This is a genomic window from Amycolatopsis sp. (genome assembly GCF_036008905.1).
GTDB lineage: Bacteria > Actinomycetota > Actinomycetes > Mycobacteriales > Pseudonocardiaceae > Amycolatopsis.
The window spans coordinates 1-51,258 of sequence record NZ_DASYMU010000013.1 but is presented as its reverse complement, the minus strand read 5'-3'; the positions used below and the strand labels follow the sequence as shown (position 1 = coordinate 51,258).

The window sequence follows — 51,258 nt, the reverse complement described above, 5'->3', positions numbered from 1 at the left end:
CGCCGCTTTGGGGTAATACCGGAACGAGAGACCCACCCACAAAAAAGGCTGAGAGCCTCCACCCGGAGACTCCCAGCCGACAAGAAATCCCTAAAGCTTCACCATGGGAACGCTTCCGATCAACATCAACCGGACTTTCCCGGACCCACCGAAATCAATAGTCGCCGTAGCCCGGGGCCCCTCACCATCGGTGGAAACCACTGTCCCGAGCCCGTACTTGTCATGGCTGACCCGGTCCCCGATATCCAGCTTCAGCGCCACAGTGTCCTTCCAGCCCTTGAAAGTAGGACTGCCCATCCGCCCGGCCGCCAACGTCGCGGGCGCCTCATCGGACCCAGGCCGACGTCCCCAGGTAGTCGCCGCCCGAGGCGACCCAAACGAATCCCCAAAGCCACGAGAAGGCTCTTCCCGGCGCCAATCGATCAAATCCGAGGGAATTTCGTCGAAGAATCGGGAGGCCGGGTTGTTCATCGGCTGACCCCAGGCGGATCGCACAATTGCCCGGGACAAATACAATCGCTCACGTGCACGAGTAATAGCCACATAAGCCAGCCGACGTTCTTCGGCCAACTCGGCCGGCTCGCCCAAGGCACGCTGATGCGGGAAGATCCCGTCCTCCCAGCCGGTGCAGAACACCACCGGGTATTCCAGGCCCTTCGCGGTGTGCACGGTCATCAGCGTCACCACGCCCGAGTCCTGCTCACCGTCACCGCCGTCGGCGTCCGGGATCGAGTCCGCGTCGGCCACCAGCGAAACCCGCTCCAGGAACGCGGGCAGCGAACCCGGCTGCGGGACCCCGGCATCGGGCGCCTCGACCGAATCGGCCACCGCGGCGGTGAACTCGGCGAACTCGCGCGCCACCGTCACCAGTTCGGTCAGGTTCTCGACCCGGCCGGCGTCCTGGGGATCTTCGGACTCTTCGAGCTCGGCCCGGTACCCGGTCCGCTCGAGGACCGCTTCCAGCAGGTCCGCGACCTCGACGGGCTCGGTCTCCGACTCGATGAGCGCGCGAAGTCCGTCCATCATCTCGACGAAGCCGGTGATCGCCTTGGCCGAGCGCGGGTTCATGAACGGCACTGTCCCGCTCACGGTGTCCCGCAGCGCCGCCGCGAACGAAATGCGCTCCTGCTCGGCGTGGGCGGCGACGACGGCTTCCGCGCGTTCGCCGATGCCGCGCTTGGGTACGTTCAGGATCCGGCGGAGGCTGACCGTGTCCTCCGGGTTCGCGATGACCCGCAGGTAGGCGAGCATGTCGCGGACTTCGCGCCGCTCGTAGAACCGCACGCCGCCGACGACCTTGTACGGCAGCCCGAGCCGGATGAAGATCTCCTCGAACACCCGCGACTGGTTGTTCGTCCGGTAGAACACGGCGACGTCGGAGTAGTTGGCGTCGCTGCGGTCCGCCAGCGCGTCGATCTCCCCGGCGACAAACGCGGCTTCGTCGTGCTCGTTGTCCGCCACGTAGCCGACGATCTTCTCGCCGTTGCCCGAATCGGTCCAGAGCCGCTTGTCGCGCCTGTTCGGGTTCCGCGAGATGACCGCGTTCGCGGCGGTCAGGATGTTCTGCGTGGACCGGTAGTTCTGTTCGAGCAGAACGGTCCTGGCGTTGGTGAAGTCGTTCTCGAAGTCCTCGATGTTCCGGATCGTGGCGCCGCGGAAGGCGTAGATCGACTGGTCCGCGTCACCCACGACACACAACTCGGCGGGCTCGACACCGGACTCGGAGACCGAAGTCCCCACCAGTTCCCGGATCAGCGTGTACTGCGCGTGGTTGGTGTCCTGGTACTCGTCGACCATCACGTGCCGGAACCGCCGCCGGTAGTACTCCGCGATGTCCGGGAACACCTGCAGCAGCTCGACGGTCCGCATGATGAGGTCGTCGAAGTCCATCGCGCTGGCCTGCTGCAGCCGCCGCTGGTACTCCGCGTAGACCTCGGCGACACGGCGCTCGAGATCGTTGCCCGCGCGCGAAGCCGCCGACTCGGGGTCCAGCAGTTCGTTCTTCAGGTTCGAGATGTGCACCGCGAGCGTCCGTGCCGGGTACCGCTTCACGTCGAGGTCGAGATCGCGCGACACCAGCGTGATCAGGCGCTTCGAGTCGTCCGAGTCGTAGATGGAGAAACTCGACGACATCTTCAGCGTCTTGGCCTCGCGGCGCAGGATCCGCACGCACATCGAGTGGAACGTCGACACCCACATCGCGTTCGATCGGCGCCCGACCATCTCGCTGACCCGCTCACGCATCTCGGCCGCGGCCTTGTTCGTGAACGTGATGGCCAGGATCTGGCCGGGGTGCACCCCGCGCTCGGCCAGCAGATACGCGATCCGCCGGGTCAGCACACGGGTCTTCCCGGAACCGGCGCCGGCGACCACCAGCAGTGGCGCGCCGATATGCGTCACGGCGTCGCGCTGGGCGGGGTTCAGGTCATCGAGTAAGTCCGCATGACGACTTGAAGCGCCGTGATGGGAGTTCTCGGGCTGCAGATCGAAGAGGGTGTTCATCAGGGGTCCACGCTACCCGGGGAGCCGGTGGGGCGGCCCCCCGCTACCGCAGTGGGCGTAGGCCGTGGTGTCGCTTCCCGTCCGACGCGCGGAAGCGGCCGCCGGCGGAGCATCGGTCGGTATGGAAACCAACATCCCCAGCCGGCTCCGTGCCGCGGACGCCGATCGTGAGCGCGTCGCCGAACTCGTCCAGTCCGCCGGCGCCGAAGGCAGGCTCTCCCTCGAAGAAATCGAAGATCGGCTCGCCGCGGTCTACGCCACGAAATACACCGATGAGCTGAAAGCGCTCACCGCCGACCTTCCCGTCCCGAAGGCGCCGGGCGTCCGGTTCCGGCCCTTCGCCCATCCCGCGCTCCGAGTCCACGCCGCGCTCGCCGCCCTGCTGGCGGTGCTGTTCGTGGTGCGGTGGGCGGTTTCGGACGTGCCGTACTTCTGGCCGATCGCCCCGATGTTCTGGCTGGCCATGAGCCTCGTGGTGCACGCCAGGATCCGTGGCGCCAGGCTTCGGCGCGGGGCACTTGTGGCATAATGACCTTGTGCACAACGCGTACCGATTTTTTTACGGGAACCGGACTCCGGCTCCCGTGATCGCGTAGTGCCACACGCGTTTTCACCCGAAGCCCCGGAGTCCACGGACCCGGGGCTTTTGTCTGCTCAGGGGCCGATCATGATCTCCGGCCGAAGAAAGGTCCTGCCGATGAACGCGCAAACCCAAGACACCGGAGACACGGAGCCCGTCGACACCACCGAGCCCGCCGACGCCGCGCCCGCCGAGGACATCAGCGCGCTGCGCGAGGAAATCGACTGGCTCGACAAGGAGATCCTGCGGCTCGTCAAGCGCCGGGTCGAGGTGTCGAAGACGATCGGCGCGGTCCGGATGGCCGCCGGAGGCACGCGCATCGTCTACAACCGCGAGATGGACGTCCTCGCCCGCTACCGCGACCTGGGCCCGGAGGGCCGCCAACTGGCGATGGCACTGCTGAACCTGGGCCGGGGCCGCCTCGGGCGTTAGGGCACAGTAAGGATTCACATCTCTTTTGTGAATCTCAGGGTGTTCCCCGAGCCGAACCGGACATCCGACGGGCACACTGGTGGCATGGAATGGATAGTCAATCTGGTCGCCGTCCTTGTCGCGATCGCCAGTGTCCTGGTCGCGCTCGGGCATGCCGGCTACCTGGCCATGCTGAACAACGCGGCCGGTAAGCGCGCCGGCGGTACGCCCGTCGCACAGTACGTACGCAGTCGCTGGGCGATAGCCGGTGGCACCACCGCCGTTTCGTTGCTGGCCTGGCTGTTCACCGCGGGAAGCACCGGGCTCGACATCGTGGCGATCATCCTCGCCGCCGGAAGCGGCGCGGTGGCCACGAAGGCGCTTCAGTCGACTCAGGCGAAGTACCGCAGCGGCGGCTGATCGGGATCACAGCCGGGCAGCGCGGTCTTCCCGACTGCGCTGTCATCCGGGCCGGGCCGGGAACGACCGACGGATCGAGCGACAAAAAACCGGCAAAACGGACTTTTAGTCGAGTTGGAGTGTAGCGGAGCGTGACCAACGCCCGTTTGGGCGCGCCCGTCAGAGTGAAACAACTGCAACTTGCAGACCTAACGAGACGAATTCTCCCCGCTGCTCTTAGGCTGTTTGCCGTGAGGACCCTCGCGTCAGCGTCGGGCATTGCCCGAGTGACGCGCACCGCCGGCGGCCGTGCGCGTCATCAGCCGCGTGCGCGTGCAGATGCTCGGGAGTTCGCTCGCTCATCGGTTCGGCCATTTGGCTTAAGCCTGTTCGAACCTTCGTCAGACAGCGTCGGTGAAATGGTCGAACAGTTATGAACGGCGAGACGGATTCCCTCCGCGAAGCTCAGGCCCCAGAAGGACGGCATCGGCGTGGTGGCGCGGGCAGCTGGACGCCCACGGTGCCCCCGCAGGCCGTCTCCGCCGGTGCCCGGCGCCGCCATGTGCTGGCCGAGCGTCCCGTCGACCCGCCGATCTCCGGATCGCTGCCGTTGCCACCCCTTACCCGCGACGCCGGGCGGCGTCCCGTCGCAAGCCCGGCGTCGGCCTTTCGCCCGTCGAGCGGTGACCTCTCCGCCCAGGGTCAACTCCCTGTCCCACCGCCCGCGGTACGCCGCACGAAGGTCACGCTGACCCCACCGCCCGAGCCGGTCCGCCCGAGCGAGGAAGAGGACGAAGACGTCCGCGTGTACCTCGCCCCGGCGCTGGACGGCCTGGGCACGTTCGACCTCGGCAGCGTGCCCGCGTCGGTGACCCCGCCCAAGACCTGGCGCAAGGCCGCGTGGTTCGCCTCGCTGTCTTCCGGCGGCGTCGTCGTCGCGCTGCTGTTCGCCGGTTCCTTCATGGTCGGGGGCCCCAGTCAGGACCAGGCAACGCAGGGCTGGCCCGGTTACCGCGGTGGTCAGCCGCTGATGAACGGCGAGCAGGAGACCGATTCGTCCTCGCCGCAGAACGGTGGCGCGGCGGCCAAGCCCACCGGCGAATCGCGCGCCGGACAGACCTCGGGCACCGGCGACCGCCCGGCGGACGACGCGTCCCGCGGCACTTCCGGGGACTCCGCTCTCGGCGGTCCCGGCTCCTCGTCGACGCCCTCGACGACCCGCTCCGGCACTCCGGGCACGAGCAGCCCGGCGTCGAGCCGCACGCCGCAGAAACCACCCGTCACGCCCGCGCCGATGCAGTCCCAGCCGCCGCGGTTCCTGCCGCAGATGAACGCGCAGGAGATGGGCAAAACCTCGCAGGACTTCCTCAACACGGTCCCGGACAACCCGGCCGCGGCGTCCGATCTCACCACCGGGCAGCTGCGCGAGCAGGGTCCGCAGGCGCTCGCGCAGCGCTACTCCGACGTGGCCTACTTCGAGGTCAAAAACGTCTACATCGACCAGGACGAGGGCTACACGATCAACACCGTCGAGGTGACCCACGACGACGGCACGAAGACCGTCGAACGGCGCACGCTGACCTTCGGTGAGGACAACAAGATCGAGAGCGACGGAAGGTAGCCCGTCTGCACGTGCAAGCGGCGTGACCCTCTGCTCGTGCGGTGCGCCAAGCGGTTATCGCTGGTCCGGGTGGGTGACGTAAGGTGCCGTTCGTCGTGTCGCGACTGCATTCCGGCGACGGGGGCTGGCAGCCCCGGGCGACGCAGGGTTTCCTGGCATGAGTGGTCCGAGTGGCCGACGACAGATGCCAGCGGAACCCACGGCAGCGACCGACGGTCGACGCGCCGCAACCCGGAACAGAGCGAGGAAACCCCGTGCACGATCGGCAGCGAACCCGGCGTGAGCCGGCGGACGCCGTCCGCGTCGAGGACGTCATACCGGCCGAGATCCTCAACGACACGAGGGTGGACCGGGTTTACCTCGAGCAGGTCTTCCGTGAGCCGCAGAAGTACCTGCCGCCCCGGGCGAAGCAGCAGCCGGAACCCGAGCCCGAGCAGCCGCCGCAGGAGCCGGAGAGCCGGTTCGCCCGGCGCGCGAAGCTGGTCGGCCTGGTGGCCGCCGCCGCGCTCGTCACCGGATCGATCATCACCGCGTCGACGCTGAGCGGTCAGCACCGCGATCAGCCGCCCGCCGACACCTCGGACGGCCGCGAGATCACCGGTGCCGCCGCCCTCGGCGGGTTCGCCGTTCCCGGCGCGCCTCCCACCGAGCAGGACGAGACCAAGACCTCCGAGCGCAGCCCGCGGAAAACGCCGTCGCCGACGCCGGTCGCACGCACCGAGTCGCAGGGCGGCCAGGTCGGCGGTTCTGCGCCCACGCCGTCGACGACACCGACCACCCAGCAGGGTTCGACGACGACCACCACCGCTGAGAAGCTCGAGGCGGTGAAGAACTTCTACGAGATGATCGACCTCAACCCCCAGGGCGCGCTCGCGATGCTGGAGCCGTTGCTGGCCGGTGAGCAGCCCGGCGATCTGGTGCGCGCGTGGAGCTCGATGAACGCGGTCGAGGTACAGGACGCCCAAGTCCAGTCCGACGGTTCGATCCTCGCGGTCGTCACGATGCTCCAGCCGGACGGCGGGTATCTGCGGGTCACCCAGTTACTACGACTGGCCGATGACGCCTCCGGATTGATCTCCGACGCGAAGCTGCTGTCCTCCCAGCGCATGTGATTACCCAGCGTGTTCGGTTGACGTCACACTAAAAGCGTGCCGGATGTGTGTGCGCAGAGTAAGCGCCTACCCTCGTCACGGACCGGTCTCGGAAAGCCGGCACAAAGACCACTACATGTGCATACGCTCCAGGCGTGCGGGGTACCTGTATCCGTGAACGGGTGAGCTCGCATACCCCTTGCGGGATCACCCGCGCTTGAGACGACGGAGCCCCAAAGGAGGTCGCGTGAGCGACGAGGGTCGCCTGGTTGCCGGTCGATACCGCATCATTCAGCGGATCGGTACCGGCGCCATGGGTGCCGTCTGGAAGGCACAGGACGAGGTCCTGGCCCGGACAGTGGCGATCAAGCAGCTGCTGCTCCAGCCGAGTCTCGAGTCCAACGACGCCGAGGACGCCCGCCAGCGCACCATGCGCGAAGGCCGGATCGCCGCCCGGCTGCACCACCCCAACGCCATCACCGTCTTCGACGTCGTCACCGACGAGAACGACCAGCCGTGCCTGATCATGGAGTACCTGAACTCCACGAGCCTGGCCGAAGTGCTCCAGGCGCGCGGCACGCTGCCGCCCCCGGAAGTGGCCAGGATCGGCGCGCAGGTCGCCGCCGCGCTGAAGGAAGCGCACGCGGTCGGCATCGTGCACCGTGACATCAAGCCGGGCAACATCCTGCTCGGCGGCAACGGCGTCGTGAAGATCACCGACTTCGGCATCTCGCGGGCCAAGGACGACGTCACCGTCACCAAGACCGGCATGATCGCTGGCACGCCCGCGTACCTGGCCCCCGAAGTCGCCATCGGTGGCAATCCCGGCCCGGAGTCGGACATCTTCTCGCTCGGCTCGACGCTGTACGCGGCCTGCGAAGGCCAGCCGCCGTTCGGCCTCAGCGAGAACACCCTGAGCCTGCTGCACGCGGTGGCCGCCGGCCAGATCAACCCGCCGCGCCAGTCCGGCCCGCTGGCGAGCGTGCTCGCGGTGCTGCTGCACCCAGACATCCACCACCGGCCGACGGCCGAAGAGTCCGAAGAGCTGCTGTCCGCTGTCGCCAGGGGTGAAGTTCCGCTGGGCGGCATGGGTCTCGCCGACCAGACGCAGATGGCCCAGATGGCCGGTGTGCTCGGCGTGGGCGCGCTCGGCGCCGCGGCGACGCAGCCGTTCGACGAAGACATCGCCGCCGGCCACTCGGGCTCGTTGCTCGACGACCGGCCTACCCCGGCGGGGCCCTTTTACGATGACGACTCGGACGACGGCTACCCACCGGCCACCGGTTACCCCGAAGACGATTACGACCGCTACGACGCGCCTCAGCGCGGTCAAAACGGTCTCAATGCGACGCGCGCCGTCCCCGTCGCGGCCGCGGCGGGCCATGACGATTACGACGACTACGACGACGATTACGAGGAAGAACCTCGAGGTGGCTACGCGTCACCTGCCGACGACGATGACGGCGAAAAGCCCGGCGCGTGGAAGAAACCGGCCATCATCGGCGGGATCGTCGTGCTGGCCCTGATCGCGATGGGTTTCTGGCTGTTCAGCGATCCCAAGACCGGCGACAGCCCCACCGTGCCGCCGAAGCCAATCGCGTCGAGTTCGGCACTTCCCACGACGTCGGAGACGCTCCCGGAGACAACCGAGGAGAGCCCGACGACCACGGCGCCGACGACGACCACCAGGAAGACGACGACCTCGGAGAAGACGACCGAGGTGCAGCAGCCGCCGCCTTCGACGCCGACCACGAAGTCCACATCGTCGAAGAGTTCGACCACACCGCCGTCGGATACGTCGACGACTCCCCCAACCACCATCACGACAACCACCTGACCGGCTGAGGATTTTTGTGAGCGCTGAAGGCGAAGTGGTCGGCGACCGCTATCGGCTCGACCAGCCGATCGGTCGCGGCCGTGCCGGGATCGTCTGGCAGGCCATGGACACCCGGCTGCACCGGACAGTGGCGTTGAAACGCATGTACCTGCCGGTCGGGCTGCCGCCGCAGCAGGCCGAGCAGGCGAAGGCGATGGCCGTCAAGGAAGGCCGGGGCGCCACGCATGTCACGCACGGCTGCGCGATCACCGTGCACGACGTGTTCGAGGACGGGCCGGACGTCTGGCTGGTGATGGAGTACATCCCGTCGCGCAGCATGGCGCAGTTCCTCTCCGAACACGGCAGGCTCACTCCGGAACAGGCCGCGGCGCTGGGCATCCAGCTGGGTTCGACGCTCGCCACCATGCACGCGGCGGGGATCGTGCACCGGACGCTCGAACCGGCGAACATCCTGCTCGCGGACGACGGCGGGGTGAAGATCACCGACATCGGCATCACCGGTGGCGGCCCGAGCCCGGCGTACCGAGCGCCGGAAATCGCCCGTGGCCTGCCCGCCACCCCGGCGTCGGACGTGTTCTCGCTCGGCGCGACGCTCTACACCGCCGTCGAAGGGGTGCCGCCGTTCGGCCAGGACGGTCTCGGTGAGCCGCCGAACCCGCACAGCGCCGGTCCGCTCACGGGCGCGCTGATCAAGCTGCTGCGATCGGATCCGGTGACCCGGCCGACGATGAACGACACGGTCCGCTCGCTCGGGGCGATCACGGAAGGCAGGCAGACGCAGTTCGTGCCGCCGACCGCGCCCGCGATGCCGCCACCGCCGCTGAACCCGCCGCCGACGGCGTGGCAGGCGCCGAACCAGCCGCAGGCCACCCGATACGCGCAGGCGCCGCAGCAACAGGCACCCATGCCCGCGTCGGCCGTGAAACCGGCGTCGACCACGCCGGCCTGGCTCATCCCGGCGGCCGCGGTGCTCGTCGCGATCGTGTTCGGGGTGCTGGTCGCGGAGATCTTCTTCGTCTAGCGGGTCGCGGCCGACGCCTCCCGCATGACCTCCAGCAACCGCAGCAACGCGGGCTGGTCCCTGGCGTGCGCGGCGACCGCGGCGTGGATGGATCGCACCGGCTCGGGACGCCGCAGCTTGCGGACGACGACGCCCGGATGCGGCGTGCCGAGACCGAGTTCGGGAATCAGCGAAACACCGAGCCCGGCGGCCACAAACCCTTGTGCCGTCTGGTAATCCTCGGATTCGACGGCGAAGTTCGGCGCGAACCCGGCGGCACCGCAGGCGTTCAGCATGATGTCGCGGCACGGCCCTGGCGGACCTTCGGTGCTGATCCAGCTTTCCTCGGCGAGCTCGGCGAGATCGAGGATCCGCTTACGCGCCAAGCGATGCGTGCGCGGGAGCACCACCCGGTACGGGTCGTTGAGCAGGTGCACCAGCTGGATACCGTTGGCGGGCTGGTCACGCTGCGGGAAGACGACGATCGCGACGTCGGCGTCGCCCGATTCGACGTCCCGCAGCGGGGGCGCGGGCTCGATCAGCTTCAGGTCGAGCCGGATGCCGGGGAACTCACGACGGATCGCGGCGACCGCGGGCGGGACGAGCGCGGCGCCGGCCGTCGCGAAATAGCGGATCGCCAGCCTGCCGGTGCGGCCCTCTTTGAGCTCGGTGAGCGCGGATTCCGCTTTGGACAGCTGCGCGCTCATGACTTCGGCGTGCTCGGAGAGCAGGATCCCGGCCGGCGTCGCCCGGACGCCGCGGCCGATGCGCTCCAGCAGCTCCGTCCCGGCTTCCTTCTCCAAAGTGGACAGCTGCTGGCTGATGGCCGACGGGGTGTAGCCCAGGTTGCGGGCCGCGGCGGTGATCGAACCACTCGAGATCACCGCGCGGAGCACCTGCATACGGCGGACGTCCAACATGCGCTCACCATACAGCTCAGCTTAAGGATAGGTGCAGTTTATTTCGCTTGTCCTTACGCCTTGGTCTCGACAAGCTGGTGGTGAACTGAGGAGGAGACGGGTGTGCGGAGTGGCACGCAGTGCCTCCGTTGAGGGTGGTGGAGGGAGACGGGTGGGCGAGACGAAAACCCTGCTGCGGATCGGTGCGCTCGCGCTGATGTGGGGGTCCAGCTTCTTCTGGATCAAGATCGCGCTGGGCGCGTTCTCGCCGGTGCAGCTGGTGCTGGGCCGGGTGGTGCTGGGCGCGCTCGTCTTGGTGGCCCTCTGCTATTTCCAGCGCGACAAACTGCCGCGGGAACGCGAGATCTGGCTGTTCCTCGCCGTGGCCGCGTTCTTCCACAACGCCCTGCCGTTCCTGCTGTTCGCGATCGGCGAGCTGTCCGTCGACTCGGGGATCACCGGCGTGCTGAACGCGACCACGCCACTGTGGGTCGTGCTGATCGCGCCGCTGTTCGGCGGTGACCGGAAACTCGGCAAGCTCCGCGCACTGGGACTGGGCATCGGCCTCGCCGGGATCCTGCTGATCTTCGCGCCCTGGCAGGCGTCCGGGCTGCTCAGCTGGGGTGCGGCGGCCTGCCTGATCGCGGCGGCCAGCTACGGGTTCGCCTTCGTCTACGAGGGCAAACACCTCTCCGGCGCGGGCGTTTCGCCGTATGCGCTGTCCGGCGCGCAGATGATCCTGGCCAGCGGTTTCATGCTGCTGGCGCTCCCGGTGGGCGGGCTGAGCCCGATCCACCTCAACACCGGCGCCGTGCTCGCGCTGCTGGTGCTCGGTGTCGGTTCCACCGGGATCGCGTTCGCGCTGAACTACCAGTTGCTGGCCAGCGAAGGCGCGGTCGCCGCGTCGATCGTCGGCTACCTGCTGCCGGTGGTCTCGGTGCTGCTCGGCTCGATCTTCCTCGGCGAGAAGCTCGACTTCCGGGTGATCGCCGGCATGGTCGTCGTGCTCGCCGGCGTCGCGCTGACCCGGCTCCGCAAACGCGCCGCCCCCGCCCCCACCCCCGAACTCGCCCCCGCCGCTCCCTGAAGGAACGCATCAAGGGAGCTTTACTGCCGTCTCGCGGTAGTAAAGCTCCCTTGCTCCCCCCTTCGGGGAGTGGTTTTCCGGAATTCGGGGTAGCCGGGTAATTCATGTCTGATTTACTTCTTCGGTGCGAGTCAAAGACACCGGCGGCTATTCCTGGGTGATCACCCGGCGGCTTTCCCCGTGGCGGCGGAAGGTGCAGCCTGTCAACTACGCGTTCGGGCGGTACCACCGGTTCCGTGTGGTGCCGCTCGGCGGCGTCGAGGAATCAGCCAGGGCCGTGGCGAAACGAGAGCGGGTCCAGCGCCGGGAAGATCGACGTCGCAGGCTGCTCGACATGGAGGACCGCGGCGGTTTCTGGCTGCTGCTGTTCCCGGTGCTGCTGGCGGTCAACACCTTTGCCACCGCCATTTCCCGGACGTCCTGGGAGATCAGGACCAAGGGCAAGTTCCTCATCGGCATCCTGCTGCTGCCGTTCGCCCTCGTGGAGCTGCTGGCCCAGCTGATCGCGGGCGGAGCGCTCCTGCTCGCCCGCGTCACCGGTATGGCCCGATCGCGGGTCGACGTCCTCGCCGAGGACAAGGAAATCGCCGACCTGCATTCACTGACCGTCCTGACCCTGCCCGGGTTTTCGGCGGCCGGAGAGCTGGTTTCGGCGTTGGCTCAGCAGCGCGCGAAGGCGGACCGGCCGTTCGACCCGCGGCAGGATCCCGAGCTCGGCGCGATGTTCGGCCACTTCAAGGTGCGCGTCGAGGAGCACATCGGCATGTCGATGCAGCAGGGCGCGGGCCGCGAAGTCCTCCACGCGGCGAACCGGCTCACCTCGTACCCGTACCGCTAAACCAGCCGGCGGTCCGACGCCCAGCGCGAAAGCTCGTACCGGTTCGACAGCTGCGTCTTCCGCAGGACGCTCGACACGTGGGTCTCGACCGTCTTCACCGAAATGAACAGCTCCGACGCGATCTCCTTGTACGCGTAGCCCCGCGCGAGCAGGCGCAACACGTCCCTTTCACGAGGGGTCAGCAGGTCGAGTTCGGGGTCGTTGATCGGCGCGGAACCCGGCCGATCGGCGAACGCGTCCAGCACGAAACCGGCCAGCCGCGGCGAGAACACCGCGTCGCCCTCGGCGACACGGACCACCGCGCGTACGAGTTCCTTGGACGAGATCGTCTTGGTGACGTACCCGCGCGCCCCGGCCCGGATCACCGCGATGACGTCCTCCGCCGCGTCGGAAACCGACAGCGCGAGGAACACTACGTCCGGGAAATCCGTGCGCGTGCGGCGCAGGACCTCGGCGCCACCGCCGTCGGGCATGTGGACGTCGAGCAGCACCACCTGTGGTTTCGTGCGGACGATCCCGGCGACGGCGTCGGCGACCGAGCCCGCTTCGCCGACCACCTTCACCTCGTCGGTGATCGAGTCGAGCTCGGTGCGCACCCCGGCGCGGAACAGGGCGTGGTCGTCGACCAGGAAGACCTTCACCGGTTCCTTGGTCTGCTGGTTGTCCGTCACGCTGCTCCCTTGGTCACTTTGATCGGCATCTCCAGCTGGACCTCGGTGCCGTCCCCTGGCGCCGTCCGCAGCCGGCAAGTACCGCCGTTGCGCTCCATCCTGCCCCTAATGGAGTCCGCGAGGCCATGCCGATCAGCCGGAACCACGTCCGGATCGAAACCTTTGCCCCGATCGCGCACGAACACCGTCACCGCGGCCGGTTCGACCTCGGCGTAAACACTGACCTCGTCGACGCCCGCGTGCTTCGCCGCGTTGACGATCGCCTCCCTGGCCGCCATCACGAGCGCCGTCAACGGTTCGTCGAGCTCGGCGTCGCCGACGACGACCTGCGGGACCGAAATGGCGAAGGTGTCCTCGATCTCGCCACACGCCGCCGCGATCGCTTCGGAGAGGCGCCCGCCGGGAACGTCCTTGGCGCTCTTGCTCTTGCCGTATCCGGTCGGGCCGTAGAGCCAGCCGCGCAGCTCCCGCTCCTGCCCCCTGGCCAGCCGCGCGACCTCCCTCGGCGAGTCGGCCTGCTTCTGGATCAGCGCAAGCGTCTGCAGCACGGAGTCGTGCAGGTGGGCGGCGATCTCGGCGCGTTCGTCGCTGCGGATACGGGCGCTGCGCTCGTCGCCGACGTCGCGGACCAGCCGCAGCCAGAACGGGACGGTGAGCACCGCGACGCCGATCAACGTGGCGATGACCGCTATCAGCGCGAACTGCACCTGATCGAGGCTTCCGCTGCGGAACAGCACCACCGCGATCCCGCTCATCACGAGCGCGACCCCGGCGAGGATGCGCACGGCGGCCGACCAGCCGCCACCGCCCATCACCGCGCCGGCGACACTGCCCTTGGCCCCGTCGCGCCACCGGCGTCGCTGAGACTCGTCGGCCTCCCGCCAGACGACCGCCGCGCCGAAGAGCGCGACCGCGAGCGGCACGGCGACCCAGCCGCTGATCGCACCCGAAAGCGTGTTGGCACCGACAGCGAGCCCGACGCCGAGCGCAATCAGCCCGAAGGCCTGCTGGCGCTCCTTGGTCGTCGGCTTCGGCGCCTTGACGGTCTCGGCCTCGGACTGCTGCTGGACGAAAACCCACAGCAAGCCGTACGCGAGCAGCCCGGCGCCGCCGAGTGCGGCCAGGAGCGCGAAGCCCATCCGGACCCAGACGACCTTGACGCCGAGGTGGTCCGCGAGGCCGCCCGCCACCCCGGCGATGGCTCGCCCGGACCGGCGGCGGTACATCTTGGGCGGCCCGTCGATGGTGGCGAGCGCGGTGGAGACGGGCGGCATGACGCCGCCGTCCGCCGCGGTCTGCGTCGCGACCGGTTCGGTTTCCTGCTGGGCCTTTTCCTGCACGAGTTCCATGGTCACATGTGCGGCGGCCCGTTTCATCAGGGAAACCCCTGAACCGGGTGCCCGCCAAACCTCAGGGACGATCCCGGATGTGCGCCGGACGCCGGTCTTGGATATTCAATGGCATGAGTGGCGAGACGCAAACACAGGCAACGAAGCCGCACCACGGCTTCGAAGAAACCGTAAAAGACTTCTGGGCCAGCAGACCCCGCCGTCCGCGGGGCAATCGCAAGATCGCCGGCGTGGCGGCCGCGATCGGCTACCGGTACGGCATCGACCCCGTCGTGATCCGGGTGGCGCTGGTCGCCGCGACGCTCTTCGGCGGCGCCGGACTGGTCGTGTACCTGCTTGGCTGGCTGTTCTTCGCCGACGAGCGCGACGAGGTGTCGGCGTTCGAGAGCATGATCGGCCGGGGCCGCAGTTCGGTGTCGAAGGGCCTCACCGTGGTGCTGTGCATCGCGATGTTCCCGGTGACGAGCTGGGCGCTGAGCGGCGGCTGGGGCTCGACGGGCTGGTTCGACGGCGGTGGCCTCCTCGGCCTCGCGCTGCTGGCCGGGGCGCTGTTCCTGCTGCACCACAACCGCGGGCAGTACAACCGGCCCGCCGTCCAGGCCCAGTCCGGCCCCGCGTACGGCTCTGGTGGTTTCGACGCGGCGTTCTCCATGACCGACGCCGATGCCGGCACCACGGCCACCGACCCGGCCGCCCCGCCCGCTTGGGACCCGCTGGGCGCGGCGCCGACCGCTTGGGACCTGCCCGATCCGCACCCCGCGCCGGCTCCCGTCCCGCCGCCTCCGCCGCGGCGGCCGGTGGCGCCACGGAACAAGACCGTCGGTGTCGCGACGTTCGGTATCGCCCTGCTGGTCGCCGGGGTGGGGGTGGCGCTCAACCTGAGTGGTGACCCGTACTTCTCCCTGCAGCACATCATCGGCATGACGCTCGGCGTCGTCGGCCTCGGCCTGGTGGCCGGTGCGTTCCTCCGCGGTGGCCGCGGGCTGATCGGGCTGGCCATCCCGTTGGCGATCGCCGGGATGACGCTCACCGCCGTCCCCGCGTTCGACCTCAAGGGCGGCTTCGGCGACATCACCGCGACGCCGGTCAACACGTCCGAGGTGAAGCCGCTGTACCAGCACTCGGCGGGCAACATCGACCTCGACCTCACCAAGCTGCCCGAAACCGCGGACGTCACCACGACGCTCGTCACCGGGGCGGGCAACGCGACGGTAATCGTGCCGCGGACGGCGGACGTCACGTTCAGTTGCAAGACCACCGTCGGCAACACCGAGTGCCTGGGCCGCAACCAGTCCGGGATCGCCAACAACGCGATCACCGGCGTCGACCTCGGCACGAACAGCGTCGGTGGCGCGAAGATCAACGTCACCCTGGAGAACTCGGCCGGAAATGTGGAGGTACGCCGTGGCTGACAACGACAACCCCTACGACAACCCGTACGCCTACGACGAGGCTCCGGCCGAGACGCAGCCGGCCAAGCGCGGGATCGACGGTTTCACGCTGATCGCGGGGATCCTGGCTCTCATGGCCACCGGGTACATCCTCGGTGACGGGGCCGCGTGGTTCCCCGGCTTCAGCTTCCGCTGGGTGATGGCCGGCGCGGCCGTCCTGGTCGGCGTCCTGATGCTGGCCACGTCACTCCGCGGCAACCGCCGCTGACCCACTCCGCCACTCACCGATCAAGGCCCCGGGGACCCCTCTCCCCGGGGCCTTCTTCGTCCCCACCCCCAGGCCCGGACGCGACGTTTAGCCCGCTAAAGGCGCTCGGGAGGGCCCTCCGACCAGGGCGAGGACGTTTAGCCCGCTAAACGCGAACGCGTCAGCGAAGGGCGCCGAAGGTGATCAGGGCAAGGCCCAGGGCGAAGGCGGCGATGACGCCGATGGCGAGGTACTTGTGCTTCTGCGTCCGGGCCGCCCGCAGCTCGTCCTCGGTCCGCGCGGCGATGATGAAGTGCCCCGGCTGCCCGGGCTTGCCGATCACCAGCGGGCCGATCCGGTCGTGCACCTCACCGAGGACGTAGAGCCGCTGGCCGGGCCGGATCAGCCATTCCTTGTAGTCGAACCCGATCGTCGAGTTCTCCCCGGTGTTCAGGAAATCGGGCAGCTTGACGCCGAACAGCGCGAACTCCTGGCTCCCGCCGCCGCGTGACGGCTCGAACCGGTTGACGGTCTGCTCGGCACCCTCGGGCTTGGTCCCGTTCGGGTCGACACCGATCGTCACGCCCTGCGCGTCGACGAGCGCGTAGCCCTCCGACGACGAGAACTCCGCCACCTTCTCGGTGTGCTTCGAGTACCGTTTCTTGCCCTCGCGGTACTCGATGCGCTCGTACTGCCTGTCGATCCGGTAGCCGTACCAGACACACTCGGACTTACTGATCTCCGAGATCAACGCACCTTCGGGACGCGGATGCGCCGCGCCGACGACTTCGGTGACCTTGCGGAAGCCGCCCTGCGCGCCGAGTTCGTCCGATACCCCGCGGAGCTGCTCGAGCTCCGGGATCGACAACGTCTCCGTGCCGATCATCGCGTGCAATTCCTTCTTCGTGGACTGCATGACGAAGAAACCCACGACAGCCGCGACGAGCAGCAGCACGCCGATGACGATGAGGGCCATCAGGTCATTCCCACTCGATGGTGCCCGGCGGCTTGCTGGTCACGTCCAGCACAACCCGGTTGACCTCGGCGACCTCGTTGGTGATGCGCGTCGAGATCCGCTCCAGCACCTCGTACGGCAGGCGCGTCCAGTCGGCGGTCATGGCGTCTTCGCTCGACACCGGACGCAGCACGATCGGGTGACCGTAGGTCCGGCCGTCACCCTGGACGCCGACGCTGCGGACGTCGGCGAGCAGCACCACCGGGCACTGCCAGATCGAGCGGTCGAGACCGGCCGCGGTCAGTTCCTCGCGGGCGATCGCGTCGGCGTTGCGCAGGATCTCGAGGCGCTCGGCGTCGACCGCGCCGATGATCCGGATGCCGAGACCCGGGCCGGGGAACGGCTGGCGCTGCACGATCGTCTCCGGCAGCCCGAGCTCGAGGCCGACCTTGCGGACCTCGTCCTTGAACAGCAGGCGAAGCGGCTCGACGAGCTTGAACTGCAGGTCGTCCGGCAGCCCGCCGACGTTGTGGTGGCTCTTGATGTTCGACGTGCCGGCGCCACCGCCGGACTCGACGACGTCCGGGTACAGCGTGCCCTGCACGAGGAACTCGTAGTCGCCCTGTGCCTTGAGGTCGCGCTCGGCCTGCTCGAAGACACGGATGAACTCGCGCCCGATGATCTTGCGCTTCTCCTCGGGATCGGTGACCCCGGCCAGCGCGTCGAGGAATCGCTCGCGGGCGTCGACGGTGACGAGGTTGACCCCGGTCGCGGCGACGAAGTCCTGCTCGACCTGGGTCCGCTCACCGGCGCGCAGCAGCCCGTGGTCGACGAACACGCAGGTCAGCCTGTCCCCGATGGCGCGCTGCACGAGCGCGGCGGCGACGGCCGAGTCGACCCCGCCGGACAGCCCGCAGATCGCGCGGCCTTCGCCGACCTGCTCGGCGATGCGCTTGACCTGCTCGTCCACGATCGACGCCGTCGTCCACTGCGGCTTGATGCCCGCGATCTCGTGGAGGAAGCGGCGCAGGACCTCTTGGCCGTGGGGCGAGTGGTGGACCTCGGGGTGGTACTGGACGCCGGCGAAGCGGCGCTCGACGTCCTCGAACCCGGCGACGGCCGCGCCCTCGGAGGACGCGGTGACCGTGGAACCTTCGGGTGCCTTGGTGACGCTGTCGTTGTGGCTCATCCAGGCGGGCTGCGTCGCGGGGAGGCCCTGGTGCAGGACACCGCCGTCGCCGGCGATGCGCACCTCGGTGCGGCCGAACTCGCGTGTGCCGGTGGGCTCGACGGTGCCGCCCAGCGCCATGGCCAGCAACTGGTGGCCGTAACAGATGCCGAAGATCGGGACACCGGCGTCGACGAGCGCGGGGTCCATCGAGGGCGCGCCCTCGGCGTACACGCTCGAAGGACCACCGGAAAGGATGATCGCCGACGGGTTCTTGGCCATCATCTCTTCGACGGTGGCGGTGTGCGGGACGACCTCGGAGTACGCCTGGGCCTCGCGAACGCGGCGCGCGATGAGCTGGGCGTACTGCGCCCCGAAGTCCACGACGAGTACCGGACCGGTGGAACTGGGCACAAAACCTCCAGGGCGAAGCGAGCGGCTGACGCCTATCGTCCCAGGTGAGCCGCGCCACGCCCCCTTCGCCCCCGCGACCTGCAGTTAGCGGGCTAAACGCGCTCGTTAGCATGCCTACGTATCTGGATGCTTAGCATGGCTACCGAGCGCGTTTAGCCCGCTAAAGGCGCTCGGCGAGGGGCCGGGGCAGGGAACCAAAGGGAGGATCGCGATGCGAGCGACAGTGATTTACGGAGCCGGCGACGTGCGCGTCGAGGAGGTACCCGAGCCCAAGATCGTGGAGCCCACCGACGCCGTTGTGCGCGTGGTCCGGTCTTGCATCTGCGGCAGCGACCTGTGGCCGTACGCGGGTATGAAGCCGTCGGAACACGGCCGCCGCATCGGCCACGAGTTCCTCGGGATCGTCGAGGACACCGGCTCCGACGTCACAAGCGTCAAAACCGGCGACCTTGTAGTCGCGCCCTTCGTCTACTCCGACAACACCTGCCAGTTCTGCGTCGAAGGCCTGCAGACGTCGTGCGTGCACGGCGGCAACTGGGGCGACCCCGGCGTCGACGGCGGTCAGGGCGAAGCCGTCCGCGTCCCGCAGGCCGACGGCACGCTCGTGAAGCTGCCCGCCACCGAGGACGACGACATGCTCGCCGCGCTCCTCACGCTCTCGGACGTCTTCTCGACCGGTCACCACTGCGCGGTCAAAGCGGGAGTGAACGCGCGCACCACGGTCACCGTCATCGGCGACGGCGCTGTCGGCCTCTCCGCGGTCCTCGCGGCGAAGCGGCTCGGCGCCGAGCGGATCCTGCTGATGGGCCGCCACACCGCCCGCACCGACCTCGGCCGCGAGTTCGGCGCCACCGACGTCATCGCCGACCGCGGCGACGAGGGCATCGCCAAGGTCCGCGAACTCACCTCCGGCGAAGGCACGCACGCCGTGCTCGAATGCGTCGGCACGCTGGCCGCGTTCGAAATGGGCATCGGTGTGGTCCGCCCTGGTGGCTCGATCAGCCGCGTCGGCGTCCCGCAGTACAAAGACGGCCCGATCGGGCGCCCGCTGTTCAGCGCCAACATCACCATCACCGGCGGCGTCGCGCCCGCGCGCCAGTACATCCCCGAACTGCTGCCGGACGTCCTCGACGGCAAGGTCCGGCCGGGCCGCGTCTTCGACCGTACGATCGGCATCGACGAAGTTCCCGACGGCTACCGCGCGATGGCCGACCGCAAGGCGCTCAAGGTGCTCGTCAAGCCGTGACCCGACACGGTCGGGTGGGCCTGCGCGCCTGACAGATCAGTCCCGAATACCTTGGTGGGCATGGACATGATCACCCCGGAGCCGCGTCCCTGCTGGATCGCGGGCCGCGCCGAGCAAGGCGCGAGCACGATCGTCGTGCGGCACCCGTTCGACGGCAGCGAAGTCGCGACGGTCGCCGTGCCCGGCGCCGACCAGGTCGAGCGCGCGGTCGTCGCGGCGGTCGAAGTCGCGAAGGAGTTCCGGCGCTCGCCCGCGCATGTCCGCGCGGCGGCGCTGGAGCACGTGTCGAAGGCGATCGCGGCCCGCGCCGAGGAAATCGCCGAAGTGATCACGGCGGAAAACGGCAAGCCGATGAAGTGGGCGGACGCCGAAGTCCGCCGCGCGGTGTCGGTGTTCCGGATCGCCGCCGAGGAAGCGCGGCGCTTCACCGGAGACCTCCAGCGCCTCGACACCGACCCCGCGGGCGAAGGCAGGCTCGCGATCACGCGCCGGATCCCGCGCGGGCCGGTGCTCGGCATCTCGCCGTTCAACTTCCCGCTCAACCTGGTCGCGCACAAGGTCGCGCCCGCGCTGGCCGTCGGCGCGCCGATCATCATCAAACCGGCCCCGCGGACACCGTTGTCGGCGTTGATCCTTGGTGAGATCCTTGCCGAGACCGAGCTCCCCGCCGGCGCGTTTTCGGTACTGCCCATCGGAAACGAGGAGACGTCGGCGCTGGTGGCCGACCCGCGCCTGCCGGTGGTCTCGTTCACCGGCTCCGGCCCGGTCGGCTGGTCGCTCGCCGACGCCGCGCCGCGTAAGCACGTCGTGCTGGAGCTCGGCGGCAACGCGGCGGCCGTGGTGCTGCGCGATTGGCCGGACATCGAGGGTGCCGCACTGCGCATCGCGACCTTCGGCAACTACCAGGCGGGCCAATCCTGCATCGCCGTGCAGCGGGTGATCGTGGACCGCGCGGTCGCCGATGAATTCGTGCCCGCGCTGCTGGACGCCGTGCAGGCACAGCGAACCGGCGACCCGTACGACACCGAGGTCGACGTCGGCCCGGTGGTCGACGAGGCCGCCGCCGAGCGGATCGTGGCGTGGGTCGACGAAGCCGTCGCCGCGGGCGCGAAGCTCCTGACGGGCGGCACCCGCGAAGGCGCGACTGTCGAGCCGACGCTGCTCGTCGACGTTCCCGAGACGGCGAAAGCGTGGTCCGAGGAGATCTTCGGCCCGGTGCTCGCGGTGTCCATTGTGGATGGTGTGGACGAGGCCTTCGCGGCCGTCAACGCGTCGGCTTATGGCTTGCAGGTAGGCGTTTTCACCAGCGACGTCCACCTCGCGTTCTACGCGTCGACCGAGCTCGAAGTCGGCGGCGTGATCATCGGCGACGTACCTTCCTACCGCGCGGACCAAATGCCTTACGGTGGCGTGAAAGGCTCCGGCGTCGGCCGCGAAGGTGTCCTCGCCGCGATGACCGATCTGACCGAAGAACGCGTCACGGTCTTTACCGGAATCGATCTGTAGATCCCAACCGAATCAACGATAAAAGCACCAACTAGGCAGGCGTGATCGCCTGCGCGAAGCCGAAAACCTTGGCCGGGTCATAGGTCTTGGCGACTTCGCGCAGGCGCTTCACGTTCTCGCCGTAGTAGGCGTTCATCCAGTCCGGCATCGCCGGGTCGACGTAGTTCACGTAACCGCCGTCGACACCCAGCCCCGCCAGTCCCGAAACGATCTCAGCGACCGATTTCTTCGCTGTGTCAGCGTTTACCGCCGTCGCCTGGCTGTAGATCTGCACCGAGGCGAGCGCCTTCCGATGCCAGAAAGCGGTGTCGGCCGGCGCCGGCGTACCGACAGCACCACCGAGTCCGTCGATCAGCAGGTCGACGCCGGAGCGCCCGCTCATCAGCTTCGCGAACCCGGCGGGATCCGACACCGGTTTGCTCATGATCCGCGAAGACGCGACGAAGGTCTGACGGTTCGAACTGCCCGAAAAGTACTGCATGGCCCCGAGATAGTTCTCCGGCTTGGCCGTCCGCGACGTCGGCTTGGCGCCGGTGGAAGCGACGAGGTCGTCCAGCAGCGGAGCGAGGGCCGCGCTACCGCCGACAAAGCAGCCACCGACCCGGCATTGGGTCGGCGAGCCACCGGAGATCACCAGATTCGCCCACAGTTCCGGTGGTGCGCCGGGAATCCACTGCTGCCAGGCACCGAGCACGTCCCCGGCGGAACCGGCCGGGAAATGCAGGGAGAACACCGTCAAGCTCGGCGCGGGTTCGGTGGAGAAGGTGAACGACGTGACGACGCCGAAGTTGCCGCCCCCACCACCCCGCAGCGCCCAGAACAGCTCGGGCTCGGAGTCCGCGGACGCCGTCCGCAGCTTCCCGTCGGCCGTGACGATCTGGGCCGACAGCAGGTGATCGCAGGTCAGCCCGTACTTGCGGGCGAGCACGCCGATCCCGCCGCCGAGCGTCAGCCCGGCGATCCCGACTGTCGGGCACGACCCCGCGGGCAGGCACCGGCCTGCCTTGGCGAGCGCGGAGTAGATCTCCTTCATCTTCGCCCCGGCTCCGATCACGACCGTGCCGTCGGGCTGGACGTCCACTGAGGACATCGGCTCGACGTCGATCACCAGGCCGCCGTCCGGCGCCGAGTAGCCGGCGTAGCTGTGACCGCCGCTCTTGGCCGCGATGGGCAATCTGGACGCGGCGGCGGTGACGCAGGCTTGGACGTCTTCCGGGGTCTTGCAGTGGGCGACGGCGGCGGGCTTCTGCCCATCGAAAAGCGGGTTGAAAGCGTGCTTCACCTGCTCGAAACCGGAGTCGCCGGGAAGGACCAGACCACCGGACACCTTGCCGCGCAAGGCATTCCAATCCGGCGGCCCGGACGGTGGGGCCACGCTCGTCGAACCGACCGTCGACGGTGGCGTGGAAATCGGACCCGGTGTCTTGGCAGGCGCGCTACAAGCGGCGGCGGCCGCCCCCAGCGCCGACACGCCGGCCAACTGCAGGAAGGTCCTTCTGCCCAAGGTCATGACCCAGTAGACGCTCAGCAGCCGCAAGGGTTCCTTGACTTCACTAGGTCCAGCGCCCTTGAGTCTGCCGATCGGGTGAAGATCGGTACGGCCGGTTGGGTGATTACACTCCTCCACTGTACTTCGCGAGGCTTGATCCCCTCTTCAGTCTTGGAGCCGCATAGCTCATGCGGATTTCACAACTGAGAGAGGTGCCATGACTCGCACACGAAGAACCACCTGGCGTGCGTCCGCCCTGGCCGTGTTCGTCGCCGCCGCTTCACTGGTGATCCCCACCGGTATCGCCGCCGCGGCCGTGCCCGGCGTCGACCCGTCGAACGTCGAACTGACGCTTTCACCCGGGGAAAGCGCGCACGTGACCAAAACCGTGACCACTTCGGAGATTCCGCCGAAGCCCGACCTCGTCCTGCTCGCCGACACCACCGGCAGCATGGGCGGCGCGATCGCCAACGTGAAGGCCAACGCGAACGCCATCACCGGTGACATCCTCGCCGCACAGCCGACCGCGCAGTTCGGCGTGGCGGAGTACAAGGACTTCGGCGACGTCTTCCCGTTCCGGGTGAACCAGAACATCACCGGTGACGAAGCCGCTGTCCAGACCGGCATCAACCAGTGGGCCGCTTCCGGAGGCGGCGACACTCCCGAAGCCGACCTCAACGCGCTCTACGAACTGGCCACCGGTGCCGCGACCTTCCGCACCGGCGGGACGCGCATCATCGCGTGGTTCGGTGACGCGCCTTCGCACGATCCCAGCGGCGGGCACACCCTCGCCGACACCATCGCGGCGCTGCAGGCCGCGGAAATCCGGGTGGTGGCGGTGAACGTGGGCAATCTGGACCAGTTGGGCCAGGCCGGCGCCATCGCGTCGGCCACCGGCGGCGTGCTGCTCAACAACGTGCCGTCGAACCAGGTGTCCGACGCCATCCTGAGCGGCATCAGCGACATCGAGGTGACCGTCCAGCCGCAGGTGATCAGCTGTGACGCGGGTATTTCGATCACCGAAAGCCCGGCGAGCGTGGTCGTCGAAAGCGGGGGCCAAGCCGTTTTCGACGAAACCGTCACCGCCGCGCCCGGGATCGCCCCCGGCACCTACCACTGCACGGTCGACTTCCTGGTCGACGGTGAGTCACGGGGCTACCTCGAGAACACGACCGTCCACGTCCGCGGCCTGAGCATCAACGACGTGACGGTGAACGAGGGCACCGGCGGCACCACGCCGGCCACCTTCACCGTGTCGCTGCTCGGTGGCGCCAGCCCCAACCCGGTCACGGTGAACTACACGACCGCCAACGGGACGGCCACCGCCCCCGCGGATTACGCCGCCGCCAACGGCACGGTGACCTTCGCCCCGGGCGAGGTCAGCAAGCCGGTGACGGTCCAGGTCGTCGGGGACAACGTCGACGAAGCCGATGAGACCTTCGCGGTCAACCTCTCGTCACCGTCGGGCGCCGGGATCGTGGACGGCACCGGGATCGGCAAGATCCTCGACGACGACCGCAGCGGGGTGTTCTCCTGCACCGGCACCGCACTGCGGGTCCTCGGCATCACCGCGGCGGTCGCCAACCCGGCGAACTTGCCGTGTGTCGACGACAGCAAGACCGTGCTGAGCGCATCGCTCAACGCGGGCCTGATCAACGTCAAGACCGGTGTGCTCAACGCGACGACCGACCAGACGCCGAACGACCTTTCCGCGCCCGCGACGAACGGGGACAAGGCCGTCTCGACAGCGAAGGTGGACTCCACCACCATCAGCACGCTGGGCTTGAAGGTCGAACTGGGCGTGATCCAGTCGCAGGCTTCGGTGACCTGTGTCGCCGGGGCGCCGAGCTACGCCGGTAGCTCGAACGTCGCGTCGCTGAAGATCAACGGTTTGCCCGTCACCGTTGGCTCGGCACCGCTGACGATCCCGCTGGTCATCGGCGCGCTGAAGCTCAACAGCACGCAGGTGAGCAACGGCCAGGTGGTTCAGCGGGCCGTCGCCGTCGAGACGATCCTCGGCGACATCGTGATCGCGGAGTCCAAGGCGGACGTCCACGGCACGCCGTTCCACCCGAACGGAAACCCTTGCCAGCCCTAGGTTGCTGAGGTGAGTGAGGCCCGCACAGCCAGTGCGGGCCTCGTTCGTTCACCGCAGCGCGGCCGGTGCATCCGCTGGGACCGCCGGATTCTTGGGCGCGATCGGGTCGAGCCGGACGTACGGCGAGCTCTGCGCCGGCCGTTCGTCGGTCTCGCCTTTGTTGGGCCAGAAGGAAAACGCCCGCTCGGCCTGCGCGGTGATGGTCAGCGACGGGTTGACCCCGAGGTTCGCCGTGATCGCCGCACCGTCCACGATGGACAGTCCGGGGTAGTTGAACACGCGGTGGTACGGGTCGATGACGCCGTTGGCCGCGTCGGTGCCGATGGCGGCGCCGCCGATGAAATGCGCGGTCAGCGGGATGTCGAAGATCTCGCCCCAGGTTCCGCCCGCCATGCCGCCGATGTGCTCGGCGGTGCGCTCGTTCGCCTCGTGCCCGGCCGGGATGAAGCTCGGGTTGGGCTCGCCGTGGCCCTGTTTCGAGGTGTACTTGCGACGTCCGAAGAGGCCGGGCTTGGTGTACGTGGTGATCGAGTTGTCGAGGCTCTGCATCACCAGCAGGATGACGGTCCGCTCGCTCCACTTGTAGCCGTTGAGCAGCTTCGCCGTCTGGATCGGGTGCTTGAGCATGAAGTTCACGGCCTGACGCCAGCGCGGCACCGCGGACGAGCCGTCGGTGGCGACGGTCTGCAGCAGGCTCATCGCGTTGCTGCCCTTGCCGTAACGCACCGGCTCGATGTGGGTGGTCTCGTCCGGGTGAATCGACGAGGTGATCGCGACGCCGTTGCTGAAGTTGCGCTCCGGGTCGACGGTGGTGCGCCCGGCACCGATGATCGCCTCGGAGTTGGTGCGAGTCAGCTCGCCGATCGTGGGCGAGAGATTCGGCAGGGTTTTCGTGTCGCGCATTTCGTGCAGCAGGTTCTGGGTGCCCCAGGTGCCGGCGGCGAGCACGACCCGGCCGGCGGTGAGGGTGTGCCGGAACTTCTTCGACGTGGTGCCGGTCTTGCGGATGTCGACCTCGAAGCCGTCGCCGCGGGGGCGGACCGAGGTCACCGTCGTCAGCGGGATGACCTTCGCGCCCCCTTTTTCGGCGAGGTAGAGATAGTTTTTGACCAGCGTGTTCTTGGCGCCGACGCGGCAGCCCGTCATACAGGAGCCGCACTCGGTGCAGCCGGTGCGCTCGGGGCCGGCGCCGCCGAAGAACGGGTCCTTCGCGTTCTCGCCGGGCTTGCCGAAGTAGACACCGACCGGCGTCGGGTGGAACGACTTCTCGACACCCATGTCCCGCGCGACCTTGCGCATGACGACGTCCGACGGCGTGATCGTCGGGTTGGTGACCACGCCGAGCATGCGGCTCGCCTGGTCGTAATGCGGCGCGAGTTCGGACTCCCAGTCGGTGATGTGCGACCACTGTTTGTCGTTGTAGAACGGCTTGAGCGGCCGATACAGCGTGTTCGCGTAGACCAGCGACCCGCCGCCGACACCGGCACCGGCGAGCACCATGACGTCGGAGAGCATGTGGATGCGCTGGATGCCGTAGCAGCCGAGCTGGGGCGCCCAGAGGTAGCGGCGGAGGTCCCAGGACGTCTTCGCGAACTCATCGTCGGCGAAGCGGCGACCGGCCTCGATGACCGCGACCCGGTAGCCCTTCTCGGTCAGCCGGAGCGCGGCGACACTGCCGCCGAAACCCGAGCCGACGACGATGACGTCATATTCTTCTTCAGTGGTGGTGTTACGGGCAGTCACACCCTCACGGTAACCCCCGCACCCCACTCCTGACCAGTAGTAAGTTACCGGCCAGTTCCCCCCTTTGTCCCCTTTGCCCGCTTCCCCAGACCCCCAAAAAGCGCGTTTAGCGGGCTAAACGCGCTTTTTTGAGGGGTGCGGGGTCAGCGGTGGACGGTGAGGCCGACTCGCTGGAATTCCTTCAGGTCCGAGTAGCCGGTCTTCGCCATCGCCCGGCGGAGCGCGCCGAAGAGGTTCACGACGCCCTCGGCGTCCGAGGACGGACCGAACAGGAGCGTCTTCAGGTCGACGGCGTAGTCGGGGCCCGGCGCGACGCGCGAGCGCGGCAGCGACGGGTGCGCGGCGGCCGCGGTCCAGTAGAGGCCTTGGCCGGGCGCCTCGGAGGACGCGGCCAGCGGAGCGCCGAGCATGACGGCGTCGGCACCGCAGGCAATCGCCTTCGCGATGTCACCGGACACGCTCATCCCGCCGTCGGCGATCACGTGGACGTAGCGCCCGCCGGTCTCGTCGAGGTAGTCGCGGCGCGCGGCGGCGGCGTCGATGATCGCCGTGGCCATCGGCACGCCGATGCCGAGCACCTTGCCCGTGGTCGTCACGCCCGGCGTGTAACCGTGCCCGACGATCACACCGGCCGCGCCGGTGCGCATGAGGTGCATCGCGGTGCGGTAGTCGCCCACACCACCGGCGATGACCGGCACATCCAGCCTGCCGATGAAGTCCTTGAGGTCCAGTGGGTCACCCTCGCGCTCGACGTGCTCCGCCGAGACGATGGTGCCCTGGACGACGAGGATCTCGACGCCGGCTTTGATCAGGTCGGGCGTGAGCTCGGCGGCGTGCTGCGGGCTGACCCGCGCCGCCACCGTCACGCCGGACTCGCGGACGGTCTTGATGGCTTCGGAGATCAGGTCGAGCCTGATCGGCGCGGAGTGGAGTTCCTGCAGGACGCTGATGAGCGCCGTCGGGTCCTCGGTGTCCTCCGCGGCCCGCACGATGCGGAACATCGCGTCCTCGACGTTCGCGTGCCGCGCCCACAGCCCCTCGGCGTTAAGGACACCCAGCCCGCCGAGCTCGCCGACCGCCACAGCAGTCCCGGGCGACACGATCGCGTCGGTCGGGTGCGTGATCAGCGGCAGGTCGAACCGATAGGCGTCGATCTTCCACTCGGTCGAAACGACCGCCGACGACCGAGTCCTCCGCGACGGCACGATCTCGACGTCGTCGAGGTCATACGACCGCCGCGCGGTGCGGCCCATCCCGATCTCGACCAGATCCCGCACGGTAATCCCCTCTCAACACACAACGCTCTTGACGCCACATTGTCGCTAGTCCACGCGAGTGACGCACGCACGGGTCACCACAAGCACAAGAACCACAGCACCGAACCCAGCCACGCGGGCTTTAGATCCCTAAACCCAGACACAGCGACTCACGTCCGCCCAACGGGCGGGAGTCTTCACCGCGCGCGCTTGCCGAAGGCCAGGTTTGCGGGAGCAGGGCGCCCCCGGCACACGTCATGCGCGTACCTCGCCATGCCACGCCCTGGTCACGCAAACCTGATCGCGCGCCTGCCAATAAACACAGGCTTCTAGCCGTACCTCACGACCCAAAACAACTACCGAGTCGTGTAGTTGGGCGCCTCGACAGTCATGGTGATGTCGTGCGGGTGGCTCTCCTTCAACCCGGCCGCCGTAATCCGCACCAGCTGAGCCTCCTGCAGATCAGCAATAGTGCTGGCCCCAGCAAACCCCATCCCAGCCGACAACCCGCCAACCAACTGATGCACCACGTTCGCCAACGGCCCGCGGAACGGAATCCGCCCCTCAATCCCCTGCGGCACCAGCTTGTCGTCAGACAGCACGTCGTCCTGCGCGTACCGATCCTTGGAGTACGACTTCGCGTCCCCACGGGTCTGCATCGCCGCCAGCGATCCCATCCCGCGATAAGACTTGAACTGCTTCCCACCCACCAGAATCAGCTCACCCGGAGACTCGGCAGTCCCGGCCAGCAAACTCCCCAACATCACCGAAGAAGCCCCGGCAGCAATGGCCTTCGCGATATCACCGGAGTACTGGATCCCACCATCACCGATCACGGGAATCCCCGCCGGACGACAAGCCAGATCGGCTTCGTAAATAGCCGAGATCTGCGGCACACCAACCCCAGCCACCACCCGAGTCGTACAGATCGACCCAGGCCCAACCCCGACCTTCACACCATCAGCCCCAGCGTCAACCAGCGCCTGAGCCCCGGCCCGAGTAGCCACGTTCCCGCCGACGACGTCGACAGTGTCGCCAAGCTCCTTCTTCAACAACGCCACCATGTCGATGACAGCCCGCGAATGCCCATGCGCGGTATCCACCATCAGCACGTCCACGCCTGCCTCGGCGAGCGCCATAGCGCGCTGATGTCCCTCAGTACCGACACCCACAGCCGCACCCACGATGAGCCGGCCGTCGGCGTCCTTGGTCGCCTTCGGGTACTGCTCGGTCTTGACGAAGTCCTTCACCGTGATGAGCCCGCGGAGCTTGCCCGCGCCGTCCACGATCGGCAGCTTCTCGATCTTGTGGCGGCGAAGCAGCCCGAGCGCGGCTTCGGCGGTGACGCCGACCTGTGCCGTGATCAACGGCAGCTTGGTCATGACCGCGCTGACCGGCCTCGTGTGGTCGACCTCGAAGCGCATGTCGCGGTTGGTGATGATGCCCACAAGCATGCCCGCGGCGTCGGTGACGGGGACGCCGGAGATGCGGAACTTGGCGCAGAGCGCGTCGACCTCGGCCAGTGTCGCGTCGGGAGAACAGGTCACCGGGTCGGTCACCATGCCGGCCTCGGACCGCTTGACGACCTCCACGGCCGCCGCCTGGACGTCGATCGCGAGGTTGCGCTGAAGAATGCCGATGCCGCCTTGGCGGGCCATGGCGATGGCCATCCGGGCTTCGGTCACCGTGTCCATCGCGGCCGAGACCAGCGGGATGCCCAGGGTGACGTTCCGGGAAAGCCTGGTGCCGGTGTTGACGGAGCTGGGGATGACGTCAGACTCGGCAGGCAGCAGCAGTACGTCGTCGAAGGTGAGCCCGAGCATCGCGAATTTGCTGGGGACTGCGGCTGTGATGCTCTCGCTGGTCATAAGAGGCGGAGGGCCTTCCTTGGGGATGGTGAATCCGTCGCGGTAGCGACTCGCGGACCTTTAACCGATGGTATCTGGCGAGGCCGCCGGGGCCGCCCGGTACCGTGCAGGCCGTGCCGCACGAAGTCTTGCCCCCAGACCCGTTCGCGGATGATCCGAACGACCCCGCCCGGGAGTTCACCGAGCTGGACGATCATCTCGACGAGCCCATCAGCTCCGACGAGCGCACAGAACTGCTCGCCGACCTCTCCGATCTTGCCGTTTACCAGGCGCTTCTCGCACCGAGGGGCGTTCGCGGGATCGTGGTCGACTGTGGTGAATGTGACGAGCCGCATTATCACGACTGGCATCTGCTGCGCGCCAGTCTTGAACAGCTGCTCGCCGACGGCCGCATGCGCCCGCACGAGCCCGCCTTCGACCCCAACCCCGGCGACTACGTCAGCTGGGACTACTGCCGCGGTTTCGCTGACGGCGTAACCGCCAACGAAAGCGCGTACTGAACCCCGAAACGGTGAACGAGTTCGGCCCCTGAGGAGATTTCCTCAGGGGCCGAACTCGTTTGGGTGACTTAGGGGACGCTCACGCCGGAGGGATCGGCCGGCGCTTCGAACCGAGGGCTCCCGCTGCCACTGCCGCCGGGAGCGTTCCCGGTCGCGGACGGTGTGGTGCTCGGCGTCGGCGGCGGCGTGCTCGTCTCGGGCGGAGGCGAAGTCGTGCTCGTCGGAGGCGGTGAAGGCTCGGTGGTCGTGCCGCTGCCGGTGTCCGCCGGGAGCTGGGTGCTCGTCGGGGGCGGCGCGGCCTGCGACTGCTGGCTGCTCTGGCTCGAGTCCGACGGCGATGGCGTCGACGGCGGCAGCGGGATCGGGTTCGGGCTCGTCAGCTGCGCGCTCAGCTGACGATGCTGCTCCATGAGCTGGTTGAGGTTGTCCTCGATGGACACCTGCCGGAGCGCGGCCTGTGCGTCGTCCAGTGCCTTGCGGGCTTCGTCGATCCGGCCTCCGGCCAGCGCGATGTTCGCCTTTTCGAGGTCGACCCTGACCGCCGCGGCGGCTTCGACCGACCGGGCGTGGTCGCCGTAGAGGACCTTCGTCAGGCCCCACAGGGTGTCGCCGGGCTGGGCGTCACGCGCCGCGAGCCCGGTTCCGGTGAAGGCGATGGCCAGCACCGCCGCGGCTGCCGCGACGGGTACCAGCATGCGGCGCCTGCGCTCACGGGTGCCGTGGCGCTTCGCCAATGCGGCGGTCTTGACCGTGGTGATCGCGGTGTCCGTGTCGACGAGTTCCGCGAGGGGTTCACTGTCGATGTCACGGCGCCAGGCGAGCAGCAGGGCGTTGAGCTCCTGATCCCCGAGCCCATCGGCGATCTTGGGATCGGAGCCCCCCAACGCGTCCAAAAGAGCGTCGTCGGCTTGCACGGCAGACAGGTCTGCGGCGAAATCCGACTCCGAGGCCGTCATTCCGTTGTTGAAGGGCGGCATCGACGTGTCGGTGAAACCTCTGTCTGGGTCATGTCTTTCGCGATCGGTCACTCAGATCACCTCCTCGGCGGCCAGTACCTTGCGGAGCCGCGCGAGTGCACGGTGCTGGGCAACCCGGACGGCGCCCGGGGTCGATCCGACGGCGTCGGCGGTTTCCTCGGCGGAAAGACCGACCACCACGCGCAGGACCACGATCTCTCGTTGCTTCTCGGGCAGGACTTTGAGGAGCAGGGACATCCGCTCGTTCAGCTCGCCCTGCAAGGCGCGCTGTTCGGGGCCGACATCTCCCTCCACCTCATCGGGCACCTCGGCGACGGGCTCGGCACGGTTACGGGCCGCCGCGCGATGCGCGTCGGCCACCTTGTGCTGAGCGATTCCATAGACAAAGGCCAGGAAAGGGCGGCCTTGATCCCGGTACGAAGGCAATGCCGTTAGCACCGCGAGACACACCTCCTGCGCAACATCGTCTGCCGAAGCGAACGAACGCTCCTGCCTGCCAACTCGAGCACGGCAATACCGCACTACGAGAGGACGGATAGAAGCCAGGAGCCGCTCAACCGCCTGGGGATCACCCTCGACAGCAGCGGCGACCGGTTCGTCCAGTCCATCCCCCACATTGGCCATCGCAGACAACAGTCCCAGTGTTACGTGTAGGCGTGCAAATACTCCGGCGTGCGGCGCTCGTCATCCGTCACGCCGGCGAGAGCTACCGTACCCGCCGGCGCCGGCGATGCCGTCTTTGGCGTCACCGGCGCGTCCCGGCGGATCCGGGACGCTCTCCAGCTCCGGCTCACCTTCGCCGATTCAACGAGGGTGGCCGGGACGGGGTACGGATCCTGTGCACGAGGAGGCGGACAGAGGTGTCACAGATACCTGATCACCGAAACCGATGACCAGGTGGTGACTCAGATCACAACGGGCCGGGGAGTTGCTCCCCGGCCCGTCGCGCGTCGATCGATCCTCGAAAACAGCGTTCTCTAGGACACCAGGCCGCGGCGGAAGCCGTGTGCCACAGCCTGGGCGCGGTCACGCACGCCCAGTTTGCGGAACAGCCGGCGGGCATGGGTCTTCACGGTGTCCTCCGACAGGTAGAGCTCGCGGCCGATCTGGCCGTTGCTCTTGCCCTGGCTCATACCGCGCAGCACCTGGAGCTCGCGCTCGGTGAGCTGCACGCCCGGGTCGGAGGGTTGGCGGGGTGCCGGCACCGAGGTGCTGGCCAGGGTGTGCGCCAGTGCGGCCACCAGTTCCGGACGGGACGCGTCCCACCGGAGATAGCCGCGGGCACCGCCGGCGATCGCGGCAGCGATGCTGCCCGCGTCGTCCGGAGCACCGAAAACGATGACGTTCGCCTGGGGATTCGCCGAGACGAGGCGCCTGGTGGCCTCGACCCCGGTGGGTACCGCGCGCTGGGTCCCGACGAGCACCACATCCACGGGCTGTCGGGAGTACCTGGCCAGGAGCTCGTCACCGTGCGCTACGCAGTCGATGCGACTGACCCCTGGAACAGCAGACATCACGCGAGTAAGCCCTTCGCGGACACTGCGTCGGTCGTCGCAGATCAAGACCGTCGTCACGGGGTTTCCTTCCTGCAGCCGGGTGACATTCCATAACCCCTATCGGACGCTTTAGGCCCGACCTTGACACGATCCGGTGGCTTTTTTTGAAAGTTCTTAGCCCGGATGCCGGAATGGGCTGTCCAACAGGGGCATTGAGCTCAAGTTGGCACCCACGGCGATTCCCGTGCGATACGCCTACCGCCAGGATCGGCGCGCAGTAACACTCCGTGCAACACCTGTGCGCTTCTGAATCGATACTTCTCGACCGGCTCTGCCCCAAGATTCCCCGCGATCGAGCAAGCGGGCCAAATAAGTGAAGAGAATTCGCATTTTTCGGCCTCCTGCAGGGCGTTTTCGACGAGCCTTTTCGCACGATCGTGCGTCCCGGGGTCGCCAGTGGCCGCCAGCGTCGCGCCCAGGACGAGATCGGACTTGACCGAATGGCGGTATGCCCCGCGGGCCCGGGAGAGCTCAGCGGCCCGCTCGGCGGGCGCAACGGCGTCTTCCGGCGCCCCCGCGGCGAGTTCGATCTCGGCCGAGACCCAGCCTGAGCGCACTTCGCCCCGCCATCCGGCCGGAATCCCGGCCGCGGCGGCGGCCAGACGCCGCGCGGCGGGCAGCCTGGCGAGCGCGAGATTGTCCGCGGCCAAACCGAGCAGGGCGTCCGACATCGCACCACGCGCGTCCAATCCATCCGGGTCGTCTGTTTTGTGCAGTTCCAGCGCTCGCGACGCCTTGAGGAGAGCGGGGCCGTCGAAGCGCCGTGCGGCCGCATGCCCGCCCAGTTGCCGTCGGTGCGACGCGAAAACGCTGCCGGCCAGCGAGGCGATCACCGGGTCTTCGTCGCGGACGAGCCCGGTCAGGATCGTCGCGGCGGCTCCGTAGCGCCCTCGCCCGCCCAGGACTATCGCGCTGAGCAGCGCTGCTTTCGGCGTCGATGGCCTGCCGGGCACCCGCGCCAGTGGCAGCTCCCCGAAAGCCGCGCGACGCAGCTCGTCTTCCCGCACCCGTCCACTCCCCCTCAACTGTGTGTGTCAGTTGTAGCGGCTGGTACCGACAAGAACGTATTCCAGCCGCTCGGCCGCGCTCGCGACCCCGTCGAGCAGCTCGACGTTGTCGGGCAGGGTCGCCGGGTCCCAGCCGGGCCCGCAGGCGAACAGGCGGCTGCGCTGGCGTCCGCGCGAAACCCTGGCGAACAACCTCGGGTCGGCGACCCCACGACGGCGCGCCCACAGGACGACGGCGGCAGGCGCACTGCGTCTGACGGCTACGGCCAGTACGTCCGCGGGCAGCGGGACGCCGAAAAGCTGGGTGCCGAGGGTCCGCTCGGCTAGGCAGGCGGCGAGGGCGTACATCGCCATGCTGTCGCGTTCGTCCGGCACACAGCCGAGGAGAACGGGCCGATGGTTGCGCGGTTTGGCGAGCACCGGGGTGGCGCGGACCAGCGCGGCGAACACGCACTCGGCCAGCAGGTATTCGACTTCGGCGCCGGCGCTGACGCCACGCCAGCGGGCGCCGAGCGCGCTGAGGACGGGGTCGATCACGCCTTCCCAGCCGGCGAGCACGCCGGCTTCGGCGATGGTTTCGGCCAGCATCCGCTGGACCGCGCCGACGTCCATGGCGAGCGCGGCGGTGCTCAGGCGCCGGGCCAGCCGCGACGGGCCGTCCTGGTCGCCCGGCAGCACGACCGCGCTTTCGCCGCTGTCCGGCGACGACGGCAACGGCTGGTCAGGGGTGGATTTGGGCATCTGCTCGAGGGCGTACCGGGCGGCTTCGGCAGTCGACGCGCCACGCAACAGGGCCCGCTGCATGAGCTCCAGCCTGCCGATGTCGGAGCTTCCGTAGCGGCGGTGACGGCCGTCGGTATGCCTGCTCGGGCCCAGGCCGTAGCGGCGGTCCCAAGTTCTGAGGGTCGACGGTGCGACGCCGAGCCGGCGCGCCACCGAGGCCACCGGCAGGGTCGGTTCGTCCGCACTAGACCCGGCTCCCACCGGACCCAATATCCAGGCCCGGGCAGATCGCGGCAACCGGAGTCGAAACGGCCTCTCACACCTACGGGGGAAGCCTAACGGCTGAATTAAGCCCAATCCCTTGAACAAGTATTGAAGCGCTTCTAACGTTACGGCCGTTGCACCGAATGGAGTAGTCGACCGGACGACGGAGGCGGTCAGATGGCAGACACGCGCAGGCTCCCCGGCCCCAATGCGGATATTTGGGACTGGCAGCTGGAGGGTTCGTGCCGGGGGATGGACAGCGGGTCCTTCTTTCACCCCGACGGCGAACGCGGACCGGCGAGAGCCCGCCGGGAGGCCAGAGCGAAGGCGGTATGTCTCGCCTGCCCGGTTCTGGAAATGTGCCGCCGACACGCGTTGGCGGTGCACGAGCCCTACGGCATTTGGGGCGGGCTCTCCGAGGCGGAACGGGAGAACATCATCAAGTCCGACAAGCGCTCGCTGAGTTTGTCGAGCAGCTGAACCACGGTCACGACGCAGGGGTGTCACTCACTTGGGTGGCGCCCCTTTGTCGTAACCGCTGTCGTAACCGCGCCAGGCGGCCATCGCGCCGTCGACCACCGCCGTCAGCTCGCTCGCTTTGGCGCCGTCCCTGGCCTGGATCGAGAGGCCGTTGAGCACGGTGATGTAAAACGCGGCCATCCCGTCGACGTCGGTTCCCTGGGGCAGTTCGCCGTCGGCCACGCCCTGCCGAAGGCGGCCCCGGAGCGATTCCTGGCTCGAGCGGCGCATCTCGGTGAGGTAGTCGTGGATCCCCTGGTTGCCCGGGGTGTAGTTGGTCGCGGCGAGCACGATCATGCAGCCGGCCGGGTGCTCCGGCAGGACGTAGCTCTCGGCGTTGTCGCGCAGCATCGCCTCGACGGCCTCGCGCGCCGTCGGCCGTTCGGTGAGCGCGCGGGAAGTCATCCCGCCGAAGGTCGCTCCGTAGAGCGCGACGGCCTCGCGGAACAGCGCTTCCTTGCCCCCGAAGGCGGCATACAGGCTCGGGGAGCCGATACCCATCGCGGTGGTCAGGTCGGTCATCGAGGCGCACTCGTAACCGAGTTCCCAGAAGACGTACATCGCTTGCCGCAGCGCCGCTTCGCGGTCGAAAGAGCGGGGGCGACCTCGTGACATTTTTCTCTACCGATCGACACAGAAACCCTTGACGGCGAACTGTACCCGACCTCATTATGTGTCGATCACTACAGAAATGGGGGCACCGTCATGGGGACACTCGAAGGCAAGGTCGCACTGGTGACCGGCGGAAGCCGCGGCATCGGCCGGGCGATCGCACTGCGGCTGGCCGAGGAGGGCGCGAACGTCGCCTTCACCTACACCGCGTCGCACGACAAGGCCGCCGAAGTCGTCGCCGAGATCGAATCCCACGGCCGCAAAGCCCTCGCCATCCAGGCGGACTCCGCCGACCCAGCCGCCGTCACCAACGCCGTCGAGACCACCGCGAGCGCGTTTAGCGGGCTAAACGTCCTCGTGAACAACGCGGGGGTCTGGGTGACCGGGGAAATCGGCGACGTCACCGTCGAGGACATCGACCGCGTGCTGGCCATCCATGTGCGGGCCGTGTTCGTCGCCGCGACGGCGGCCGCGCGGCATCTGCCGGAGGGCGGGCGGATCATCACCATCGGCAGCAACCTGGCCGAGCGCGTGCCGGGGCCGGGCCTGAGCCTGTACGCGGCGAGCAAGGCCGCGGTGCTCGGGATGACGCGGGGCATCGCCAGGGACCTCGGGCCGCGCGGGATCACCGCGGTGGTGGTGCAGCCGGGCTCGACGTCGACCGACATGAACCCCGGCGACGGGCCGCACGCCGACGACCAGCGCGCGCTGAGTCCGCTGGGTCGGTTCGCGGACGCCGCCGAGATCGCCGCGACCGTCGCCCACCTGGCCGGCGACGCGGGCCGCTTCATCACCGGCACCGCGATCACCGTCGACGGCGGCACGAACGCCTGACCTGCGTTTAGCGGGCTAATCGTCGCGCGCGGGGCCCTGGAGCTGGGGACAGCAAAGCGGGGCGGCACCACACTGAGGTGGCACCGCCCCGCTTCGGGGTGTGACTAGTGCGAGTGGCCGTGGCCGGCGCCGCCCGAAGGCTCGGCGTCAGCGGGCTTCTCGACAACAGCGCTCTCCGTAGTGAGCACGAGGCGAGCGATCGACGCGGCGTTGGAGACCGCGGAACGGGTCACCTTCACCGGGTCGACGATGCCGGCCGCGAGCAGGTCGGTGAGCTCACCGGTGGCGGCGTTGAAGCCCTGCCCCCAGGTCTGCTCCTTGACCTTGTTCACGATGACAGCGCCTTCGAAACCGGCGTTGGTCGCGATCCAGAACAGCGGCGCGGTGAGCGCGTCGCGAACCAGACGGACACCGGTCGCTTCGTCACCGGTCAAGCCGAGGTCACCCTCGAGCTCCTTGACCGCATGAACCAGCGCCGAGCCACCACCGGGGACGATGCCCTCTTCGACGGCCGCCTTGGTCGCTGCCACGGCGTCTTCGATGCGGTGCTTACGCTCGTTGAGCTCGGTCTCGGTGGCCGCGCCGACCTTGATGATCGCGACACCGCCACCCAGCTTCGCGAGGCGCTCCTGCAGCTTTTCCCGGTCCCAGTCGGAATCGGTGGAGTCGATCTCACGGCGGATCTGCGAGATCCGGTCGGAGATGGCCTCCTTGGTGCCGCCACCGTCGACGATCGTGGTGTTGTCCTTCGTCACCACGATGCGGCGGGCGGTACCCAGCGAGCTGATGTTCGCCTCGGAGAGCTTCATGCCGATCTCGCCCGAGATGACCTCGGCGCCCGTGACGACCGCGAGGTCGTCCAGGAACGCCTTGCGACGGTCACCGAAGAACGGCGCCTTGACGGCGACGGCGGTGATCGTCTTGCGCAGCGAGTTCACCACGAGGGTGGACAGCGCTTCGCCGTCGACGTCCTCGGCGATGATGAGCAGCGGCTTCTTGGCCTCGACGACCTTCTCCAGCAGCGGGAGAAGGTCGGCCAGCGCCGAGATCTTCTCGCGGTGCAGCAGGATGTAGGCATCCTCGAGGATGGCCTTCTGGTCTTCGGGGTTGGTCGCGAAGTGCGCCGACAGGAAACCCTTGTCGAACTGCACGCCCTCGGTGATCACGAGCTCGGTCGCCATGGTGGACGACTCTTCGATCGTGATGACGCCGTCTTCGCCGACCCGCTCCACGGCCTCGCCGAGCAGCGCGCCGATGGCGGCGTCACGGGAGGTCACGGTGCCGACCTGGGCGATGCTCTCGCGGCCCTTGACCGGGGTGGCCTTGGCCTTGAGGACCTCGATGACCTTCTCGGCGGCGGCCTCGATGCCACGCCCGAGCGAAGTCGGGTTGGCACCGGCCGCGACGTTGCGCAGGCCGACCCGCACGAGCGACTGCGCCAGCACGGTGGCCGTGGTGGTGCCGTCACCGGCGACGTCGTTGGTCTTGGTGGCCACGTTCTTGGCCAGCTGGGCGCCCAAGTTCTCGAACGGGTCGTCCAGGTCGATCTCACGGGCGACCGTCACGCCGTCGAGCGTGATCGTCGGCCCGCCGAACTTCTTGTCCAGCACGACGTGCCGGCCACGGGGGCCGAGGGTGACCTTGACCGCGTTCGCGAGCTTGTTCACCCCGCGCTCCAGTGCGCGACGAGCGTCCTCGTCGAAACTAATCTGCTTAGGCATAGCCTTTTCCGCTTACCTTTCGAAGTCTTGAAAGCACAAACGCCCCGGCTCCCGGCTAAGCGGGACCCGGGGCGTCATGCGCTTTGAGCAGAACGTCAGTTGATGACGGCCAGCACGTCGCGGGCGGAAAGGATCAAGTAGTCCTCACCGTTGTACTTGACTTCGGTGCCGCCGTACTTGGAGTAGATGACGACGTCGCCGACAGCCACATCCAACGGGACACGGTTGCCCTTGTCGTCGATCCGGCCTGGCCCAACGGCCAGAACCTTGCCCTCCTGGGGCTTTTCCTTGGCGGTGTCGGGGATGACGAGACCGGAAGCGGTCGTCTCCTCGGCCTCGCTCGTCTGGACAACGATCTTGTCCTCAAGCGGCTTGATGTTGACGCTCACCGGGTTGACCTCCACGGGTCGTCGAAAGCGTTGGCAGGTTCGTAAAACTTAGGCTCCTACCACCCCCGCCGTCGCGGGTGCCGGGGCTGTTTGGTGCCGTCGATTAGCACTCTAGCCACCTGAGTGCTAGTTGCGCAACCAGGGTCGGTAAGACCGGGGAAAACGGCCCGATCAAGCGTCTGACCGGCGGCTCTGCGGACGTCGGGGTGACGAGAGGCGCGGGGCGCCGATACCACCGGCACCCCGCGCGGCTCAGCGGTAGACGTCAGCGGTAGACGACCTGGACCGATCCCGCGGAGTTCACGAAGGTCGCCGTGCCGCCGCTGAAATCGTTACGACGGCCACCGCTCACCGCGTATTCGTCGGAAGTCGGGTAACGCAACCGGCTGTTCTCCCACCCGAGCGAGGCCCACTTGGCGCGAATCGACCCGTAGATCACGTGCGAGCCCGTCGAGGGTGACGAATAGATCGACCCCCCATCGGCACGTGAGAAGTGGTTGTACCGGCCGATGCCGTCCGGCGTCCCCAACTCGTCGGTGATCGGGTAGCCGACCGGACTGCCTTCCCAGCCCAGCCCGGCCCACTTGGCGCGAATCCCGCCGTAGATCGCGTGCGGGCCGGTCGCGTTCGTGAAGTAGATCGACGCCCCATCGGCACGCGAGAAGTGATTGTACCGGCCGATGCCGTCCGGCGTCCCCAACTCGTCGGTGATCGGGTAACCGACCGGACTGAGCTCCCAGCCCAGCTCGGCCCACTTGGTCCGGATCGACCCGTAGATCGCGTGTGCGCGGGACCCGTTCGTGAAGTAGATCGACGCCCCATCCGCACGCGAGAAATGGTTGTACCAGCCGAGACCGTCCGGTGTCGGCAGCTCGTCGGTGATCGGATAGCCGAGCATCCCGGTCGGGCCGCCCATCGCCCGGTAGTGCTCCGCGACCATGCCGCGCACCGCCCGCGCACCCGTTTGCGGCGACCAGAAGATGGAACCGTTGGCGAAGTCCTGTCCCTTGCCGCCACCGGGAATGTCGTAGACCGCGGTCACCGGATCCCGCAGACCGGAGTCCTTGGAACCGCCCAGTTCCTGGTAGTGCACGCCGATCGGATCGGTGTTCCCGTTCAGTTGCACCGTCGTCTCACCACTGCCGTCGTTACTGGTGATGAGATACCTGCCGGTCGCCGGATAGACGGAGTCCGGGGTGAACGTGACGCGCTGGACCAGCTCGTCGCCCGCCGAGAGGACCTGCCCCTCGGCGACCGGGGTTTCGGTGTGGAACACCCCGGCCGGCGCCTTCGCCTTGGTGATCGTCATCGGCACTGTGCCGGTGTTGGCGATGATGAACTGCTTGGTGACCGACTGGCCGACCGGGACGACGCCGAAGTCCACCAAGGACGGTTCCAAGGTGAGCTCTGGTTGCCCGGTGAGCGCGACCCCCTTGAGTGGCACGGTCACCGATCCCTGATCGCTCCGCACGATCAGTTGCCCGGATTCAGTGGTGCCGTTAGGGGTACCCACCGGCGGGTCGTACACGATCGTGACCGTGGTCGACGTCTCCGGTTCGAGCACGGTCCCGACGACCGGGAGGTTGATCGTGCGGAACGAGCCGGTCGGCGAGGTGACCTCGGTGATCGTCTCGGGTGTGGTCCCCGTGTTGCTGATGCCGACCCGGAGTTCCCTGGCCGCGCCGGTCGGGACCGCACCGAAGTCCAAAGTGGACGGAGTGGCGCCAAGACCGGGCTGGGTTCCCTGTCCGTGCAGGTCCAGCGCGGTGTCCCCGGCATCCGTCTTGAAGGTCAAGCTCGCCGTCTCATCGCCCCAGGTGCCGGGACTGAACGTCACCGGGACCATCAGGGACTGTCCGTTGGCCAAGGTCACCGGAGCCGCCAGCGTGGCGCCGAACGGGGCCGACGTCGAAACACCGGTCACCGTCAGCGCCCGGGTCGCGGTCACCGTCACGTTCTTGGAGGCCGTCGTACCCACCGCGGTGGAACCGAAGTCGAGCGGTTTGGTCTCCAGTATCGCGGTGGTGGGCCTGCCGAAGCCGATCAGCTGACCGGTGCGGTTGCCGACAAAGACGCGTCCGGCGTCCGTACCGGGCACGCTGAACTTCGAAGAGGTGCCGATGGGCGCGGAGTACCGCATTTTGAGCACACCGTTGACCGGAATCGGGTCGTAGGCACGCAACTGGGAGTTCTCCCCGGTGGGACCGGGGGTGTAGACGACCCAGACCAGCGCCGTGCCGGAGGTGCTGCCGGTCGAGGTAATCACCGGCGACCCCGACGTGTAGCCGAAGTTGTCGGGCGTCGTGCCGACCGACGTGAGCGAGGGCTTCGGGCCGGTTTTGTTGTACTTCAACGCACGCATGGGACCGACGGCCTCCACGGTGTAGACGTAGCCGCCGTCACCGCCCCAGAAACCGGGGCGACCCCAGACCCCTTTGAACGGGCCGGTCATCCCGATCACGTTGTCGCCACCATCGGGGCCCTGCGCCGCGCCGCCGAGGTGATCGGCGTCGAGCAGGTAGACGCGGCCGTCCTTGCCGACCTGGACGACCATCCTGGGGTAGTCCGCGGTGCCGAACTCCGGCGGCAGTGCCATCGGCCCGCCGGACCCGAGGTCGTAGTCGTCCTGGTTGAGGTCGGTGTTGTCGTGCGGGCTGAAGAAGCTCTTCGCGGTGAGCGTGCCGTCGGGATTCACCGCGAGCCGAACCACCGCTTCGCCGAGCGTGTTCGGCGGCGTGTCACCGGGGCCGGGCGCGGGCGCGATGCCGTTACCGGTGGCCACGATGATCCGGCCGGGGCCGTCGGAGGTGAGTCCGGCTCCCGACTGCCAGATACCCGCCTCGTCGGAAGCCCCGCCTTCGGTGGACCACAGGGTCGTCTGCCGTCCGGTCGAGCCGTTCACTCCGACGATGTAGCCGACATAGGGCGTGTAGTCGCAATGGCTCGCGAAGCCGGCGTAGATCACGCCGTCCAGCAGCAGGAGGCCCGGACGCTGCATGGCCGTCATCGGATTGAACGGAACGCTGGGATTGTTCGACGGCGCGCCCTTGATGACGGTCGGGAAACCCGCGCGCTCCACGCCGGTTTTGACGTCGAGCGCGTGCATGTACCAGTTCGGGTTTCTCGCGTCGGGCCCGTTGTTGACCTTGGCGGTGAAGTAGACGGCGCCGGTCGCCGGGTCGTAGACCGGGGTGGCGGTGGCGCCGATGGTGGGCGTGAGGTCACCACAGCCGACCGTGGCGGACGGCCACGCGGGACCGACGTTGACCTCCCACTTCTTCGCGCCGGTGACCGGGTCGAGCCCGTAGGCGTTGTTGGCCTCCGTCACCGCGACGACGACGCCCGCGGCGACGATCGGCTGGGCGTAGATCTGCCCTTCCAGCTGAGTCGTGAAAAGCCTGCCGAAGTCGGAGGCGCTCACTTGTGAAGGCACGAGCCCTGGCTCGTTCGGATCCCAGCCGGTGCGCAGCGTCGAGTACCCGGAAGTCGTGTCGTCCGCGGCCGCGGCGCCCGGAACGAGCAGTGCGGCGATCACGGCCACGCAAAGCATGGCACGAGAGCGCCGAAGCGATGTTCGCATGAAACCCCCAATGACGTCGGAACGCACAAAATGGTGCGATTCCGTTAACTCCCCTTCGTCGCTTCACTCCTTCGTGTTACGCCGAATAGCCCACGGAAGTGAGATGGAAGCGGAAAGTAGTCAAACCGGGGGCGAGATCACGTGCGGTGGTCTCGAAGCCCAGTGGGTCAGGACACGCCGCGCGAGCGCGATTAGCCCGCTAAACGCAGGTCGGGGCGGGGTTGATACTTACGCCAAGGGTGAGTTTGTTGTTAAGTTCTCACCTCCAGAACCACGCATTGGGGGTCCCCGCCATGCATCGCCCTGCCCGCCTGGCCCAACTGGCCACGGTGACACTCGCCGCAGGCCTGTTAGCCGCTGTGCCCGCCGCCGCAAGCCAACCCACCGACCAACAGCGTCAACAGGCGTTCACCGCCGCCGCCCACGAGTTCGGCGTACCGGAGAGCGTGCTGCTCGGGGTGTCCTATCTCGAATCACGCTGGGACTCCAACGCCGGCACACCCAGCACCTCGGCCGGCTACGGCCCGATGCACCTGACCGACCTGCGCGCCGCGGGTTCGGGCAGCCACCACGACGACGGCACCGAGGACGCCCGCGGCGACGACGCCCGGCCCGCGGTCCAGCCGGAGGCGCCGACCACGACAGCGCCGCCCGCCGGGCTCCAGACCATCGACATCGCCGCCACGCTGACCCACAACGACGTGGCGACCCTGCGCACCGACACCACCCAGAACATCCGGGGCGGCGCCGCGCTGCTGGCCGACTACCAGCGTCAGCTCGGCGCCCGCGGCGACACGCCTTCGGGCTGGTACGGCGCCGTCGCGCGCTACAGCGGCGCGTCCGACACGGCCGCCGCGTCGGCCTTCGCGGACGAGGTCTTCGCCACGATCACGAGCGGCATCGCCCGCGTCACCGACGACGGCCAGCGCCTCCAGCTGGCGGCCGTTCCAGACCTCGTCCCGGCCCGCGACCAACTCGGCGAACTGGGCCTCAAGGAGACCAAGGCGTCCGATGTGGAGTGTCCGCGCGGCATCTCCTGCGAGTCGGTTCCCGCGCCGTACCAGGAACTCCCGAACAACGACTACGGCAACCACGACCTGGCGAACCGCCCCGAGAGCCAGAAGATCGACTACATCGTCATCCACGACACCGAGGGCTACTTCGACACCGCGATGCGGCTGGTCACCGACCCGGCCTACGTCAGCTGGCACTACACGATCCGCTCGGCCGACGGCCACATCGCGCAGCACGTGCCGACCAAGGATGTCGGCTGGCACGCCGGGAACTGGTACGTCAACGCGAAATCCGTCGGTATCGAGCACGAAGGCTTCGCCGCCAAGGGAACCTGGTACACCGAGGCGATGTACCGCACGTCGTCGAAGCTGGTGCGCTACCTCGCGAACAAGTACGACATCCCGCTCGACCGCGCGCACATCATCGGCCACGACAACGTCCCGGGCACGATCCCGTCGACGATCGCCGGTATGCACTGGGATCCGGGCCCCTACTGGGATTGGTCGCACTACTTCGACCTGCTCGGCGCGCCGCTCGGCCACGGCTTCGGCCTGCCGAACTCCAGCCTGGTGACGATCAACCCCGACTTCGCGAAGAACAAGCCCGTCTTCACCGGCTGCGAAACGGCCGGAACAACTTGTGTGTCAAGGGGATCGGCGTCGGTCGTGCTGCACACCGCACCGAGCCAGGACGCGCCACTGCTCACCGACATCGGCATGCGTCCCAATGGTTCGCCCGCGACGATGGCCGTTTCGGACGTCGGCAGCCGGGTGGAAACCGGGCAGCGCTACGCCGTCGCCGATCGCAGTGGTGACTGGACGGCCATTTGGTACCTGGGCCAGAAGGGCTGGTTCTTCAACCCCCGCAACGCGAAAACGGCCCAGCCCGCGATCGGCAAGGTGATCACGCCGAAGCCCGGCCTGGCCACGATCCCGGTCTACGGCAGGGCGTATCCCGAACCCGAGGCGTACCCGTCGACGGTTCCGGTGCAGTCGGTCGTGCCGCTGCCGTACACGTTGTCCGCCGGGCAGCGTTATTCCGCCGCGGACACGGTGAACGCGGAGTACTACAGCGCGACCACGTTCGACGCCGCGAACCACGTCGTCGTCCGCGGCAAGACCAAGTACGTGCAGATCCAGTTCGGACACCGGATCGCGTTCGTCAAGGCTGACGACGTGCGCATCCTGCCCGCCTGGTGAATCAGCTGTCCAGCGCGACCTTGACGCCTGGTGCGTGTTCGGTGTTGCGGCGGGTCTTCGACCAGCCGTTCCGGCCACGCACCAGGCGGAACAGCGCGCGCCACGACGTGATGTAGAACGTGTAGATGTACAGCGCGTACGCCAGGCCCATCCCGATTCCGCGCAGAATGTTCTTGTTGTGTAAGCACTTCACCTGATAGATCGGGCCCCACACGATGAACGGCAGCAGCCCGAACGAGCCGTAGATCGCGAACAGGATCCACGCGCCTTCGCTGAACCAAGCCCACACCTGCGCCGGATCACCCGCGGTGCTGACGAGCAGCAGGATGAACGGGATCGGGTACAGCAGCGAACCGAGCAGCTGCATCCACGGCTGCGCGAGGTAGTACATCATCTCGGCCGCGCCCAAAGTGCTTACGTGCGGCGAATCCCAGATGCGCCGCAGATACCGCGCGCACTGCATGGTGCCCTGGCCCCACCTGGTGCGCTGCACCAAAAAACGCCGGAGACTGTACAGACCTTCTTGTGCCACATGGGAATCCGGGGTGAACCCGGTACGCCAGCCGGCCGTCAGCAGGTGCACGCCGAGTTCGAAGTCCTCGAGCAGCGAACCTCGCCACGGCTGTGCGGAGTCCCCGGCGATCGAATCGAGCGCGGTGAGCCGGGTGAACTGCCCGTTGCCGCCCATGGAAATCGTCCCGGTGAAGCCGCGGGACGTCTGGATCGCGGCGATCGCGGTGCGGAACTCCAGGTCCTGCATCTGCGCGAGTTTCAGCCCGAAAGCCCTGGAAAGCCAGGAATTCCGCGGCGGCGGGGTGGTCACGTTGCTCATGCGGACGTCGAGCTGCACCGCGCCGATCCCGCTGTCGCCGAACAGGTGCTCGGCCGCGCAGACCTCCAGGCAGTTCGCGGCCGGCCTGCCGTCGGCGTCGACGACCACGACGACGACCTCGTCACGCCGCGCGTCCTCGCCCAGCCACGCGTTGAGCTCCTGGTACGCGGTGTTGAGGGCGTCGCCCTTGCCCGTCCTGGCCTCCGGGCGCCGTCGCGGCACCAGGTGCAGGTACGGATCGAAACCGCCGTTGCGACGCCACAGCGAGCGGACCACCCGTGCGGTATGGTCCTCCGAATCGTCGTCGACGACCCACACGTGGGCGTGCTTGAACGTGGTGCGCAGGTAGCGGACCGTCTCCCTGATCACGGTCTGCTCGTCGCGGCACGGCACGAAGAAATGCCACGAGAAGCCGGCGGGGTCGCCGACCGGCGCGGGCTTTCGGCGCAGGTAGGGCACCACGATCACGACGACGTAGACGATGAACGCGACGCTCATCGTCAGCGCGAACGCCTGGGTGATCGACAGCAGGATCTTGAGGGTGTTCCCGTTCATACGACCTGCTTCGGCTTCCTTGTCGACAGCCAGACGAACAGCACCAGGGTGATCGCGCCACCGAGCACGCTGACCATCGAGCCCAGCAGCGTGTGACCCCAGTAGTAGCCCTCGTCGACGCCGAGCCAGTTCACCAGCCCGACGATCGCGAGCACCCGCAACTGATTCACCAAGATCACCGCCAAAGCGGACACCGCCAACGAAAAGAACAGCCGGCGAGCATTGATCGGGCGAAACCACAACATGACCGCGGTCACCAGGAAAAGGGGAAGCAACATGAATACCGAAGAACATTCCGGCGTCATTCTCAACCCGAGTGGAGTAGCGCCCGATAACCCAAAGTAGACAGTTTCCCGTTCGCTCACCACTTCGACACCCGATGTAGTGATAACGCTGAGTATCAGACCTGAAATCTGCACTTCGAAGACCCGGTAAGCGCGTTCGACGAATACCAGGACGACCGCCGCCGCCAGCACGGCCAGCACGGCCATTCGCGCCGGAAAACGTCCTGTACCAGGCACAGGAGTACTCACAACAGCCACGACGAACCTCTCGCTTTCGAACTTCTCACGGGCGACACCCAGGCCAACGTATCACCCGTCGTGGCGCACTCAAGCCATTACATCGAGCCATACCCCAGTCGCTTTCGGCAGGACTACGGCAAATCTGACTACTCCGAAAGAGTGACATCGTCGACCACCTGGGGAAACCTCGAAAAAGTCAACTCGATCCGGTTGTCATCGCTATTTTCTGTCTCATTTCGCGATGCGCCGTCGATAGTCGGAACGCGAGCCGTCTGACCCCGCCAGGGATCCATCCTGAGCAGGCGGCGGCACCGAAAAATCGGAGGAAAAGTTGATGAAAACGCACCTCTTGCGCCGGGGTGGAATCCTCGCCGCTGTGGTCGCGAGCGTTGTCCTCGCCGGCTCGATTCCCGCTTCGGCGGCGGCAGGCGACGGCTCCGCATACGGCGTCAAAGTGGATGTGAAACTCCTCGGCGCCGACGCAGTCAAAGCGGGCCCGCTGGCCGCCGCGAACACGGCCGGTCCCACGAGCAACAGCCTGGCCCAGGCGAATCTCACCGGCATCCTGACCGCCGGCGTGATCAACACCGAAGCGAAACGTGACGACAACTCGGGCGCCGTCAGCGCGAAGGCGAGCACCGCCGACGTCGGCGTGCCGCTGCTGAAGGCGGCTCTGGGCAACGTCGGTGCCAAGGCCATCGAAGCCAAGTGCGACGCGACGCAGCAGGGGGTCGTGGGCAGCAGCACCTTCGCCAGCGCCAACCTCGGCAGCCTCGGCAACGTGCCGGTGACACCCGCGGCGAACACCACGCTCGCGGTCGGCCTCGGCCCGGTCAACGTCGCCACGATCATCCTGAACGAGCAGATCAAGAACCCCGACGGCAGCCTGACCGTCAACGCCCTGCACGTGAAACTGCTCGGCGCCGCGCTCACCCCGCTCGGTTCCGGTGACGTGATCGTGTCGTCGGCCACCTGCGGACCGGCCGGGCTTCCCATGCCGCTCGCTTCAGGCGCCGGCATGTGGATCGCGTTCGGGCTGCTCGGAGCCATCGCCATCCCCGTCGGCACGCGTCTCGTCCGCAATCGCCGCATCGCGTGAGGTGAGGCGGAAATGTACAAAATGCCAGGCGCGGGTATCGGCGTGGCCGGCGGCGGCGTCGGGTCCTTGGCCGCCACCGGCGCCGATGTCGGCTGGTGGATCGCGGTGGGCTTGCTGCTGCTGGTCCTCGGGACGGCTGCGGTGATCGCGTCGTACCGGAGGACAAGGCGGTTGGCCCGGATCAAGGGCTGATCGAACGACGAAGGTGTCCGGCTGCCGGGATGTCCCCCGCGTGCTGGCAGCCGGACACCCGGTTCGACACAATGACGTTGTGAATGAGGAGCCACCAAGCGTGGACGTGATGATGCTGGCCGGAACACGCCCGGAAGCGGTCAAGCTCGCCGCGCTGGCCTCGGCGCTCGAAGAACACCCGGTCCTGCGGCCGGTCATCGTGCACAGTGGACAGCACGCGGGCATGGTCGAGCAGGCGCTGGTGCCGTTCGGGCTGACGGTCGACACGTGGCTGGACATCCCGCCGCGGCTCACCGGGACCCAGGCCGAACTGGTGGCGGGCATGCTGCCCGCGATCGACGAGGTGCTGCGCCGCCACGCGCCGGCCGTACTGGTCGTCCAGGGTGATACGACAACCGCCCTCGCGGGCGCGCTCGCCGCGTTCTGGCAACGGATCCCGGTGGTGCACCTGGAAGCCGGGTTGCGGACACACGATCTCGCGTCGCCCTTTCCCGAAGAGGGAAACCGGCAGATGGTCTCGCGCATCGCCGCGTTGCACCTTGCCCCGACCGAGGAGGCCGCCGCCGCGCTGCTCGCGGAAGGCGTACGCCCCGAGTTGATCGAAGTCACCGGAAACACCGTGGTGGACGCGGTTCTCGCGATCGCGGCCCGGGACCTGCCCGCACGCAACACGGCGTTGGCCTTGCTGGAGATGGAAGTCGCCGAGGCCGGGGACAGGCTCGTGCTGGTCACCTCGCATCGCCGTGAGTCCTGGGGCGAGCCCCTCGCTCGCACGCTGGACGCCGTCGAGATGATCGTCGCCGCCCACCCCAACGTGCAGGTCCTGTTCCCCGTGCACCCCAACCCGGCCGTGCGCGAACAGGTCGAAGCCGCGCTGTCCGGAGTGGACAGGGTCACCATCACCGAGCCACTCGACTACGCGGACCTCGTGCGCGCGCTCCGGCTCGCGGAACTCGTGCTCACCGACTCCGGCGGCATCCAGGAGGAAGCCCCGACCTTCGGCACGCCGGTGCTGGTGCTGCGGGAAAGCACCGAGCGCCGGGAAGGTGTCGACGCGGGCTGTGCGTGGCTCGTCGGCACCGACACCGCGCTGATCGCCGACACCGCCGCGGAGCTGCTGGCCGGGACCTTGCGGCCGACCGAAGGCGCGAATCCTTACGGTACAGGCGATGCCGCCGTGAAGTCCGTCGCCGCCATCTCGCGGCTACTCGGGCTCCACTCGTTGCCGGAGCTTCGGGTCAGACCGACACCACGTTGACCGGGAGCGCCGGGTTCGCCGAAAGGTCCAAAGAGGACTGTGGTCGTCCGGCGGCGACGACGTGTGCGCCCAGCGCGGCGATCATCGCGCCGTTGTCGGTGCACAGCTTGGGTTTCGGTACGCGCAGGGTTATCCCGGCTTGCTCACAGCGTTCCCGCGCCAAGCTGGACAACCGCGAGTTCGCCGCGACGCCACCGGAAATGACGAGCGTGCCGATGTCGAACTCCTTGGCCGCCTTGATCGCCTTGGCCGTCAGCACATCGGCGACGGCTTCCTGGAAGGACGCGGCGACGTCCTCGACCGGGACTTCCTCACCGCGTCGCTCCACGCCTTCGACCCAGCGGGCGACGGAGGTTTTCAAGCCGGAGAAGGAAAAATCGTACTTCGCGTCACGCGGGCCGGTCATGCCCCGCGGGAACGCGATCGCCTTCGGGTCGCCGTTCGCGGCGGCCTTGTCCATCGGCGGCCCGCCAGGGTACGGCAGGCCGAGCAGCCGCGCGACCTTGTCGTAGGCCTCGCCCGCCGCGTCATCCACAGTGGACCCGAGTTCGGTTATCCGCGACGCGATGTCGTCGACGCGGAGCAACTGGGTGTGGCCACCGGAGACGAGCAGCGCGAGGCACGGCGTCGGCAACGGGCCGTGCTGCAGGGTGTCCACCGCGATGTGCCCGGCGAGGTGGTTGACGCCGTACAGCGGGATGCCCAGCGCGGCGGAGTATGCCTTCGCCGCGGAAACGCCGACCAGCAGCGCACCGGCGAGCCCGGGGCCCGCGGTGACGGCGATGGCGTCCACATCGGACATCTTCAGCCCGGCCGTCTCGAAGGCGCGGCGCGTCATCGGCACCATGGCTTCCAGATGCGCGCGGCTGGCGACCTCGGGCACGACCCCGCCGAACCGGGCGTGCTGCTCGACACTGGACGCGACCTCGTCGGCCAGCAGTTCGACGGCACCATTGTCGTGCAACCGGACCAGGCCGACGCCGGTCTCGTCACAAGAACTCTCGATGCCCATGATGATCCGTGCCATCAGCCGGCCTCTTCCTGGGTCTTGGCCGGTCGCATCATCGTGTACGCGTCCGCGCCGGAAGGGTGGTAGTAGCGCTTGCGCAGGCCGATCCTGGTGAAGCCGTACCGCTCGTACAGCGCGATCGCCGGGTTGTTGTCCGTGCGTACCTCGAGGAAAACGGGAGCCTGGAGATCGTCCGCGCGCGCGAGCAACGCCGTCAGCAGCGCGGTGCCGATGCCGAGGCGCTGGTAATCGGGGTCGACGCCGATCGTGTGCACGCTGGTCTCGTACTCGCCGAGGCGGCGACCTGCGATGGCCAGCCCGGCGTAACCGACCGGGACCTCGCTGTCCTCGACGCGCGCGACGAGGTAGAAGTTGCCGATTTCGAGCTCGGACCGGAACGCCCATTCGTTCCACGGGTCGTCGCCTTCGAAGAGCATCTTCTCGATCTCGACGCAGCGGGCGATGTCGGCGCGGACCATGGGGTGGAGCTTCACTTCGCGGTCACCCGCTTGCGCGGCGCGGGCTCCACCGCGTCCGGGCGGCGGAGGTACAACGGGACGAGCGGCTCGGGAGGTTCTTTTGAGAGCAGGCTCTTCCGCGCGGCGCCCACGAGGCCCGCGGGGGTCGGGTAGTACGGCTCGACGACCTTTATGCCGAGGGTTTCGGCGTACAGCCGGGCGCCGTCGCCGGCGGCGAGCTTGATGTCGGGGCCCGACGGAAGCTCGGCCGGGCGCTGGACGTGCGGGCCGTTCAGGCGGGCGCCCCACATGTCGTAGGCGGCCCAGTAGACCTCTTTGCGGCGGGCGTCGGTGATCACCAGGAGCGGTTCGCCGCGGGGAGCTTCGTGCGCGATCGCGTCAAGGCTGCAGATCGGGTACGCCTCGATGCCGAGCGCGAACGCCAGCGCCGCCGCCGTGGCCATGCCGGAGCGGAGGCCGGTGAACGGGCCGGGGCCCACGCCGCAAACGATTGCGCCGAGCGCGCCCAGTGTCGTCCCGGCCTGTTCGACCGCTTCGAGGAGGTGCGGGGTGAGCAGTTCGCCGTGCGCGCGGGCGTCGACCGTCACGCGCTCACCGAGCACCGTGACGTCGTCGCCGTCCAGGTTCGCGACCCCCGCGGTGACCGCGGGAGTCGACGTGTCGATCGCCAGTACTAACACGGTGATCCAGCCTACGACCCACCCCCACCGCGTTCGCGTTTAGCCCACCCGTCTCCCTCCACCACCCTC

At 68.1% G+C, this 51,258-nt stretch carries 45 protein-coding genes; 21 read left to right on the top strand and 24 right to left on the bottom strand.

The window, feature by feature from the left end:
• Positions 1-90: 90 nt before the first annotated feature.
• Positions 91-2,502: a DNA helicase PcrA gene (pcrA, locus tag VGP60_RS02325; protein ID WP_327546138.1), complete on the bottom strand. Its 2,412-nt coding sequence runs from the start codon at positions 2,500-2,502 to the stop codon at positions 91-93.
• 121 nt (positions 2,503-2,623) lie between these two features.
• On the opposite strand from pcrA, the gene VGP60_RS02320 reads away from it, so the two are divergent.
• The 7 genes from VGP60_RS02320 (at position 2,624) to VGP60_RS02290 (ending at position 9,462) form a co-directional block, all read left to right on the top strand.
• A complete protein-coding gene (locus VGP60_RS02320) occupies positions 2,624-3,031 on the top strand; it encodes a DUF1707 domain-containing protein (protein WP_327546137.1) in 408 nt (135 codons plus the stop codon).
• Positions 3,032-3,199: 168 nt separating this feature from the next.
• The gene (locus VGP60_RS02315) at positions 3,200-3,514 is read left to right on the top strand and encodes a chorismate mutase (RefSeq protein WP_327546136.1); all 315 of its coding nucleotides are present in this window, start codon (positions 3,200-3,202) and stop codon (positions 3,512-3,514) included.
• Between the two features lie 84 nt (positions 3,515-3,598).
• Positions 3,599-3,913: a hypothetical protein gene (locus VGP60_RS02310; RefSeq protein WP_327546135.1), complete on the top strand. Its 315-nt coding sequence runs from the start codon at positions 3,599-3,601 to the stop codon at positions 3,911-3,913.
• Positions 3,914-4,325: 412 nt separating this feature from the next.
• A complete protein-coding gene (locus tag VGP60_RS02305; protein ID WP_327546134.1) occupies positions 4,326-5,513 on the top strand; it encodes a hypothetical protein in 1,188 nt (395 codons plus the stop codon).
• Positions 5,514-5,767: 254 nt separating this feature from the next.
• Complete coding sequence (locus VGP60_RS02300) at positions 5,768-6,625, top strand: hypothetical protein (RefSeq protein WP_327546133.1); 858 nt, start codon at positions 5,768-5,770, stop codon at positions 6,623-6,625.
• A 226-nt stretch (positions 6,626-6,851) separates the two neighbouring features.
• Positions 6,852-8,441: a serine/threonine-protein kinase gene (locus VGP60_RS02295; protein WP_327546132.1), complete on the top strand. Its 1,590-nt coding sequence runs from the start codon at positions 6,852-6,854 to the stop codon at positions 8,439-8,441.
• A 16-nt stretch (positions 8,442-8,457) separates the two neighbouring features.
• Positions 8,458-9,462 (top strand): serine/threonine-protein kinase, encoded by a 1,005-nt coding sequence (locus VGP60_RS02290; protein ID WP_327546131.1) that lies wholly within the window; start codon positions 8,458-8,460, stop codon positions 9,460-9,462.
• Here VGP60_RS02290 and VGP60_RS02285 read toward each other — a convergent pair.
• The gene (locus VGP60_RS02285) at positions 9,459-10,361 is read right to left on the bottom strand and encodes a LysR family transcriptional regulator (RefSeq protein WP_327546130.1); all 903 of its coding nucleotides are present in this window, start codon (positions 10,359-10,361) and stop codon (positions 9,459-9,461) included. The two genes, VGP60_RS02290 and VGP60_RS02285, sit on opposite strands and share 4 nt — an antisense overlap.
• Positions 10,362-10,512: 151 nt before the next feature.
• Here VGP60_RS02285 and VGP60_RS02280 point away from each other — a divergent pair, with 151 nt between their 5' ends.
• Positions 10,513-11,427 carry a DMT family transporter gene (locus tag VGP60_RS02280; RefSeq protein WP_327546129.1) on the top strand — a complete coding sequence of 305 codons (915 nt, stop codon included), beginning with the start codon at positions 10,513-10,515 and terminating at the stop codon, positions 11,425-11,427.
• 124 nt (positions 11,428-11,551) lie between these two features.
• Positions 11,552-12,265: a hypothetical protein gene (locus VGP60_RS02275; RefSeq protein ID WP_327546128.1), complete on the top strand. Its 714-nt coding sequence runs from the start codon at positions 11,552-11,554 to the stop codon at positions 12,263-12,265.
• On the opposite strand, the gene VGP60_RS02270 is transcribed toward VGP60_RS02275, so the two are convergent.
• Both VGP60_RS02270 and VGP60_RS02265 read right to left on the bottom strand, forming a co-directional pair.
• Positions 12,262-12,936: a response regulator transcription factor gene (locus VGP60_RS02270; protein WP_327546127.1), complete on the bottom strand. Its 675-nt coding sequence runs from the start codon at positions 12,934-12,936 to the stop codon at positions 12,262-12,264. The two genes, VGP60_RS02275 and VGP60_RS02270, sit on opposite strands and share 4 nt — an antisense overlap.
• On the bottom strand, positions 12,933-14,210 hold the full coding sequence (locus VGP60_RS02265) for a PspC domain-containing protein (protein WP_327546142.1): 1,278 nt from the start codon (positions 14,208-14,210) through the stop codon (positions 12,933-12,935). The genes VGP60_RS02270 and VGP60_RS02265 overlap by 4 nt, the downstream gene beginning before the upstream one ends.
• Positions 14,211-14,398: 188 nt before the next feature.
• Here VGP60_RS02265 and VGP60_RS02260 point away from each other — a divergent pair, with 188 nt between their 5' ends.
• Both VGP60_RS02260 and VGP60_RS02255 read left to right on the top strand, forming a co-directional pair.
• Positions 14,399-15,697, top strand: a complete 1,299-nt coding sequence (locus tag VGP60_RS02260) for a PspC domain-containing protein (protein ID WP_327546126.1) — start codon at positions 14,399-14,401, stop codon at positions 15,695-15,697.
• Positions 15,690-15,944, top strand: a complete 255-nt coding sequence (locus VGP60_RS02255; RefSeq protein WP_327546125.1) for a hypothetical protein — start codon at positions 15,690-15,692, stop codon at positions 15,942-15,944. Before VGP60_RS02260 ends, VGP60_RS02255 begins: the two co-directional genes overlap by 8 nt.
• Positions 15,945-16,104: 160 nt before the next feature.
• Here the strand turns inward: VGP60_RS02255 and VGP60_RS02250 are convergent, their stop codons facing one another.
• Together VGP60_RS02250 and guaA are read right to left on the bottom strand one after the other, a co-directional pair.
• Positions 16,105-16,899: an E3 ubiquitin ligase family protein gene (locus tag VGP60_RS02250; RefSeq protein ID WP_327546124.1), complete on the bottom strand. Its 795-nt coding sequence runs from the start codon at positions 16,897-16,899 to the stop codon at positions 16,105-16,107.
• A 4-nt stretch (positions 16,900-16,903) separates the two neighbouring features.
• On the bottom strand, positions 16,904-18,460 hold the full coding sequence (guaA, locus tag VGP60_RS02245) for a glutamine-hydrolyzing GMP synthase (protein ID WP_327546123.1): 1,557 nt from the start codon (positions 18,458-18,460) through the stop codon (positions 16,904-16,906).
• Positions 18,461-18,671: 211 nt separating this feature from the next.
• Here guaA and VGP60_RS02240 point away from each other — a divergent pair, with 211 nt between their 5' ends.
• On the top strand, positions 18,672-19,706 hold the full coding sequence (locus VGP60_RS02240) for a zinc-dependent alcohol dehydrogenase family protein (RefSeq protein WP_327546122.1): 1,035 nt from the start codon (positions 18,672-18,674) through the stop codon (positions 19,704-19,706).
• Between the two features lie 60 nt (positions 19,707-19,766).
• Entirely contained in the window at positions 19,767-21,212 is a 1,446-nt protein-coding gene (locus VGP60_RS02235; RefSeq protein ID WP_327546121.1) for an aldehyde dehydrogenase family protein, read from the top strand.
• 31 nt (positions 21,213-21,243) lie between these two features.
• Here the strand turns inward: VGP60_RS02235 and VGP60_RS02230 are convergent, their stop codons facing one another.
• Positions 21,244-22,722: an FAD-binding oxidoreductase gene (locus tag VGP60_RS02230; protein ID WP_327546141.1), complete on the bottom strand. Its 1,479-nt coding sequence runs from the start codon at positions 22,720-22,722 to the stop codon at positions 21,244-21,246.
• A gap of 196 nt (positions 22,723-22,918) precedes the next feature.
• On the opposite strand from VGP60_RS02230, the gene VGP60_RS02225 reads away from it, so the two are divergent.
• Positions 22,919-24,799 carry a Calx-beta domain-containing protein gene (locus VGP60_RS02225; protein ID WP_327546120.1) on the top strand — a complete coding sequence of 627 codons (1,881 nt, stop codon included), beginning with the start codon at positions 22,919-22,921 and terminating at the stop codon, positions 24,797-24,799.
• Between the two features lie 48 nt (positions 24,800-24,847).
• Here VGP60_RS02225 and VGP60_RS02220 read toward each other — a convergent pair whose 3' ends face one another.
• The 3 genes from VGP60_RS02220 to guaB all read right to left on the bottom strand — a co-directional run bounded on the left by VGP60_RS02220 (position 24,848) and on the right by guaB (position 29,666).
• Positions 24,848-26,542 (bottom strand): GMC family oxidoreductase, encoded by a 1,695-nt coding sequence (locus VGP60_RS02220; RefSeq protein WP_327546119.1) that lies wholly within the window; start codon positions 26,540-26,542, stop codon positions 24,848-24,850.
• A 143-nt stretch (positions 26,543-26,685) separates the two neighbouring features.
• Complete coding sequence (locus VGP60_RS02215) at positions 26,686-27,819, bottom strand: GuaB3 family IMP dehydrogenase-related protein (protein ID WP_327546118.1); 1,134 nt, start codon at positions 27,817-27,819, stop codon at positions 26,686-26,688.
• A gap of 335 nt (positions 27,820-28,154) precedes the next feature.
• Entirely contained in the window at positions 28,155-29,666 is a 1,512-nt protein-coding gene (guaB, locus tag VGP60_RS02210; protein WP_327546117.1) for an IMP dehydrogenase, read from the bottom strand.
• Positions 29,667-29,770: 104 nt separating this feature from the next.
• On the opposite strand from guaB, the gene VGP60_RS02205 reads away from it, so the two are divergent.
• Complete coding sequence (locus VGP60_RS02205; RefSeq protein ID WP_327546116.1) at positions 29,771-30,166, top strand: DUF5319 domain-containing protein; 396 nt, start codon at positions 29,771-29,773, stop codon at positions 30,164-30,166.
• Positions 30,167-30,234: 68 nt separating this feature from the next.
• Here VGP60_RS02205 and VGP60_RS02200 read toward each other — a convergent pair whose 3' ends face one another.
• From VGP60_RS02200 to VGP60_RS02180, 5 genes are all read right to left on the bottom strand, one after another.
• Complete coding sequence (locus VGP60_RS02200) at positions 30,235-31,194, bottom strand: anti-sigma-D factor RsdA (RefSeq protein ID WP_414640273.1); 960 nt, start codon at positions 31,192-31,194, stop codon at positions 30,235-30,237.
• Positions 31,195-31,767: a sigma-70 family RNA polymerase sigma factor gene (locus VGP60_RS02195; protein ID WP_327546139.1), complete on the bottom strand. Its 573-nt coding sequence runs from the start codon at positions 31,765-31,767 to the stop codon at positions 31,195-31,197.
• Positions 31,768-32,120: 353 nt separating this feature from the next.
• On the bottom strand, positions 32,121-32,717 hold the full coding sequence (locus VGP60_RS02190; protein WP_003073605.1) for a response regulator transcription factor: 597 nt from the start codon (positions 32,715-32,717) through the stop codon (positions 32,121-32,123).
• Between the two features lie 140 nt (positions 32,718-32,857).
• Positions 32,858-33,706, bottom strand: a complete 849-nt coding sequence (locus VGP60_RS02185; RefSeq protein WP_327546115.1) for a hypothetical protein — start codon at positions 33,704-33,706, stop codon at positions 32,858-32,860.
• 27 nt (positions 33,707-33,733) lie between these two features.
• Positions 33,734-34,651, bottom strand: a complete 918-nt coding sequence (locus VGP60_RS02180; RefSeq protein ID WP_414640274.1) for a MerR family transcriptional regulator — start codon at positions 34,649-34,651, stop codon at positions 33,734-33,736.
• Between the two features lie 219 nt (positions 34,652-34,870).
• Here VGP60_RS02180 and VGP60_RS02175 point away from each other — a divergent pair, with 219 nt between their 5' ends.
• Positions 34,871-35,173: a WhiB family transcriptional regulator gene (locus tag VGP60_RS02175; RefSeq protein WP_327546113.1), complete on the top strand. Its 303-nt coding sequence runs from the start codon at positions 34,871-34,873 to the stop codon at positions 35,171-35,173.
• 27 nt (positions 35,174-35,200) lie between these two features.
• Here VGP60_RS02175 and VGP60_RS02170 read toward each other — a convergent pair whose 3' ends face one another.
• Positions 35,201-35,827, bottom strand: a complete 627-nt coding sequence (locus VGP60_RS02170) for a TetR/AcrR family transcriptional regulator (RefSeq protein ID WP_327546112.1) — start codon at positions 35,825-35,827, stop codon at positions 35,201-35,203.
• Between the two features lie 90 nt (positions 35,828-35,917).
• Between VGP60_RS02170 and VGP60_RS02165 the strand changes: the two genes are divergently transcribed.
• Complete coding sequence (locus VGP60_RS02165) at positions 35,918-36,658, top strand: SDR family NAD(P)-dependent oxidoreductase (RefSeq protein ID WP_327546111.1); 741 nt, start codon at positions 35,918-35,920, stop codon at positions 36,656-36,658.
• 104 nt (positions 36,659-36,762) lie between these two features.
• Here the strand turns inward: VGP60_RS02165 and groL are convergent, their stop codons facing one another.
• From groL to VGP60_RS02150, 3 genes are all read right to left on the bottom strand, one after another.
• Positions 36,763-38,379, bottom strand: coding sequence for a chaperonin GroEL (groL, locus tag VGP60_RS02160; RefSeq protein WP_327546110.1), 1,617 nt, complete (start codon positions 38,377-38,379; stop codon positions 36,763-36,765).
• 95 nt (positions 38,380-38,474) lie between these two features.
• Complete coding sequence (gene groES / locus VGP60_RS02155) at positions 38,475-38,768, bottom strand: co-chaperone GroES (RefSeq protein ID WP_009072407.1); 294 nt, start codon at positions 38,766-38,768, stop codon at positions 38,475-38,477.
• 265 nt (positions 38,769-39,033) lie between these two features.
• Complete coding sequence (locus VGP60_RS02150) at positions 39,034-42,309, bottom strand: choice-of-anchor D domain-containing protein (protein ID WP_327546109.1); 3,276 nt, start codon at positions 42,307-42,309, stop codon at positions 39,034-39,036.
• 332 nt (positions 42,310-42,641) lie between these two features.
• Here VGP60_RS02150 and VGP60_RS02145 point away from each other — a divergent pair, with 332 nt between their 5' ends.
• Positions 42,642-44,561: a peptidoglycan recognition family protein gene (locus VGP60_RS02145; protein WP_327546108.1), complete on the top strand. Its 1,920-nt coding sequence runs from the start codon at positions 42,642-42,644 to the stop codon at positions 44,559-44,561.
• A gap of 1 nt (position 44,562) precedes the next feature.
• On the opposite strand, the gene VGP60_RS02140 is transcribed toward VGP60_RS02145, so the two are convergent.
• Together VGP60_RS02140 and xrtP are read right to left on the bottom strand one after the other, a co-directional pair.
• Positions 44,563-45,948 carry a glycosyltransferase gene (locus VGP60_RS02140; RefSeq protein WP_327546107.1) on the bottom strand — a complete coding sequence of 462 codons (1,386 nt, stop codon included), beginning with the start codon at positions 45,946-45,948 and terminating at the stop codon, positions 44,563-44,565.
• Positions 45,945-46,439, bottom strand: a complete 495-nt coding sequence (gene xrtP, locus VGP60_RS02135; RefSeq protein ID WP_327546106.1) for an exosortase P — start codon at positions 46,437-46,439, stop codon at positions 45,945-45,947. Before xrtP ends, VGP60_RS02140 begins: the two co-directional genes overlap by 4 nt.
• Before the next feature lie 367 nt (positions 46,440-46,806).
• Here xrtP and VGP60_RS02130 point away from each other — a divergent pair, with 367 nt between their 5' ends.
• The 3 genes from VGP60_RS02130 to wecB all read left to right on the top strand — a co-directional run bounded on the left by VGP60_RS02130 (position 46,807) and on the right by wecB (position 49,021).
• On the top strand, positions 46,807-47,571 hold the full coding sequence (locus VGP60_RS02130) for a choice-of-anchor P family protein (RefSeq protein ID WP_327546105.1): 765 nt from the start codon (positions 46,807-46,809) through the stop codon (positions 47,569-47,571).
• A gap of 12 nt (positions 47,572-47,583) precedes the next feature.
• Positions 47,584-47,763, top strand: coding sequence for an LPXTG cell wall anchor domain-containing protein (locus VGP60_RS02125; RefSeq protein ID WP_327546104.1), 180 nt, complete (start codon positions 47,584-47,586; stop codon positions 47,761-47,763).
• A gap of 100 nt (positions 47,764-47,863) precedes the next feature.
• Positions 47,864-49,021, top strand: coding sequence for a non-hydrolyzing UDP-N-acetylglucosamine 2-epimerase (gene wecB, locus VGP60_RS02120; RefSeq protein ID WP_327546103.1), 1,158 nt, complete (start codon positions 47,864-47,866; stop codon positions 49,019-49,021).
• Here wecB and tsaD read toward each other — a convergent pair.
• From tsaD to tsaB, 3 genes are read right to left on the bottom strand one after another with little or no spacing between them, the layout of a single operon-like run.
• The gene (gene tsaD / locus VGP60_RS02115; RefSeq protein ID WP_327546102.1) at positions 49,002-50,048 is read right to left on the bottom strand and encodes a tRNA (adenosine(37)-N6)-threonylcarbamoyltransferase complex transferase subunit TsaD; all 1,047 of its coding nucleotides are present in this window, start codon (positions 50,046-50,048) and stop codon (positions 49,002-49,004) included. The genes wecB and tsaD overlap by 20 nt on opposite strands.
• Entirely contained in the window at positions 50,048-50,524 is a 477-nt protein-coding gene (gene rimI / locus VGP60_RS02110) for a ribosomal protein S18-alanine N-acetyltransferase (RefSeq protein ID WP_327546101.1), read from the bottom strand. The genes tsaD and rimI overlap by 1 nt, the downstream gene beginning before the upstream one ends.
• The gene (gene tsaB / locus VGP60_RS02105; RefSeq protein ID WP_327546100.1) at positions 50,521-51,189 is read right to left on the bottom strand and encodes a tRNA (adenosine(37)-N6)-threonylcarbamoyltransferase complex dimerization subunit type 1 TsaB; all 669 of its coding nucleotides are present in this window, start codon (positions 51,187-51,189) and stop codon (positions 50,521-50,523) included. The genes rimI and tsaB overlap by 4 nt, the downstream gene beginning before the upstream one ends.
• Positions 51,190-51,258: the final 69 nt, after the last annotated feature.

Excerpts from the sequence above, each read along its gene's own strand:
- pcrA (WP_327546138.1), bottom strand. The coding sequence starts at position 2,502 with ATGAACACCCTCTTCGATCTGCAGCCCGAGAACTCCCATCACGGCGCT.
- VGP60_RS02320 (WP_327546137.1), top strand. The coding sequence starts at position 2,624 with ATGGAAACCAACATCCCCAGCCGGCTCCGTGCCGCGGACGCCGATCGT.
- VGP60_RS02315 (WP_327546136.1), top strand. The coding sequence starts at position 3,200 with ATGAACGCGCAAACCCAAGACACCGGAGACACGGAGCCCGTCGACACC.
- VGP60_RS02310 (WP_327546135.1), top strand. The coding sequence starts at position 3,599 with ATGGAATGGATAGTCAATCTGGTCGCCGTCCTTGTCGCGATCGCCAGT.
- VGP60_RS02305 (WP_327546134.1), top strand. The coding sequence starts at position 4,326 with ATGAACGGCGAGACGGATTCCCTCCGCGAAGCTCAGGCCCCAGAAGGA.
- VGP60_RS02285 (WP_327546130.1), bottom strand. The coding sequence starts at position 10,361 with ATGTTGGACGTCCGCCGTATGCAGGTGCTCCGCGCGGTGATCTCGAGT.
- VGP60_RS02265 (WP_327546142.1), bottom strand. The coding sequence starts at position 14,210 with ATGCCGCCCGTCTCCACCGCGCTCGCCACCATCGACGGGCCGCCCAAG.
- VGP60_RS02260 (WP_327546126.1), top strand. The coding sequence starts at position 14,399 with ATGAGTGGCGAGACGCAAACACAGGCAACGAAGCCGCACCACGGCTTC.
- VGP60_RS02250 (WP_327546124.1), bottom strand. The coding sequence starts at position 16,899 with ATGGCCCTCATCGTCATCGGCGTGCTGCTGCTCGTCGCGGCTGTCGTG.
- VGP60_RS02240 (WP_327546122.1), top strand. The coding sequence starts at position 18,672 with ATGCGAGCGACAGTGATTTACGGAGCCGGCGACGTGCGCGTCGAGGAG.
- VGP60_RS02235 (WP_327546121.1), top strand. The coding sequence starts at position 19,767 with ATGGACATGATCACCCCGGAGCCGCGTCCCTGCTGGATCGCGGGCCGC.
- VGP60_RS02230 (WP_327546141.1), bottom strand. The coding sequence starts at position 22,722 with ATGACCTTGGGCAGAAGGACCTTCCTGCAGTTGGCCGGCGTGTCGGCG.
- VGP60_RS02225 (WP_327546120.1), top strand. The coding sequence starts at position 22,919 with ATGACTCGCACACGAAGAACCACCTGGCGTGCGTCCGCCCTGGCCGTG.
- guaB (WP_327546117.1), bottom strand. The coding sequence starts at position 29,666 with ATGACCAGCGAGAGCATCACAGCCGCAGTCCCCAGCAAATTCGCGATG.
- VGP60_RS02195 (WP_327546139.1), bottom strand. The coding sequence starts at position 31,767 with ATGGCCAATGTGGGGGATGGACTGGACGAACCGGTCGCCGCTGCTGTC.
- VGP60_RS02175 (WP_327546113.1), top strand. The coding sequence starts at position 34,871 with ATGGCAGACACGCGCAGGCTCCCCGGCCCCAATGCGGATATTTGGGAC.
- VGP60_RS02170 (WP_327546112.1), bottom strand. The coding sequence starts at position 35,827 with ATGTCACGAGGTCGCCCCCGCTCTTTCGACCGCGAAGCGGCGCTGCGG.
- VGP60_RS02165 (WP_327546111.1), top strand. The coding sequence starts at position 35,918 with ATGGGGACACTCGAAGGCAAGGTCGCACTGGTGACCGGCGGAAGCCGC.
- groL (WP_327546110.1), bottom strand. The coding sequence starts at position 38,379 with ATGCCTAAGCAGATTAGTTTCGACGAGGACGCTCGTCGCGCACTGGAG.
- VGP60_RS02145 (WP_327546108.1), top strand. The coding sequence starts at position 42,642 with ATGCATCGCCCTGCCCGCCTGGCCCAACTGGCCACGGTGACACTCGCC.
- VGP60_RS02140 (WP_327546107.1), bottom strand. The coding sequence starts at position 45,948 with ATGAACGGGAACACCCTCAAGATCCTGCTGTCGATCACCCAGGCGTTC.
- xrtP (WP_327546106.1), bottom strand. The coding sequence starts at position 46,439 with ATGGCCGTGCTGGCCGTGCTGGCGGCGGCGGTCGTCCTGGTATTCGTC.
- VGP60_RS02130 (WP_327546105.1), top strand. The coding sequence starts at position 46,807 with ATGAAAACGCACCTCTTGCGCCGGGGTGGAATCCTCGCCGCTGTGGTC.
- VGP60_RS02125 (WP_327546104.1), top strand. The coding sequence starts at position 47,584 with ATGTACAAAATGCCAGGCGCGGGTATCGGCGTGGCCGGCGGCGGCGTC.
- tsaD (WP_327546102.1), bottom strand. The coding sequence starts at position 50,048 with ATGGCACGGATCATCATGGGCATCGAGAGTTCTTGTGACGAGACCGGC.